The sequence below is a fragment of the Rhodoplanes azumiensis genome, assembly GCF_042682915.1.
Lineage (GTDB): Bacteria > Pseudomonadota > Alphaproteobacteria > Rhizobiales > Xanthobacteraceae > Rhodoplanes > Rhodoplanes azumiensis.
In genome coordinates this window covers 1-55450 of sequence record NZ_JBHUIW010000022.1, presented here as the reverse complement: position 1 = coordinate 55450, position 55450 = coordinate 1, and the positions used below count along the sequence as shown (strand labels likewise).

General features: G+C 71.2%; 53 protein-coding genes and 1 pseudogene (1 of these 54 cut by a window edge). 18 read left to right on the top strand and 36 right to left on the bottom strand.

Features of this window, described 5'->3' with window-relative positions; genetic code table 11:
* The 4 genes in view from ACFSOX_RS17630 to miaB are tightly spaced (at most 11 nt apart) and all read right to left on the bottom strand, a layout consistent with a single transcriptional unit that may run on beyond the window.
* Positions 1–522: the 5' end (the start) of a hemolysin family protein gene (locus tag ACFSOX_RS17630; RefSeq protein ID WP_378479127.1), read on the bottom strand. The gene continues 651 nt to the left of window position 1, outside the view; the window shows 522 of its 1173 coding nt (coding positions 1–522); it begins with the start codon at positions 520–522; its stop codon lies off the left edge, out of view.
* A gap of 11 nt (positions 523–533) precedes the next feature.
* Positions 534–1082, bottom strand: a complete 549-nt coding sequence (gene ybeY, locus ACFSOX_RS17625) for an rRNA maturation RNase YbeY (RefSeq protein ID WP_378479126.1) — start codon at positions 1080–1082, stop codon at positions 534–536.
* A complete protein-coding gene (locus ACFSOX_RS17620; protein ID WP_378479125.1) occupies positions 1079–2179 on the bottom strand; it encodes a PhoH family protein in 1101 nt (366 codons plus the stop codon). Before ACFSOX_RS17620 ends, ybeY begins: the two co-directional genes overlap by 4 nt.
* A 7-nt stretch (positions 2180–2186) precedes the next feature.
* Positions 2187–3656, bottom strand: a complete 1470-nt coding sequence (gene miaB / locus ACFSOX_RS17615; RefSeq protein ID WP_378479124.1) for a tRNA (N6-isopentenyl adenosine(37)-C2)-methylthiotransferase MiaB — start codon at positions 3654–3656, stop codon at positions 2187–2189.
* A gap of 452 nt (positions 3657–4108) precedes the next feature.
* On the opposite strand from miaB, the gene ACFSOX_RS17610 reads away from it, so the two are divergent.
* Both ACFSOX_RS17610 and ACFSOX_RS17605 read left to right on the top strand, forming a co-directional pair.
* The gene (locus ACFSOX_RS17610) at positions 4109–4399 is read left to right on the top strand and encodes a type II toxin-antitoxin system TacA family antitoxin (protein WP_378479123.1); all 291 of its coding nucleotides are present in this window, start codon (positions 4109–4111) and stop codon (positions 4397–4399) included.
* A gap of 25 nt (positions 4400–4424) precedes the next feature.
* Positions 4425–4904, top strand: coding sequence for a GNAT family N-acetyltransferase (locus ACFSOX_RS17605; protein WP_378479122.1), 480 nt, complete (start codon positions 4425–4427; stop codon positions 4902–4904).
* A 4-nt stretch (positions 4905–4908) separates the two neighbouring features.
* Here the strand turns inward: ACFSOX_RS17605 and olsA are convergent, their stop codons facing one another.
* The 8 genes from olsA to murJ form a co-directional block, all read right to left on the bottom strand.
* Positions 4909–5703 carry a lyso-ornithine lipid O-acyltransferase gene (olsA, locus tag ACFSOX_RS17600; RefSeq protein ID WP_378479121.1) on the bottom strand — a complete coding sequence of 265 codons (795 nt, stop codon included), beginning with the start codon at positions 5701–5703 and terminating at the stop codon, positions 4909–4911.
* On the bottom strand, positions 5703–6083 hold the full coding sequence (locus ACFSOX_RS17595) for a Fur family transcriptional regulator (protein ID WP_378479172.1): 381 nt from the start codon (positions 6081–6083) through the stop codon (positions 5703–5705). Before ACFSOX_RS17595 ends, olsA begins: the two co-directional genes overlap by 1 nt.
* 235 nt (positions 6084–6318) lie before the next feature.
* Positions 6319–6804, bottom strand: coding sequence for a ribosomal protein S18-alanine N-acetyltransferase (gene rimI / locus ACFSOX_RS17590; RefSeq protein WP_378479120.1), 486 nt, complete (start codon positions 6802–6804; stop codon positions 6319–6321).
* Positions 6801–7484, bottom strand: coding sequence for a tRNA (adenosine(37)-N6)-threonylcarbamoyltransferase complex dimerization subunit type 1 TsaB (gene tsaB, locus ACFSOX_RS17585; protein WP_378479119.1), 684 nt, complete (start codon positions 7482–7484; stop codon positions 6801–6803). Before tsaB ends, rimI begins: the two co-directional genes overlap by 4 nt.
* Before the next feature lie 396 nt (positions 7485–7880).
* The gene (locus tag ACFSOX_RS17580) at positions 7881–8435 is read right to left on the bottom strand and encodes a NifU family protein (protein ID WP_378479118.1); all 555 of its coding nucleotides are present in this window, start codon (positions 8433–8435) and stop codon (positions 7881–7883) included.
* Between the two features lie 191 nt (positions 8436–8626).
* Positions 8627–9121 (bottom strand): universal stress protein, encoded by a 495-nt coding sequence (locus tag ACFSOX_RS17575; protein WP_378479117.1) that lies wholly within the window; start codon positions 9119–9121, stop codon positions 8627–8629.
* Positions 9122–9222: 101 nt separating this feature from the next.
* Positions 9223–10260: a tryptophan--tRNA ligase gene (trpS, locus tag ACFSOX_RS17570; RefSeq protein ID WP_378479116.1), complete on the bottom strand. Its 1038-nt coding sequence runs from the start codon at positions 10258–10260 to the stop codon at positions 9223–9225.
* 107 nt (positions 10261–10367) lie between these two features.
* Entirely contained in the window at positions 10368–11969 is a 1602-nt protein-coding gene (gene murJ / locus ACFSOX_RS17565) for a murein biosynthesis integral membrane protein MurJ (protein WP_378479115.1), read from the bottom strand.
* 205 nt (positions 11970–12174) lie between these two features.
* On the opposite strand from murJ, the gene ACFSOX_RS17560 reads away from it, so the two are divergent.
* The 3 genes from ACFSOX_RS17560 to ACFSOX_RS17550 all read left to right on the top strand — a co-directional run bounded on the left by ACFSOX_RS17560 (position 12175) and on the right by ACFSOX_RS17550 (position 15649).
* Positions 12175–13176, top strand: coding sequence for an adenosine kinase (locus ACFSOX_RS17560; protein WP_378479114.1), 1002 nt, complete (start codon positions 12175–12177; stop codon positions 13174–13176).
* Between the two features lie 201 nt (positions 13177–13377).
* A complete protein-coding gene (locus ACFSOX_RS17555) occupies positions 13378–14556 on the top strand; it encodes a coiled-coil domain-containing protein (protein WP_378479113.1) in 1179 nt (392 codons plus the stop codon).
* Positions 14557–14755: 199 nt separating this feature from the next.
* Positions 14756–15649 (top strand): MBL fold metallo-hydrolase, encoded by an 894-nt coding sequence (locus tag ACFSOX_RS17550; protein WP_378479112.1) that lies wholly within the window; start codon positions 14756–14758, stop codon positions 15647–15649.
* Positions 15650–16333: 684 nt separating this feature from the next.
* Here ACFSOX_RS17550 and ACFSOX_RS17545 read toward each other — a convergent pair.
* The 3 genes from ACFSOX_RS17545 to ACFSOX_RS17535 all read right to left on the bottom strand — a co-directional run bounded on the left by ACFSOX_RS17545 (position 16334) and on the right by ACFSOX_RS17535 (position 18521).
* A complete protein-coding gene (locus tag ACFSOX_RS17545; protein WP_378479111.1) occupies positions 16334–17704 on the bottom strand; it encodes a PFL family protein in 1371 nt (456 codons plus the stop codon).
* A gap of 161 nt (positions 17705–17865) precedes the next feature.
* Complete coding sequence (locus tag ACFSOX_RS17540) at positions 17866–18162, bottom strand: ACT domain-containing protein (protein WP_378479110.1); 297 nt, start codon at positions 18160–18162, stop codon at positions 17866–17868.
* A 158-nt stretch (positions 18163–18320) separates the two neighbouring features.
* Positions 18321–18521 (bottom strand): hypothetical protein, encoded by a 201-nt coding sequence (locus tag ACFSOX_RS17535; protein ID WP_378479109.1) that lies wholly within the window; start codon positions 18519–18521, stop codon positions 18321–18323.
* A gap of 262 nt (positions 18522–18783) precedes the next feature.
* Between ACFSOX_RS17535 and ACFSOX_RS17530 the strand changes: the two genes are divergently transcribed.
* Positions 18784–19491 (top strand): SOUL family heme-binding protein, encoded by a 708-nt coding sequence (locus ACFSOX_RS17530; RefSeq protein WP_378479108.1) that lies wholly within the window; start codon positions 18784–18786, stop codon positions 19489–19491.
* Between the two features lie 55 nt (positions 19492–19546).
* Here the strand turns inward: ACFSOX_RS17530 and ACFSOX_RS17525 are convergent, their stop codons facing one another.
* Positions 19547–20995 carry a tryptophanase gene (locus ACFSOX_RS17525; RefSeq protein WP_378479107.1) on the bottom strand — a complete coding sequence of 483 codons (1449 nt, stop codon included), beginning with the start codon at positions 20993–20995 and terminating at the stop codon, positions 19547–19549.
* A 390-nt stretch (positions 20996–21385) separates the two neighbouring features.
* Between ACFSOX_RS17525 and ACFSOX_RS17520 the strand changes: the two genes are divergently transcribed.
* Positions 21386–22237 (top strand): hypothetical protein, encoded by an 852-nt coding sequence (locus tag ACFSOX_RS17520; protein ID WP_378479106.1) that lies wholly within the window; start codon positions 21386–21388, stop codon positions 22235–22237.
* Positions 22238–22377: 140 nt separating this feature from the next.
* Entirely contained in the window at positions 22378–22665 is a 288-nt protein-coding gene (locus ACFSOX_RS17515; protein WP_378479105.1) for a hypothetical protein, read from the top strand.
* A gap of 182 nt (positions 22666–22847) precedes the next feature.
* Here the strand turns inward: ACFSOX_RS17515 and gyrB are convergent, their stop codons facing one another.
* The 8 genes from gyrB to rpsT form a co-directional block, all read right to left on the bottom strand.
* On the bottom strand, positions 22848–25280 hold the full coding sequence (gyrB, locus tag ACFSOX_RS17510; protein ID WP_378479104.1) for a DNA topoisomerase (ATP-hydrolyzing) subunit B: 2433 nt from the start codon (positions 25278–25280) through the stop codon (positions 22848–22850).
* A gap of 385 nt (positions 25281–25665) precedes the next feature.
* Positions 25666–26205 carry a peroxiredoxin gene (locus tag ACFSOX_RS17505; protein WP_378479103.1) on the bottom strand — a complete coding sequence of 180 codons (540 nt, stop codon included), beginning with the start codon at positions 26203–26205 and terminating at the stop codon, positions 25666–25668.
* A gap of 37 nt (positions 26206–26242) precedes the next feature.
* Entirely contained in the window at positions 26243–26830 is a 588-nt protein-coding gene (locus tag ACFSOX_RS17500; RefSeq protein WP_378479102.1) for a carboxymuconolactone decarboxylase family protein, read from the bottom strand.
* A gap of 200 nt (positions 26831–27030) precedes the next feature.
* Positions 27031–28182, bottom strand: a complete 1152-nt coding sequence (gene recF, locus ACFSOX_RS17495) for a DNA replication/repair protein RecF (RefSeq protein ID WP_378479101.1) — start codon at positions 28180–28182, stop codon at positions 27031–27033.
* Between the two features lie 241 nt (positions 28183–28423).
* Positions 28424–29542, bottom strand: coding sequence for a DNA polymerase III subunit beta (gene dnaN, locus ACFSOX_RS17490; RefSeq protein ID WP_378479100.1), 1119 nt, complete (start codon positions 29540–29542; stop codon positions 28424–28426).
* A 288-nt stretch (positions 29543–29830) separates the two neighbouring features.
* On the bottom strand, positions 29831–30943 hold the full coding sequence (locus ACFSOX_RS17485; RefSeq protein ID WP_378479099.1) for a glycosyltransferase: 1113 nt from the start codon (positions 30941–30943) through the stop codon (positions 29831–29833).
* Positions 30944–31067: 124 nt separating this feature from the next.
* Positions 31068–32531 (bottom strand): chromosomal replication initiator protein DnaA, encoded by a 1464-nt coding sequence (dnaA, locus tag ACFSOX_RS17480; protein WP_378479171.1) that lies wholly within the window; start codon positions 32529–32531, stop codon positions 31068–31070.
* 1336 nt (positions 32532–33867) lie between these two features.
* Positions 33868–34131: a 30S ribosomal protein S20 gene (rpsT, locus tag ACFSOX_RS17475; RefSeq protein ID WP_378479098.1), complete on the bottom strand. Its 264-nt coding sequence runs from the start codon at positions 34129–34131 to the stop codon at positions 33868–33870.
* Between the two features lie 258 nt (positions 34132–34389).
* Between rpsT and ACFSOX_RS17470 the strand changes: the two genes are divergently transcribed.
* The 3 genes from ACFSOX_RS17470 to ACFSOX_RS17460 all read left to right on the top strand — a co-directional run bounded on the left by ACFSOX_RS17470 (position 34390) and on the right by ACFSOX_RS17460 (position 36503).
* A complete protein-coding gene (locus ACFSOX_RS17470) occupies positions 34390–34707 on the top strand; it encodes a hypothetical protein (RefSeq protein ID WP_378479097.1) in 318 nt (105 codons plus the stop codon).
* 169 nt (positions 34708–34876) lie between these two features.
* Positions 34877–35536 carry a peptide-methionine (S)-S-oxide reductase MsrA gene (gene msrA / locus ACFSOX_RS17465; RefSeq protein ID WP_378479096.1) on the top strand — a complete coding sequence of 220 codons (660 nt, stop codon included), beginning with the start codon at positions 34877–34879 and terminating at the stop codon, positions 35534–35536.
* 301 nt (positions 35537–35837) lie between these two features.
* On the top strand, positions 35838–36503 hold the full coding sequence (locus ACFSOX_RS17460) for a polysaccharide biosynthesis/export family protein (protein ID WP_378479095.1): 666 nt from the start codon (positions 35838–35840) through the stop codon (positions 36501–36503).
* An 87-nt stretch (positions 36504–36590) separates the two neighbouring features.
* Here the strand turns inward: ACFSOX_RS17460 and ACFSOX_RS17455 are convergent, their stop codons facing one another.
* From ACFSOX_RS17455 to addB, 7 genes are all read right to left on the bottom strand, one after another.
* Positions 36591–36917 carry a cupin domain-containing protein gene (locus tag ACFSOX_RS17455; RefSeq protein ID WP_378479094.1) on the bottom strand — a complete coding sequence of 109 codons (327 nt, stop codon included), beginning with the start codon at positions 36915–36917 and terminating at the stop codon, positions 36591–36593.
* 58 nt (positions 36918–36975) lie between these two features.
* The gene (gene idi, locus ACFSOX_RS17450; protein ID WP_378479093.1) at positions 36976–37551 is read right to left on the bottom strand and encodes an isopentenyl-diphosphate Delta-isomerase; all 576 of its coding nucleotides are present in this window, start codon (positions 37549–37551) and stop codon (positions 36976–36978) included.
* Positions 37552–37755: 204 nt separating this feature from the next.
* The gene (gene trxA, locus ACFSOX_RS17445; RefSeq protein WP_111357809.1) at positions 37756–38076 is read right to left on the bottom strand and encodes a thioredoxin; all 321 of its coding nucleotides are present in this window, start codon (positions 38074–38076) and stop codon (positions 37756–37758) included.
* Between the two features lie 58 nt (positions 38077–38134).
* Complete coding sequence (gene addA, locus ACFSOX_RS17440) at positions 38135–41635, bottom strand: double-strand break repair helicase AddA (protein WP_378479092.1); 3501 nt, start codon at positions 41633–41635, stop codon at positions 38135–38137.
* A gap of 211 nt (positions 41636–41846) precedes the next feature.
* On the bottom strand, positions 41847–42053 hold the full coding sequence (locus ACFSOX_RS17435; protein WP_378479091.1) for a type II toxin-antitoxin system HicB family antitoxin: 207 nt from the start codon (positions 42051–42053) through the stop codon (positions 41847–41849).
* Positions 42054–42248: a type II toxin-antitoxin system HicA family toxin gene (locus ACFSOX_RS17430; protein WP_378479090.1), complete on the bottom strand. Its 195-nt coding sequence runs from the start codon at positions 42246–42248 to the stop codon at positions 42054–42056.
* 42 nt (positions 42249–42290) lie between these two features.
* Positions 42291–45479, bottom strand: a complete 3189-nt coding sequence (gene addB, locus ACFSOX_RS17425; protein WP_378479089.1) for a double-strand break repair protein AddB — start codon at positions 45477–45479, stop codon at positions 42291–42293.
* 231 nt (positions 45480–45710) lie between these two features.
* On the opposite strand from addB, the gene thrC reads away from it, so the two are divergent.
* From thrC to ACFSOX_RS17405, 4 genes are all read left to right on the top strand, one after another.
* A complete protein-coding gene (gene thrC / locus ACFSOX_RS17420) occupies positions 45711–47132 on the top strand; it encodes a threonine synthase (RefSeq protein WP_378479088.1) in 1422 nt (473 codons plus the stop codon).
* Positions 47129–48397 (top strand): M16 family metallopeptidase, encoded by a 1269-nt coding sequence (locus tag ACFSOX_RS17415; protein WP_378479087.1) that lies wholly within the window; start codon positions 47129–47131, stop codon positions 48395–48397. Before thrC ends, ACFSOX_RS17415 begins: the two co-directional genes overlap by 4 nt.
* Before the next feature lie 55 nt (positions 48398–48452).
* The gene (locus ACFSOX_RS17410; protein WP_378479086.1) at positions 48453–49040 is read left to right on the top strand and encodes a GNAT family N-acetyltransferase; all 588 of its coding nucleotides are present in this window, start codon (positions 48453–48455) and stop codon (positions 49038–49040) included.
* 162 nt (positions 49041–49202) lie between these two features.
* A complete protein-coding gene (locus ACFSOX_RS17405) occupies positions 49203–49913 on the top strand; it encodes a hypothetical protein (protein ID WP_378479085.1) in 711 nt (236 codons plus the stop codon).
* A 264-nt stretch (positions 49914–50177) separates the two neighbouring features.
* Here the strand turns inward: ACFSOX_RS17405 and ACFSOX_RS17400 are convergent, their stop codons facing one another.
* The 5 genes and pseudogenes from ACFSOX_RS17400 to ACFSOX_RS17380 all read right to left on the bottom strand — a co-directional run bounded on the left by ACFSOX_RS17400 (position 50178) and on the right by ACFSOX_RS17380 (position 52951).
* Positions 50178–50663 (bottom strand): F0F1 ATP synthase subunit B family protein, encoded by a 486-nt coding sequence (locus tag ACFSOX_RS17400; protein WP_378479084.1) that lies wholly within the window; start codon positions 50661–50663, stop codon positions 50178–50180.
* Positions 50664–50674: 11 nt separating this feature from the next.
* Positions 50675–51226 (bottom strand): annotated as a pseudogene (locus ACFSOX_RS17395) (F0F1 ATP synthase subunit B); the annotation flags it as partial.
* Between the two features lie 212 nt (positions 51227–51438).
* A complete protein-coding gene (locus tag ACFSOX_RS17390) occupies positions 51439–51666 on the bottom strand; it encodes a F0F1 ATP synthase subunit C (protein ID WP_111360051.1) in 228 nt (75 codons plus the stop codon).
* Positions 51667–51742: 76 nt separating this feature from the next.
* A complete protein-coding gene (locus ACFSOX_RS17385; protein WP_378479083.1) occupies positions 51743–52495 on the bottom strand; it encodes a F0F1 ATP synthase subunit A in 753 nt (250 codons plus the stop codon).
* 87 nt (positions 52496–52582) lie between these two features.
* Positions 52583–52951 carry an AtpZ/AtpI family protein gene (locus tag ACFSOX_RS17380; RefSeq protein ID WP_378479082.1) on the bottom strand — a complete coding sequence of 123 codons (369 nt, stop codon included), beginning with the start codon at positions 52949–52951 and terminating at the stop codon, positions 52583–52585.
* 293 nt (positions 52952–53244) lie between these two features.
* Between ACFSOX_RS17380 and ACFSOX_RS17375 the strand changes: the two genes are divergently transcribed.
* The 3 genes from ACFSOX_RS17375 to ACFSOX_RS17365 all read left to right on the top strand — a co-directional run bounded on the left by ACFSOX_RS17375 (position 53245) and on the right by ACFSOX_RS17365 (position 55285).
* Positions 53245–53721: a hypothetical protein gene (locus tag ACFSOX_RS17375; protein ID WP_378479081.1), complete on the top strand. Its 477-nt coding sequence runs from the start codon at positions 53245–53247 to the stop codon at positions 53719–53721.
* Positions 53722–53930: 209 nt separating this feature from the next.
* Complete coding sequence (locus ACFSOX_RS17370) at positions 53931–54392, top strand: secondary thiamine-phosphate synthase enzyme YjbQ (protein ID WP_378479080.1); 462 nt, start codon at positions 53931–53933, stop codon at positions 54390–54392.
* 212 nt (positions 54393–54604) lie between these two features.
* Positions 54605–55285 (top strand): response regulator, encoded by a 681-nt coding sequence (locus ACFSOX_RS17365; protein ID WP_378479079.1) that lies wholly within the window; start codon positions 54605–54607, stop codon positions 55283–55285.
* Positions 55286–55450: the final 165 nt, after the last annotated feature.

Here is a 55450-nt window from a genome sequence, read left to right as displayed (position 1 = left end):
CGGCGGCGTCGCGGCCCGGTTCGCCATGAAGGCGACGAGGTCGCGGATGTGGACCATGCCGACCGGATCGTCGAGCGTGTCGTCGTAGACGACGAGACGCGAATGGCCGGCCTTCTCGAACACCTTGACGAGCTCGCCGAGCGAGATGTCGCGCTGAACCGCGACGATGTCGGCGCGCGGCACCATGATGTCCTCGCTGCGCCGCTCGCGCAGGCCGAGGATGTTCTTGAGCATGGTCCGCTCTTCGGCCGAGAAGCCCGACTCGGCGTCGGCCGGGGCGTTGCCCTCGAGCAGCACGGCGATGTCGGAGCGCACCGAGCCCGGCTTCCAGCCGAACAGGGCGCGCAGCATGCGCTGGACCCAGCCTTCACCGGCCTCGCGCGGCAGCACTTCGCCACGCAAGGCCGGCACCGCGACGCCGCGGGCGTCGTCCGCCGCGACGGCCTGGGGGTCCGCCGCGGCGCCGCGGGACTGTCCCGCCGGCTCGTTCGGTTCGCTTCGACTGGGAGGTTCGTCGGGCATGATGGCTGCTGTCAGGCGCATTCGCGTCCGGCGTAAGGGTCGGGGATCGCGAGCGACGCCAGAACGTCGCGCTCGCGAGCCTCCATGGCTTCGGCGTCGGGTTCGGTCTCGTGGTCGTAGCCGAGAAGATGCAGCACGCCGTGCACGACCAGATGACCGAGGTGATGGGCGAAGGGCTTGCCGTCGCGCTCGGCCTCGGCCCGCACGGTCTCGAAGGCGAGCACGACGTCGCCGAGCAGGACCGGCACGGCGGCGTCGCCGGCGGCGCCGTTCGGGCCGGGGACGGCCGGGCCGGGCACGGCCGGGAAGGACAGCACGTTGGTGGCTGTGTCCTTGCCGCGATACTGCGCGTTCAGCGTCTTCACGGTGGCGTCGTCGGCGAGCACGACGGCGAGCTCGCAGGGGCCGCGGTCGGCCGGCAGCGCCGCCGTCACGGCGCGCAGCACCTGCGCCTCGGCCTCGGGCTCGGCCGCCCACAGCGGCGACTCGACCACCACGTCGATGGTGGTGCCCTCGTGCTCGATCGTGGCCCCCGTATGGATCGGGTCGGGCGTCGTCATGCGCCGTCCTCGCGCTTGCGGATGGACCGGCCGGACGCGGCGGTCCCGGCCGCCTCGCCGGATCGGACCGCGCCGTCGGCGTCGGGCCGGGTGGCGGCGGCGCGATCGTAGGCGGCGACGATGCGCCCGACCAGCTCGTGGCGCACCACGTCGGCGGCCGAGAACGTCACCGTGCCGACGCCCTCGACATCGGCGAGCAGCTTCAGCGCCTCCGAGAGGCCCGAGACCTGGCCGGGCGGCAGGTCGATCTGGCTCGGGTCGCCGGTGACGATCATCCGGGCGTTCTCGCCGAGCCGGGTGAGGAACATCTTCATCTGCATCGAGGTCGTGTTCTGCGCCTCGTCCAGGATCACGGCGGCGTTGGCCAGCGTGCGGCCGCGCATGAAGGCGAGCGGCGCGATCTCGATCTCGCCGGTCTGCAGCGCGCGCTCGACGATGCGGGTGTCCATCAGGTCGAACAGCGCGTCGTAGATCGGCCGCAGATAGGGATCGACCTTCTCCTTCATGTCGCCGGGCAGGAAGCCGAGTCGCTCGCCGGCCTCGACGGCCGGGCGCGACAGGATGATCCGGTCGACCTCCTTGCGCTCGAACAGGGCGACCGCGTGCGCGACCGCGAGCCAGGTCTTGCCGGTGCCGGCCGGGCCGGCGCCGAAGACCAGCGCGTTCTTGCGCAGCGCCCGCACATAGGCGTCCTGGGCCGGGGTGCGGGCCCGCACCAGGCGCTTGCGGAGATTGATCTCCTCGAAGCTGACGCGCTTTGCCGTCGCGTCGAAGTCGAACAGCGAGCCTTGCGCGATGGCGAGCCGGATCGCGCCTTCGACGTCGCCCTGGCCGAGGTCGTGGCCGCGCTGGAGCTGCTCGTAGAGGCTCTTGAGCACGCGGCGGGCCTGGTCGCAGGCGTCGCGCGGACCGCCGAGGACGACGTGATTGCCACGCGAGTCGGCGGAGACGCCGAGCCGTCGCTCGATCAGCGCGAGATTCTGGCCGTATTGGCCGAACAGCGCGAGCGCCAGCCGGTTGTCGTCGAAGGCGAGCTCGATCTGCCCCTCCTCGGGAGGCGGCATCAACGACGGCGTGTCGGGGTTGCGTCTCGGCACGGCGGGTTCAGTGACCTCCGCTCGCGGCCCGGACGGCCGGGTCCGGCACGCCCGGCAGGGCCGGGTCCGCCGGCGTGATCCGGTCCGGCCCGTCGTGACGCGGCGGCGCGGTGCCGTTCGCGACCACGAGTGCGCCGTGGAGGCTGTTGGTGCCGGTGCCGGTGATCCGCACGGGCAGGATCTCGCCCTTCACCGAGGGCGGCGCCATCACCTGCACGGCCTGCATCCACGGCGACTTGCCCGTCATCTGGCCGTCGTGCCGGCCGGCGCTCTCGAACAGCACCTGCGCGGTGCGCCCGACCGTCGCGGCGTTGAACGCCGCGGCGTGATGGTCGATGCGGGCCTGCAGCCTTGCGAGCCGCTCGGCCTTCTCGGCCTCGCTCACCTGGTCGTCGCTGTCGGCCGCCGGGGTGCCGGGGCGGGGCGAGTACTTGAACGAGTAGGCGCTGGCGAAGCCGACCGCGTCGACCAGCGCCAGCGTGTCGGCAAAATCCTGCTCGGTCTCGCCCGGGAAGCCGACGATGAAGTCCGACGACATCGCGATGTCGGGCCGCGCCGCCTTCAGCCGCTCGATCACGCGCAGATATTCGGCGCGGCCGTGCTTGCGGTTCATCGCGTCGAGGATGCGGTCGGAGCCCGACTGAACGGGAAGATGGAGCTGCGGCATCAGGGCCGGCAGGTCGCCATGGGCGGCGATCAGGGCGTCGTCCATGTCGCGCGGATGGCTGGTCGTGTAGCGCAGCCGGGCGACGCCGGGCACCTCGGCGAGGCGGTACAGCAGGCGGGCGAGCGTCCAGGTGCGGCCGTCCGGCCCCTCGCCGTGCCAGGCGTTGACGTTCTGGCCGATCAGCCGAATTTCCTTCACGCCCGCCGCGACCAGATCCTCGACCTCGGCCAGGATCTTCTGGACAGGGCGGGAGAACTCGGCGCCGCGCGTGTAGGGGACGACGCAGAAGGTGCAGAACTTGTCGCAGCCCTCCTGCACGGTGACGAAAGCGGCGGCGCCGCGCGATCGTGTCGCCGCGGCGGTCGGCGCCGCGAGGTGGTCGAACTTGTCCTCGGCCGGGAAGTCGGTGTCGACGACGCGGCCCTCGACGGCGGCGCGGGCGACGAGATCGGGCAGGCGGTGATAGCTCTGCGGGCCGACGACGAGGTCGACCACCGGGGCGCGGCGGATGATCTCCTCGCCCTCGGCCTGGGCGACGCAGCCGGCGACCGCGACGGTGAGCCGGCGGCCGTCGCGGGCCGCCTTCTGCTTGAGGACACGCAGCCGGCCGAGCTCGGAATAGACCTTTTCGGCCGCCTTCTCGCGAATGTGGCAGGTGTTGAGCACCAGGACGTCGGCGTCGTCGGGCGTCGCCGTCTCGACGTAACCGTCGCGCGCCAGCACGTCGGCCATGCGCTGCGAATCGTAGACGTTCATCTGGCAGCCATACGACTTCACGTAGAGCTTTCGCGGGGCGCGGGTCACGCTCATTGCTTCGACGTCGTCTCCCGGCCGGTGGCCGCCCATTGCGTCACGCCTCGCGCGCCGCGCCCATTGCGCGACGTCTGTCGCGCCACGCCCATTGCGCGACGTCTGTCGCGCCACGCCCATTGCGCGACCTCTGTCGCGCCACGCCCGTTGCGCCACCACCGTGGCCCTCGCCGGCGCATCACCGGCCTCGCCGACCATGTAATGCGCCTTCGCGGCCGTGCCATCGCCGGCCGCACATTTCGGATCTCGCCCGTTGCGGATCGGCGTGCCGTCGGCCTCCGTCCGGACGCCACAGCACACGCCACCGCGCCGGCCGAAAAGCCCGCGACACGCGTCGGCTTCGGCCCCGGTCTAGCGGGTTTTGCCCCGAAATGGAATGGCGGGGGCTGTCAGACCGGGCGAGGAGCCTGCTTTGTGTTGACAATGCCAACACGCGGACCCATGGTGCTGGAATGAAGTCCGACCCCGCCCTGGCAGAGACCAACATTCACCTGCGCGCTCGGGTGCGGGACCGCGAGCTCATCGACCAGGCCGCGGAATTGGCCGGGACGAACCGGTCACAGTTCATGCTCGCCTCCGCACTCAAGGAAGCGAAGGCCGTGCTGCTCGAACAGACGACCGTGATGGCCGACGCCAAGGCGTTCCGGAACATTCTCGACTGGATGGACGCCCCCCCGTCGCCCGAACAGGAGGCCGGGGTGAAGCGGCTGTTGGCGGTTCGGCCGCCCTGGTCACGTGAGTGAGCCGGCCGGGGATCTATCCGCTCCGGTGCCTCTGACCGAGGCCCATGATCTCTCGTCGTTTCGCAGTGGCGAGCCGGTTCTCGACGACTGGCTTCGCGAACGCGCTCTCGCCAATTCCTCCGTGCTTGCGAGCAAGACTTACGTGGTCTGCCGCGCCGGCACGGCGGCTGTCGTCGGGTATTACGCGCTCTGCATGGGCCAAATCCTCAATCGTGAGGCGACCGGGGCCATGCGGCGCAACATGCCACGGCACATTCCGGCCGTTGTTCTCGCGCGGCTCGGGGTGGATCGGGGACGACAGGGCCAGGGACTGGGCAAGGGATTGCTCCAGGACGCGGTGTTTCGAAGCGCCCGGGCAGCCCGGGAAATCTCGGCTTGCCTTGTGATCGTGCACGCTCTCGCGCCGGCTGCCGAGGCATTCTACAGCCGGCATGGATTCGTGCGACTCCCGGTGGAGACTCCCACCTACGCCTTCGATCTGCTGACGTTGTCTCGAACGAGGTGAGCGGTCAGCCCCGCCTTGCCGCGATGCGGCCGCGCAGCGCCTCGGCGGTGAGGCGGCGGACACTGGCTTCCAAGCGGCGGGTCACCGCCTTGCGGTCGGCCGTGCCGGCGTCGAGGCGGACCGGCTCGCCCCAGGTGAGCGTCACGTCGATGCCGCCGTGGCGGCCGATGTGGAGGAGGTGGGGCACCAGATCGGCGGCGCCGTACCAGGCCGCCACCGGCCGGTGCTGGCGGCCCATCGGCAGCCCCTGGAACCCGGTGTAGGCGATCGACAGCGGCTGGATCGTCACGGCACCCCCCTCGGCGAGCGCGTCGCCGGCGGCGCCGATCAGGGCGGAGCGGAACGGCAGCACCCGGTTGCCGTCGCTCGACGTCCCCTCGCCGAACAGCACCACGGGGTCGCCGCCGGCCAGCCGCTCGGCGATCTCGGCGTTGACGGCGCGGGTCTTGTGGCGGCGGGCGCGGTCGACGAAGACGGAGCGCTGCAGCTTGGCGAACAGGCCGAACAGCGGCCAGGAGGCGATCTCGGACTTGGCGACGAACACCACCGGCAGGCGCGACGTGATCACCGAGATGTCCAGCCAGGAGACGTGGTTGGACACGATCAGCAGCGGCCGGTCGCGCAGCGGCCGGCCGACCTGCCGCACCTTCACGCCGAACAGCAGGCAGACGATGCGGTGGAACAGGGTCGGGATCAGCCGGCGCAGCGGCCAGGCGAAGCGCACCGACACCCACTGGAACGGCAGCAGCGCGGCGGTCGCGAGCGCGAACCCGGCGCCGGTGACCGCGAGGCGGAGCATCAGGAGGCCTTGTCGTCCAGCGGCACCGCGTAGAGCTCGAGCCGGTGATCGATCAGCCGGTAGCCGAGTTTGCGCGCCACCTCGCGCTGGAGCTGCTCGATCTCCTCCGACTGGAACTCGATCACCTCGCCGGTGCGCAGATTGACCAGATGGTCGTGGTGGCTCTCGCGGATCGTCTCGTAGCGGGCGCGGCCCTCGCGAAAGTCGTGGCGCTCGATGATGCCGGCGTCCTCGAACAGCTTGACGGTGCGGTAGACGGTCGAGATCGAGATGTGCGGATCGACGAGCGCGCAGCGGCGGTAGAGCTCCTCGACGTCCGGGTGATCGTCGGAGCGGGCCAGCACGCGCGCGATCACGCGCCGCTGCTCGGTCATGCGCATGCCCTTGGCGACGCACTGCGCCTCGATGTTGGTCGTGACCTGCTCGCTCACCCGAAGCTCCGCCGTTCGATCCTGTCCACCGTTCGGTCCCGAAGACCGTCCGATCCTGCCGGGCGGTGGGATCATAGGGGGGGCCGGATGCACCGTCCATTGCGCGGCGTCAAGGTCCGGGCGGGGCATGTCCACGCCCGCCGCGCCGGCCGGCGGCGATCGACGCGCCGGATCTCATCGGGGATCACATCAGGTCGCGGCGGAGCACCAGGGCGACGGCGGGCGGGCCACCCGCCCGGTCGTAGTAGCCCGGGCGCTGGCCGACCTCGCGGAAACCCGCCGATTCATAGAGTCGGCGGGCCGGCACGTTGTCCCTGTCGACCTCCAGGAACACTTTCTCGACGCCGCCGGCGGCGAGCCGGCCGAGATGGACGGCGAGCAGGCGCCCCGCGACGCCGCGATTGCGCCGCGCCGGGGCGACCGCGACCGAGAGGATCTCGGCCTCCTCGGCGGCCCGCCGGGTGATGACGAAGCCGGCGACCTCGCCGCCCATCTCCGCCATGTCGGCGACGACGTTGCGCTCGGCCAGGAGCCGCTCGAACTCCTCCTCGCTCCAGCCGCGGCGGAACGACTCGGCGTGCAGGGCGGCGAGCGCCGGCGCGTCGGCCGGCTCGGCGGTGCCGAGGCGGGCCTCGGCGCCCTTCCACCAGCGGCGCACCAGCGCGATCATCGCCGCGCCACCCGGGCGCCGTCCTGCGGCTTGGCGTCGGGCGCGCGCAGGTACAGGGGCTTGGGCGAGGCGAGCGTCTCGGCCGCGACGGCGCCGAGCCGCGCCACCCAGTCGATGTCGGGGGCCGGCGTGGTGTCGACGCACAAGGGCGGCTGCGCCCCGGTCATCCAGGCGGCATGAACGAGCGCGGCGGCCGAGCCGACCAGGCGGGTCGGGGCGGCGGTGGCGATGCGGGCGGCCTCGCGAACGCTGGCGACGCGCGGCGCGATGACGGCGCGGCCCCCTTCGCCGACGAGCTGCATGTAGACCTGCTCGTGGCGGGCATCGATGGCGGCGAGCAGCGGCGTGCGGTCGTCGCTCGCGATGTGCGGGGCGGCGAAGCAGGCCAGCGTGGTGAGCCCGACGACCGGCTTGCCGGCGGCGAGCGCGATGCCGCGCGCCGCCGCGACCCCGACGCGCAGGCCCGTGAAGCTGCCCGGCCCGAGCGTCACGACGATGCGGTCGAGATCGGTGAACTCGAGGTCCGATTCGCTCATCACCCGCGCCACCATGGGCATCAGCGCCTCGGCGTGGCCGCGCTCCATCAGGCGCGATTCGTGCGCCAGCACGCCGCCGCGACCGAGGTCGAAGACCGCCACGGAGCAGGCCGCGAGCGCGGTATCGATGGCGAGCACACGCACGATGGAACGCTCCGGCGGGAGTCTTTACGGGACCGGTCCCGGCGGGACACGGCTTCGCCAGGATCTTGTTCGGACGACTGCCGGCAGGGTGCCGTCCCGGCCCGGATCGCGCAAGCGAATCCGATGTCGGGACGGTGACGGATGGGCAGAGGCGACCCGCTCGTGGCGGGGAGCGCGGCCGAAGCCGTAGCTGTAGTAGCTATAGGGTGGGCAAAGCCGCGACGCGGCGTGCCCACGCGGTCGGTCATGTGAACGAGATGCTGAACGGGGGGGGGGCACGACGCACCTGCGGCGTGCCTTTGCCCACCCTTCCGTCTGCCGACCGAAACAAAAAGCGGGCCCGCCGGGGCCCGCTTCGGAACCTGCGCGCGAGAAGCGCCGGCCCACCCCAACGGCTCACACCGGGCGAACCTCCTCGACCTCCGGGACGAAGTGGCGAAGCAGGTTCTGGATGCCGTGGCGCAGCGTCGCCGTGGAGGAGGGGCAGCCCGAGCAGGCGCCCTTCATGGCGAGATAGACGATGCCGTTCTCGAAGCCGCGGAAGACGATGTCGCCGCCGTCGTTGGCGACCGCCGGGCGCACCCGCGTCTCGATCAGATCCTTGATCAGCTCGACCGTCTCGGCGTCCTTCTCGTCGTAGAACTCGTCGTCGGCCTGGCCGGCGGAGCGCTCCAGCATGACCGGCTGGTCGGTCATGAAGTGCTCCATGATCACGCCCAGGACGCCCGGCTTGATGTGCTGCCAGTCGGCGTCGGTCTTCGTCACCGCGATGAAGTCGGAGCCTAAGAACACGGCGGCGACGCCCGGGACGTCGAACAGGCGCTGCGCCAGGGGCGAGGCGTCGGCGTCGGCCTTGCTGCGGAACTCCAGCGTGCCGTAGTCGAGCACGGTGCGGCCGGGCAGGAACTTCAGGGTGGCGGGATTGGGGGTCGATTCGGTCTGAATGAACATCGCGGCTCTCCGGGCCGCGGTTCAAGGCCGCGGCGGGTGGTCCTGATCCGCAGGAGCGGGTACCGGCGCGCAGGAGCGAGCCCGGTCCTCAAGAGATGTCCCTTCGCGGGACGGGCGTCAACCGGGCGGCCGAGCCGATCCGTGGTCGTACCGACGCAGGGTTTCGCGCCGACGCCACGTGTCCGCGGCCTTCAAGTCATGGCGTCGAGCTCGTCGTCGCCGAGATGGCCGGGCACGATCGCCATCGGGATCGGAAACGAGCCGGCCGACTTGGTGAGGCCGCTGACCAGTGGGCCGGGGCCTTCGCTGTCGTCGCCGGCGGCCAGCACCAGCACGGCGATGTCCTCGTCGGTGTCGATCAGCCGGGTGATCTCGGTCGCCGGGTCGCCCTCGCGGATCACCCGGTCCGGCGTGATGCCGGAGATGCCGTTGGCGCGCGCCGCGAAGCGGGCCAGGATCGCCTCCGCCTCCTCGCGCTGCTCGGCTCGCATGATGTCGGCGACGCCGAGCCATTGCGGCGCCCGGTCGCCGGTCTCGATGACGCGCAGCATCACCATGCCGGCGCCGGTGCGGGCGGCCCGCCGGGCGGCGAAATAGACGGCGCGGTCGCATTCGGGCGTCTCGTCGATGACCACGAGGAACTTGGGCTTGTGCCCGGCCTCGTAGCTGCGGCGCTTCCGGCTCATGCCATGCCCCGGGCGGCGTCCCGGCGCCGCCCCTTTCAGAGGCGGAATCTGCCACGGCGGGGCCGTGCCCGGCAAGGTGGGTCCGAGCGACCCGCCCCCTCCTACGTCCCGACGAAGCCGACGATCTCCTTGACGTGCCGCATCGTCTCCGAGGCGAGCACGCGGGCGCGGGCGCTGCCGTCGGCGAGAATCCCGTCGATATAGGTCACGTCGCTCGTCAGCCGCTTCATCTCGGCGCCGATCGGGCCGAGCTTGGCCACCGCGAGGTCGATCAGCGCGCCCTTGAAGGTCGAGAACTGGCCGCCGCCGTATTCCGCCAGCACGGCGGCCGGTGTCGTGCCGGCGAGCGCCGCGTAGATGCCGACCAGGTTGTCGGCCTCGGGGCGGCCTTCGAGACCTTTTTCCTCGCTCGGCAGCGGCTCGGGATCGGTCTTCGCCTTCTTGATCTTCTGGGCGATGGTGTCGGCGTCGTCGGCGAGGTTGATGCGCGAATAGTCCGACGGATCGGACTTCGACATCTTCTTGGTGCCGTCGCGCAGGCTCATCACGCGCGTCGCCGGGCCGGTGATCAGCGGCTCGGCCAGCGGGAAGAACTGCCCGTCGGCGAAGCCCGCCGCCTCGATGTCGGTCTTGAAGTCGTTGTTGAACTTCTGGGCGATGTCGCGGGTCAGCTCGAGATGCTGCTTCTGGTCCTCGCCGATCGGGACATGGGTGGCGCGGTACACCAGGATGTCGGCGGCCATCAGGCTCGGATAGGCGTAGAGGCCGAGCGAGGCGTTCTCGCGATCCTTGCCGGCCTTCTCCTTGAACTGCGTCATGCGGTTCATCCAGCCGAGCCGGGCGACGCAGTTGAACACCCAGGCGAGCTCGGCGTGCTCCGGCACCTGGCTCTGGTTGAAGACGATGTGCGCCTTGGGGTCGATGCCGGCGGCGATGAAGGCGGCCGCGACCTCGCGGATCGACTTCCGCAGCTCGGCCGGCTCCTGCCACACCGTGATGGCGTGCAGGTCGACGACGCAATAGATGCACGCGCAGCGCGACTGCAGCTTCACGAAATTGACGATGGCGCCGAGATAGTTGCCGAGATGCAGGTTCCCGGTCGGCTGAACGCCGGAAAACACGAGGTCGTTGAACGCCATCACCCATCCTCCTGATCGCGGCGGCGGTGTGCCACGCGAGGCCAGGGGGCGCAAGGGGCCGGTCGGATATATGCGCCCGGGCGGCTCGGGCGAGTCGCGGCGGGCGATCAGCCGCGTGGGCGGCGCAGCGCGGCGGCGATCTCGGCGGGGCGGACGACGCGAAATAGCCCGAGCAGCGCCCCATAGGCGGCGGTGCCGACGGCCAGCAGCATGAGCAGCACGGCGAAGCGGCCGAGCGGGCCGGTCGGAACGCCCGAGCCCTCGATCGCCGCGCGAGCGGTCGCCACCACGGCGGTCATCACGAGCGTCGCGAGCGCGATGCGGGGGATGCGGATCGCGGCATCCCGGTCGATGCGCAGCCAGCCGCGCCGGGCCAGCACGACGGCGAGCAGAGCCGGTGCCACATAACCGCCGGCCGCGATCGCCGCCGCGACCCCGACATGGCCGAAGATCGGGAACAGCGCCAACGCGCCGGCGCTCGACGTGGCGAGGCCGGCGAGTGCCGTCGTCATCGGCGTCTGGGTGTCCTCGCGGGCGAACGAGATCGCGCCGAGCACCTTCTCGGCGACATGGCCGGGCAGCCCGAAGGCGAGCGCCGCCAGCGCCGACGCGACCATGGCGGTGTCGTGCGGCGAGAAGGCGCCGCGCTCGAACAGGGCGCGGGCGATCGGCGTGGCGAGCAGCACGAAGCCGGCCGCACAGGGCAGCGCGAGACCGAGGGCGAGTGACAGGGCGCGACCCTGCGCGACGGCGATCTCGGTCGGGCTGCCGGACCGCACCGTGCCGGCGATCGCCGGTCCCATCACGGTCGCGATCGCCACCGAGACGACGCCGAGCGGAAACTCGTAGAGCCGGTCGGCGTAATAGAGCCACGACACCGCGGCCGGCGACGGCGAGGCGATCATGGCGCCGGCCATCAGGGTGATCTGCGGGATGCCGCCGGCCAGCAGCCCGGGTCCGGCGAGAACGAGAAGGCGGCGCAATTCGGGTCCGCCCGACAGCCGCAGCCGCCGCGGCCGCGCCGGCAGGCGCAGCGCGGCGCCGCCGATCAGCAACGTCTGGGCGAGCCCGGCGACGACGATCGCGATCGCCAGCACGGGGCCCGCATGGGCCGCCACGGCCGGCCCGCCGAGAAGGAGGGAGGCGACCGCCGCGATCAGCACCCCGTTGAACGCGATCGGCCCGAACGCCACGGCGCCGACCCGCCCCTCGGCATTGAGGAGGGCGCCCAGCACCGCGACGCAGCCGGCGATCACCACATAGGGAGCCGACAGGCGCACGAGCTGCGCGGCCGCCGCGAAACGCTCGCCGTCGGCCGCGAAGCCCGGCGCGATGACGTGGACGACCAGCGGTGCCGCGACGATCAGCGCGAGCGTCGAAAGGCCCAGCACGACGGCCGTGAGCCCGAGCGCGCCCTCGCCGAAGGCGCGCACCGCGTCGCGCCCCTGCGTGTCGCGCAGGCGCAGCCACAGCGGCACGAAGGCGCCGTTCAGCGCCCCTTCGGCGAGCAGGCGGCGGAACAGGTTGGGCACCTGCAGGGCGGCGAAATAGGCGTCCGCCATCGGCCCGGCGCCCAAGAGCGCGGCGATGCCGGCGTCGCGCAGGAAGGCGAGCAGGCGCGAGCCGAGCGTCGCGGCCCCGACGGCGCCGACCTTCGCGGCGACGCGGCCCTCGGCGCCCTCGGCCGACGAGAGGTCCGGGCTGTGCATGCGGTCCGGTCTCCGGACACCGTGGCGGGCGGGCGGCGCGGCGGCCGTGCCGGCGTTGAAACGGGGCGGCCCGTCGGTATAGTGCGCCGCCGCCTCGCGACGCACCCGACCGGGCGCGCGCGCCTCTCATGACCTATGCAGGGTCGACGGCGCCCCGGCAAGCGCGGCGCGCGCCGGCGGCGGCCCGCCCATCGCGAGTTATCGGATGACCGCTCTTCGCTACGACGTGCTCGGAATCGGCAATGCCATCGTCGACGTCATCGCCCGCGCCGAGGACGACTTCCTGGTGGCGCACGGCATGCGCAAGGGCGGCATGGCGCTGATCGACGAGGATCGCGCCGAGGCCGTCTATGCCGCGATGGGGCCGGCCGTGGAGATTTCCGGGGGCTCGGCCGCCAACACGATCGTCGGCGCGGCGAGCTTCGGGGTGCGGGCGGCCTTCGTCGGCAAGGTGAGGAACGACGGGCTCGGCGGCGTCTTCGCCCACGACATCCGCGCCGCCAAGGTGGCGTTCGACACGCAGCCCGCCGAGGGCGGCCCGGCGACGGCGCGCTGCTTCATCATGGTGACGCCGGACGGCGAGCGCACCATGAACACCTATCTGGGCGCCGCCCAGGATCTGCATCCCTTCGACATCGACCGCGACGCCGTGGCGGGTGCGGCGATCACCTATCTCGAAGGCTATCTGTGGGATCCGGAGAACGCCAAGAACGCCTTCCTCAAGGCCGCCGAGATCGCCCACGCGGCCGGCCGCACCGTCGCGCTGACCCTGTCGGACGCCTTCTGCGTCGACCGCTGGCGCGACGAGTTCCTGCACCTGATGCGCTCCGGCACCGTGGATCTCGTCTTCGCCAACGAGGCCGAGCTGCACAGCCTCTATCAGACCGCCGACCTGGACGCGGCGCTCGCCCAGCTCCGGCAGGACGTCAAGCTCGCCGCCGTCACCCGCAGCGAGAAGGGCTGCCTCGTCGTGTCGCGCGAGGAGACGACGGCCGTGCACGCGGTCCCGGTCGATCGCGTCGTCGACACCACCGGGGCCGGCGACCTGTTCGCGGCCGGCTTCCTGGTCGGGCTCGCCCGCGGCCGCGCGAACGCGGAGGCGGCCCGGCTCGGCGCGCTCGCCGCCGCCGAGATCATCCAGCATCTCGGCGCCCGCCCCGAGACGTCGCTCGCGGAGCTCGCCCGCGACAACGGGCTGTCGGTGTGAAAGCCTCGAGCTTTTAAGAGATTTTTCAGCATTCCGCAGCGTGCCGCCGGGGCGCCACAGTGTGCCACGGAGGGGCCGCTATTCGGCCAAAGCCGCCTGCGATGAGAGGAACCGTAACGATTTGGTAAGCGCGCATCGTTAACGATCGGTTGAGCCGACTTTGCTTCAGCCGCTCGGCGCGACACTCTGGAGCCCCTTGCCATGGGCGAGCACGACACGGGGGAGGGCGGCTTCGGCCGCCGACAGTTCGGGCCACACGATCTCGGAGCACCGGCGGGCGCCGGCGCCGTCGATCCGAGCGCGATCGATCCGAGCGCGATCGATCCGACGTCCATCGATCCGGGCCACGAGGCGTTTCCGGACCGCGAGCCAGCATCGCAGCCGCCGCCGGCGGGGCGTCCGCGCCTGCCCCGACCGGAGCCGGCGACGGCGGCCGGGTCGGGCGGCGGTCGCGACGGCATCGGCGGCCGCCACGGCGCCGTCGTGATCGACGGTCCGCAGCCGCAGCGCGCCCACCGGAGCGACACGCCCGTCAAGGCCGCGCCGTCGGTCGAGCACGACGGCTGGCGCAGCTCCGACACGATCGACATCGACGAGCCGCCGCGCCGGCGCTTCGGCTTCTCCTTCCAGGTGCCGCCCTACATGAAGGTGGCGGCCGTGATCGCGGTGGCGACCTCGTTCGGGGCGCTCGCCGGCACGTTCGCGGCGACCAGCTTCGGTCCCGAGCCGGCGGCGCCGATCGTGCGCGTCACGCCGCCCGACGACAGCGCGCTGCGCGCCACGGTCGCCGATCTGCAGCGCGACGTCGCCGGGCTGCGCACCAGCCTGGAGAGCGCGACCAAGACGCTGCAGACCCAGACCGCCAAGCTCGCCGACCGGTTGGAGCGGACCGAGAAGGCCCAGGCCGAGCCGGCCCAGAAGCTCGCCAAGCTCGGTGAGGCGATCGACCGGCTGGAGAAGCGGACCGCCCAAGCGGGCGTCCAGGCGGGCGCGACGCAGACCCAAGGCCCCGGGGCGCCGCCCTCGACCCTGCAGGCCCAGGCCTCCGCCCAGCAGCCCCCCGCCGGCCAGCCTGGACCGAGCCAGCCGACGCAGATCCATGCCGCCGCGCCGCCGGCCCCGCCGGCGTCCGTGGCGGTCGCCTCCGCCGACATGACGACCGCCTCGCTCGGCGATCCGCGCCCGCCGGCGCCGCCCGTCGTCAGCGGCTGGGTGGTGCGCGACGTGCGCCGCGGCATCGCGCTGATCGAAGGCCGCTACGGCCTGGTCGAGGTCGAGACCGGCGACACGCTGCCGGGCCTCGGCCGGATCGAGAGCATCCGCAAGCAGGACGGACGCTGGCTGGTGGTCACCTCGCGCGGCGTCATCGTCGCCCGCTGAGCGGGACAGACAAACGTCGTTTCCGACTGTTTCGGACGGGCGGGCCGCCGCAAGGCGCCCGCCCGTCGTCGTTTCGGGGTCGTTTCGGGATCGTTTCGGGGCGGGGGCTGCACAGCGAGGATCACGTTGTGGTCAGGGGGGCTTTCCGACCCGCCCCGGGCACGGGTTATGCTTGGCGCACAGACGCCAAGGAGCCCGCATGCCCGCCACCCCCGCCCGGCGTGCGACCCCGGTCCGGTCGCTCGTCCGTTTCGCCGCCTTCGTCGCCGTCCTGATCCTCGGTTGGATTCTGCCCATCGCCGCGATGCGGCCGGCCGTCGGCCAGCCGGCCGCGCCGGCGGCGCCGGCGGCGCCCGAGCGGCTCGACACCTGCCCGGGCCTGGTGTCGCGCACCTCGCCCCGGATCGTCCCGGCGGCGGTCGTGCCGGCCGCGCTCGCGCCCGACCAGGCGCGCGTCACCTATATCGGCCACTCGACCTTCCTGATCGAGAGCCCGCGGCAGGTGCGGGTCGCCACCGATTACAACGACTACGTCAAGCCGCCGGTCGTGCCCGACATCGCCACCATGAACCGGGCGCACTCGACCCATTACACGCTGTCGCCCGATCCCGGCATCCGCTTCGTGCTGCACGGCTGGCGCGACGACGGCAAGCCGGCCGGCCACGACATTTCCTATCAGGACGTCCATGTGCGCAGCGTCGCCACCAACATCCGCGACTGGGCGGGCGGCACGGCGCGGCACGGCAACTCGATCTTCGTGATCGAGGTCGGCACGCTGTGCATCGCCCATCTCGGTCACCTGCACCACACGCTGACGCCCCAGCAGGTGTCCGAGATCGGTCGAGTCGACGTCGTGCTGGTGCCGGTCGACGGCAGCTACACGCTCGACCTCGAAGGCATGATCGAGGTGATCGCCGCCCTGAAGGCGCCGCTGATGATCCCGATGCATTTCTTCAGCCGCTACACGCTCGACCGTTTTCTGGAGCGGGTGAAGTCCGACTACGAGATCGAGTTCGCCGAGACGCCGACCGTGGTCCTGTCGAAGACGACGCTGCCGGCCAAGCCGAAGTTCTTGGTGCTGCCGGGGCGGTGAGACTGGAGGCTGGCTTTGCATCAAAGGCCTGGAACCTCGCCCCGTCATCCCGAGGTGCCCGGCGAAGCGGGGCCTCGACGGATGCGGCCCCCGAGTGCGGGCCGTCGCCCTTCGAGGGCCGCGCTGTGCGCGGCCGCCTCAGCGTGACGGGGAGAGTCGATCGGCGGGTGCAGAACGGCGACGCCGCGATCGGGGGCCGTCGTCGTAAGCGGCGGTGTGCGCGGGTGGATGTGTGCAGACGACAGTCTGCGCTCGATCCGCGCACACGATGACCCGGACGCCAATCTCGCGATTGGTTCCGGATCCTGCCGCAACGCTCCGGGAAGGAGTGACGACAGCCCCCGCAACGAGAGACGTCTCGTCGGCGGTGGATCGGCCCGCCGAAGGCGTTCTAGAACCGCCCTCGACCGGACTTCCCGCGCCTCCCTGGGCTCGCGACAGATGCGCCCCGGCACAGTCAGGGCGACTGTCACCCACGGACCCGCAGGCCACGCTTTCCCGGCCGGACCTCGGAAGGGCGCCGACATCCGGACCAGGATCGAGAATGCTCGATCATTCTGCTTAAGGGTCGGTGAAGAGTCGAGCCTGTCTTCGCGCCACGGGCGCGTCGACACGGGCGCGTCGTCACATGAGCTTCGGGCGAGCGTCGGCGCGGACCGGCGCGGTGCCACGGTCGTGGCACGTTCAGTTGATCAGCGCCTGCAGGGGCGCGGGGATGCGGCCGCCGCGGGCGACGAAGCGGGAGCTCGCCTCGGCGTGCACCGGGATGATCGGAGCGTGGCCGAGAAGCCCACCGAAATCGACCGTGTCGCCGACCGATTTGCCGACCACCGGGATGATGCGGACCGCCGTCGTCTTGCGGTTGATCATGCCGATCGCCGCCTCGTCGGCCATGATGGCGGCGAGCGTCTCGGCCGGCGTGTCGCCCGGCACCGCGATCATGTCGAGCCCGACCGAGCAGACCGAGGTCATCGCCTCGAGCTTGTCGATGGTGAGCGTGCCCTTGGCCGCCGCCTCGATCATGCCGGCGTCCTCGGAGAGCGGGATGAAGGCCCCCGACAGGCCGCCGACATAGCTCGACGCCATCGCGCCGCCCTTCTTCACGGCGTCGTTGAGCAGCGCCAGCGCCGCCGTGGAGCCGTGGGTGCCGACGCGGTCGAGCCCGATCGCCTCCAGGATGCGGGCGACGCTGTCGCGCTCCGCCGGGGTGGGCGCGAGCGACAGGTCGATGATGCCGAACGGCAGGCCGAGCCGGGCCGCCGCGGCGCGGCCGACCAACTCGCCGGCCCGGGTGATCTTGAAGGCGGTGCCGCGGATCACCGCGGTCAGCGCGCCGAAGTCGACGTCGCCCGCCTCCTCGACGGCGCGCAGCACGACGCCGGGGCCGCTGACGCCGACGTTCACGACGCAGTCCGCCTCGCTGGCGCCGTGGAAGGCGCCGGCCATGAACGGGTTGTCCTCGACGGCGTTGCAGAACACCACCAGCTTGGCGCAGCCGATCGAGCCTTGGTCCGCGGTCGCCGCCGCGATGTCCTTCACGCTGCGGCCCATCAGGCCGATCGCGTCCATGTTCAGCCCGGCCCGGGTCGAGCCGACGTTCACCGAGGCGCAGACCCGCTTGGTCGCGGCGAGCGTGTCGGGCAGCGCCGCGATCAGCGCCTGGTCGACCGCGGTCATGCCCTTCTCGACATGGGCCGAGAAGCCGCCGATGAAGTCGATGCCGAGATCGTGGGCGGCGCGGTCGAGCGTCTCGCCGATCCTGATCATCTCGTCCGGCCCGCAGCGGCCGGCGATCAGCGACACCGGGGTCACGGCGATGCGGTTGTTGACGATCGGGATGCCGAACTCGCGCTCGATCTCGGCCGAGACCTTGGTCAGGTCGCGCGCGACCCGCGTCACCTTGGCCCGAATGGCGGCGCACAAGGTCGCGCAGTCGTCGGCGACGCAGTCGAACAGGCTGATGCCGACCGTGACGGTGCGGATGTCGAGCTTCTCGTGCCGCACCATGCCGATGGTCTCGAGGATTTCCTCGCCCGAGAAGCCGAGATGTTTCATGGCTCGTCTTTCATCCCGATGATGCGAGCGGCCCGGTCGGCCATTCCGGGACGATGCGGAGCATCGGACCCGGACTCCAGCGACACGCTCGGAGTTCGTTTCTGGATACCGGGTTCGCGCCTTTGGCGTGCCCCGGAATGACGGTGCCGCAGGGCGGTTCCTCAGACCCGGTGCATCGCCTTGAAGATCTCCTCGCGCTCGATCTCGACCTTGACGGCGAGCTCGGCGCCCTTGCGGGCGAGGCGCGCGCGCAGATCGTCGAAGGACACGTCGGAGGCGGACAGGTCCACCATCATGATCATGGTGAAGAAGTCCCGCATCACCGACTGGCTGATGTCGAGGATGTTGACGCCGGCCTCGGCGATCACGGCCGAGATTCCGGCGATGATGCCGACACGGTCGGCGCCGATGATCGTCACGATGGCGCGGCCGGAGAGATCCTTGGCGGTGTGGGGCATGGTGGTCTCGATGACGGGGTTTTCGCGCAGCGTCCGCACGCGCGTCCGCACGCGTGCGGCGACGGAGCCGCCGGCGGGTCGTGGCCGTGTTTAGCGTGTCGCGCCCCGGCCGGCCACCGATGCGTTCCGGCGGCGACTCGGCTGGCGGCCGATGTCGTTCAGGCCCCGGGACGGCCGAGGTCGGACGAGAGGGCATCGCAGAGCGTCCGGCCGCCGGCGCGCGCGGCGCGGCTGTGGGCGCGCAGGGCGGCCGCCTCGCGGCGGGCGTGCTCGGACAGCGATCGCAATTGCCGGCTCTGGGCCAGAAGGGCGCGGCTTTCGGCTTGGAGCGATCGGATATCGTCGGACAGGATCGTCATCGCGAGGGTCGGACGGGCTTGGCGTGGCGGACTTGGCGTGGCGGGCTTGGCGGGTTCGGGGGGCGGACGACACGGCCCACCGATTTGAGGCGTCATGGTTAACAGATGGTAAATCTGCAGCCGATCCCGCGGGTGTGAAGAGATTGTGCAGCGCACGGTTGCGGCGATTGGTCTCCGTGGCCCTTTCGCGAAAAGCGGTTCCACCCCAGATCGAGACGGCGGTCGGCCGGCGGTCCCGGTCGGGACCGCGAGGGAGGCAGCCATGTCGATCGTCACCTCCATCCTGCAAGGCGCCGCCGGCGTCGTCGGTGTCCGCTCGGGGACCGAGGAGCCGCGCTTCGAGGTGCTGGAGCGGATCGGCGAGGCGGTGGAGATTCGCCGCTACGGCCCGCGGCTCGCCGCCGACGTGACGGTCGCGGCCGACGAGATGGCGGCCCGCTCGGTCGGCTTTCGCCGGCTCGCCCGCTTCATCTTCGGCGCCAATCGGGCCCGCGACACGATCGCCATGACGGCGCCCGTGACAGTGGCGCCCGGCGCGGGCGGATCGGAGGGCCAGGGCGGTGCCGGCGGCTCGGCCCGCATCGCCATGACGGCCCCGGTGACGGTGGTGCCGGCCGACACGGCCGCCTGGTCGACCGCCGAGTCGGCGAGCGACGCGAGGTCGGGCGGCGATCCGCCGCGCTGGACCATCCGGTTCTTCATGCCTGAAAAATTCACCCGCGAGACGCTGCCGGTGCCAAACGACGCCGGCATCGCCATCGTCGAGGTGCCGGCCGAGACGGTCGCCGTGATCAGGTTCGCGGGATCGACCGCGCCCGAGGCGGTGCAGCATCAGGCCCGGCTGCTGACTCGCATCCTGAAGACGAGCGCCTGGCGGGCCGTCGGCGCGCCTGTCGCCCAGTTCTACGACCCGCCCTGGACGCTGCCGCCGCTCCGCCGCAACGAGGTCGCCCAACGGGTGGAGCGCTAGACGCTGGCGAGGACGGTCCCGGTGTCACCGGGACCGTCGCGGATCGTTCCCGGCGTCACAGGCTGTCGCCGAAATCCGCCCGGAACTTCGCGACCAGCCGCTCCTGCCAATCGGAGACCGGCTTCAGGAGGCCGTAGAAGAAGCGCAGCACCTCCGGCTCCTCGACGAAGACGAGGCCCTCGACGAGGCGGCGGTTGGCGTGCAGCCACGACAGACGGTCGATCGCGTATTTCACCTGGCTCAGCGTGAACACCCGGCGCGGCAGCGCGAGGCGCACCAGCTCCATGTTGGAGAACACCTCGCGTCCGTCCGGCTCGCGCTGCTCGGAGAGCGTGCCGCGCTCCATGCCGCGGATGCCGGCGGCGATGTAGAGGGCCGAGGCGAGCGCGCCGGCCGGATACTGCGACTGCGGGATGTGGTCGACGAAGCGCTTGGCGTCGATGTGGCAGCCGAGCCCGCCGGGCGGCGTGATCACCGGCACGCCGCGGCGGTCCAGCTCGTCCACCATGTAGGCGATGAACTGCGGGCCCTGGCTGATCATGTCCTCGTCCATGGTCTCCTCGAGACCGACGGTGAGCGCCTCGATCTCGCGCACCGACATGCCGCCATAGGTGAGGAAGCCCTCGTAGAGCGGCACGAGGCCGCGCATCTTCAGATAGACGTCCTGGTGGCGGATGCAGATGCCGCCGCCGCGCGCGCAGCCGAGTTTTCGCGCGGAGAAATAGACGATGTCGCACAGGTCCGCGATTTTTCGCGTGATCTCGCGGATCGTGAGGTCCTTGCAGGACGGCTCGCGCGTCTTGTTGAAGTGGAGATTGTCGGCCAGCAGGCTCGCGTCCATCACCAACATGATGCCGTTCGCGCGGCACACCGCGCTGACCTCGGCGAGGTTTTGCAGCGACACCGGCTGGCCGCCGATCAGGTTCGTGCCGGACTCGACCCGCACGAAGGCGACCTTGTCGGCGCCCCACTTGGCGATCACGGCGTTCAGCTTGCCGATGTCCATGTCGCCCTTGAAGGGCAGGCGGCTCGTCACCTCGAGCCCGGCGTCCGACACCAGCTCCTCCACCACGCCACCCTGCAGCGTGATGTGCGCCTTGGTGGTGGTGAAGTGATAATTCATCGGCACCACGGAGCCGGGCGTCACCAGTACCTTGGCGAGGATGTGCTCGCAGGCGCGGCCCTGATGGGCGGGCAGGAAATACTCCATGCCGAAGATGTCGCGCAGCTTCGTCTCCAGCCGCGTGTAGGTGGCGCTGCCCGCATAGGCGTCGTCGGCCACCATCATGGCGGCGAGCTGCTGATCGCTCATGGCGTTGACGCCGCTGTCGGTCAGCATGTCGAGGAACACCTCCGCGTTGGGCAGCAGGAAGGTGTTGTTGCCGGCCTTGGTCATCACCTCGAGCCGGCGCTCGATCGGCGGCAGGCCGAGCTTCTGGACGATCCGCACCTTGTGCATCTCGAGCGGAATGGTCTCGTCGCCGAAATATCGGATCTTCGACATGCGTCTCCCCCGGTATAAACGTCTCGAAATGAAAGGGCGCCCGGCCGGCGCGTCGCAGCGCCGGACGACGACCCGCCGGGACGAAAAATCCCGGCCGCGTCCCGGTCGTCGCGCCGGGCCGAGCCATCTGGGGTTCGGGCTATCGAAATACCGCTACGGGAGCAATTCCGTACTTCCTCGGACCCGGGTGGCGGAAACGATGTTGCGCAGCCGTGCCGCAGACCCGGTCGCGTCGAGCACCGCGATGTGAGGATCGGCCAGCCGGTCGAACTCAGCCCGGCGACGACGGCTTCCCGACCTGTCGTTCCGCGCATCGTCGTCGTAATCTGCCATGACCGAGTGCGCTCTCCGCGCACTCGATCCGCCCTCGACGGACCGCGCGCCCATCGGATGTACGGCATCGCTTACGTCATCATCCCGGCGGCCTTCACGTCGCTGCAGGAGGAGCTGGACCGGTCGCTGGACCCATTCCGGCGCGGCGGCCCGGAACGCTTCGGCTGGGACAAGCTGGCCTTCGAGGACGCCGAGCCTGATCTGATCCGTCTGTTCGACGCCCCGCTGGATCTGGAGAAGCAAGCGACCGGCGGCCTTCGCCTCGGCGGCATCGATGGCGCGGCGTCCTATGTGGTGGACGCTTCGGCGGTCCTAAAGGAGATGGATCGTCGCGGTGTCTCGCGGTGGCGCGGGACGTTCCGCGACGCAGAGCCGGACTTCGATCGCTTCGTGACCCGCTTCACCCGCTACAAGGCCCGCGACGAGCGCGCGGGCGGTTACGGACGATGGCTCAATCCGATCGGTCGCTGGGATTGGTGGGATCTCGGCGGCCGGTTCGACGGACGCATCTCGGGTGGGAAACGTCGATCCGAGGTCGGCCGGAGCACGATCAATTCCGGGGCGAGTTCCGGACGTGACCTCGTCGGCGGACTTGTGACGGCGCTGGGTGGCGAGCCGGCGCTGCAGGACGCCGAGATCGAGGCCAATCTAGAGCCGGTCGACGCGCTCGCCGAGGCCGCACGGCTCGGCGAAGATCACGCGGTTCCGACCACCGTCGTCCTGCCGGTGACCCCTGACCTCGAAGACCGAGACAGGTGGGTCACCTCGATCGAATGGCAGGGCGGTGTGGCGTCCGGCGTGCGGCGTTCTCTCGGGGCTGGCAACGACGAGTCCTTCGCGCAGATCGTCACCCGCGCTTACGGCCGCTGCGCCGGGTGGGCGGCGGCGGGGGTGGCGTTTCATTTCTGACTGCCTTGAAGATTCGCGCCCGGACTCCTCGACATGGCCGGTGCTCCTGCCACGCCCGAGCGGTGGGCAATCGGACGTTCCGCCTTTGTGGACCGCCGGCAAAGCCGCTACGACGTCGGCGATCGCCACAGTGAAGGCCGATGCAAGCACGCGACCTTGAAAAGCTGGCCACGGACGTCGTGAACGCCGCCGCGTGGCGGCATCCCCTCGCCGGCCTTTCCACCGAGGCAATCCAATCCTGGATCGCAGGCAACCGGATCGACCCGCACGCGATGCTGGCGGACCTCGTCTACCGCGTGTCCGAAATCCTGGGCATCCCTCACGAGCAGGACGTCTCTCCGGAGGAGCGCGTCGCGCTCGCAGGCGAACTGCGGACGCTCCTGATGACGATCGACGCCGAGATCTCGTCCGCTAGCGATCGTGGTTGAACCGGGCCGTGGCGCGGGCAGAATGGATATGCGAACCGCAGCAACCCATAAGGCGGGCAAAGGCGCGCAGCGACGTGCCACGCGGTGTCGCGCAGTCGATCTCTCGGACCGCGTGGGCACGGCGCGCCGTTCGGCGCACCTTTGCCCACCCTATGCCTATCGAAACGATAACCCGCCCCGCCTCAAATATCCACGCTGGCGGCGAGCGCATTCTCCTGGATGAACTCGCGGCGCGGGTCGACGACGTCACCCATCAGCTTGGTGAAGATGTCCTCGGCCTCGTCGACCTCCTTGATCTTCACCTGGAGGAGCGAGCGGGCGTTGACGTCGAGCGTGGTCTCCCACAGCTGGTCGGGGTTCATCTCGCCCAGCCCCTTGTAGCGCTGCAGCGTGACGCCCTTGCGGCCGGCCGCGATCACCGCCTCGATCAGGTCGATCGGTCCGTGGATCGGCGTCTCGTCGCCCTTGCGGCGAAGCACGCCGGGCCGCGGATAGACCTGCTGGAGGAGCGGCGCGAGGTCGTCGAGCTTCTTGGCCTCCAGCGAGCCGAGCAGCGCGCCGTCGATCACCGCGACCTCCTTCACGCCGCGCACCGTGCGCTCGAACGTGAAGCCGTCGCCCTCGACGAACCGGCCCTCCCAGCCGCGCTCGGTCTCGTCGGCGAGCGCGTCGAGTCGGCGCGCGATGTAGGCGGCGGCGCGGTCGGCGGTCTCGCGGTCGAGCGCGATCGCCGGATTGAGCACCCCGGCGATGGCGGCCTGCTCGACCACCGCGCGGCGGTAGCGGCCGTGCAGGCCGGCGAGCACGCCCCGCACCGTGCGGGCCTGGTCGATCAAGAGCTTGAGATCGGGGCCGGCGCGGTCCTCGCCCGAATGGGCGCGGAACACCGCCTCGTCGAGGCCGGTGGCGATCAGATAGTCCTCCAGCGCGCGCTCGTCCTTGAGGTACTGCTCGGACTTGCCGCGGTTCACCTTGTAGAGCGGCGGCTGGGCGATGAAGATGTGGCCGCGCTCGATCAGCTCGCGCATCTGCCGGTAGAAGAACGTGAGCAGCAGCGTGCGGATATGGGCGCCGTCGACGTCGGCGTCCGTCATGATGATGATCTTGTGGTAGCGCAGCTTGTCGGCCGTGAACTCTTCCGAGATGCCGGTGCCGAGCGCCGTGATCAGCGTGCCGATCTCCTGGCTCGACAGCATCTTGTCGATGCGGGCGCGCTCGACGTTCAGGATCTTGCCGCGCAACGGGAGAACCGCCTGGAACTCGCGGTTGCGGCCCTGCTTGGCGGAGCCGCCGGCCGAGTCGCCCTCGACGATGAACAGTTCGGACTTGGCCGGGTCGCGCTCCTGACAGTCGGCGAGCTTGCCGGGCAGCGAGGCGACGTCGAGGGCGCCCTTGCGCCGCGTCAGCTCACGCGCTTTTCGCGCGGCTTCGCGGGCCGTGGCCGCTTCGACGACCTTGCCGACCACCACCTTGGCCTCGCTCGGATGCTCCTCGAGCCACGCGGCCAGCGCCTCGTTGAGCACGCCTTCGACGGCGGGACGGACCTCGGAGGAGACCAGCTTGTCCTTGGTCTGCGACGAGAACTTCGGGTCCGGCACCTTCACGGAGAGCACCGCGGTCAAGCCCTCGCGGCAGTCGTCGCCGGTCAGCGCCACCTTCTCCTTCTTGGAGACGCCGCCGGATTCGGCATAGCCGGTGATCTGCCGGGTCAGCGCCCCGCGAAAACCGGCCAGATGGGTGCCGCCGTCACGCTGCGGGATGTTGTTGGTGAAGCACAGGACGGTCTCGTGATAGCCGTCGTTCCACCACAGCGCGCACTCGACCTCGATGCCGTCACGCGCCGACTTGATCACGATCGGGTCGACGACCAGCGGCTTCTTGTTGCGGTCGATGAAGCGCACGAAGGCCTCGACGCCGCCCTCGTAGTGCATCTCCTCGCGCTTCTCGACGGCGTGTCGCTTGTCGGTGAGCACGATCCGCACGCCCGAGTTCAGGAAGGCGAGCTCGCGCAGGCGATGCTCCAGCGTCCCCCAGTCGTACTCGGTCATCGTGAAGGTCTCGGTCGAGGCCAGGAACGTGACCTCGGTGCCGCGCTGACCGCCGGCGTCGCCGACCACCGCGAGCGGCGCCACCGCCTCGCCGTGCCGGAACTCCATGAAATGCTCGTGGCCGTCGCGCCAGATGCGCAGCTTCAGCCAGCTCGACAGCGCGTTGACGACCGAGACGCCGACGCCGTGCAGGCCGCCCGAGACCTTGTAGGAGTTCTGGTCGAACTTTCCGCCGGCATGGAGCTGGGTCATGATGACCTCGGCGGCCGACACGCCCTCGCCCTTGTGGATCGCGGTCGGGATACCGCGACCGTCGTCCCGCACCGTCACCGAGCCGTCCGGGTTCAGCGTGACCGACACCTCGCGGGCGTAGCCGGCCAGCGCCTCGTCGATGGCGTTGTCGACCACCTCGTACACCATGTGGTGCAGGCCGGAGCCGTCGTCGGTGTCGCCGATATACATGCCGGGCCGCTTGCGCACGGCGTCGAGGCCCTTGAGGACCTTGATCGACTCGGCGCCGTAGTCGGAGCCGTCGGAGGGGATCTGCGAAGGGGTCGTGTCGTCCATGCCGAGGCGCTTTGGATGTTGTCCGGAAACCGGGTCTGGCTCTGGAGCGGGGAGGCCTGAAACGCGGGCCGTGAACGCGATCCTGGAAGCAGCCCTGCGGCCGGATCGGGGACCGCGAAATCCGTCACCTTCGTGTGACACGAAAGCGGGGGCGCGTACAGGACAATGTGACTGCCGATAAATGGTTATTGTAAAAGGAGAATTCAAGGGATTTCGCGGCGCCGCGACGGCCCGTCCGGAAGGCCGCGCGGCGGGACCGCGCGAGCGCGAATCGGCGGCTCCGGAAAAGCCGCCGGACCGGAGTCCCGGAACCGCAAGAAACGACGCCCGCCGCGGCCGTCGCGGCCGGGCGGGCGTGATCGAAGCCGCGTCGAAGGGGGGCCGATCAGGCGACCTTGAGAACCTCCTCGCCCTTCTGCCAGTTGCACGGGCACAGCTCGTCGGTCTGCAGCGCGTCGAGCACGCGCAGCACCTCCTGCGGGTTGCGGCCGACCGAGAGGTCGTTGACCGACACGAACCGGATGATGCCCTCCGGATCGACCACGAAGGTGGCGCGCAGGCAGACGCCTTCCTCGGCGTGCAGGATGCCGAGCGCGGCCGAGAGCTCGCGCTTGATGTCGGACAGCATCGGGAAGGGCAGGGCCTTCAGATCCTTGTGGTTCTGCCGCCAGGCGAGATGCACGAACTCCGAGTCCGTCGAGGCGCCCCAGATCACCGCGTCGCGGTCGGCGAACTCGCCGTTCAGCGCCCCGAAGGCGGCGATCTCGGTCGGGCACACGAAAGTGAAGTCCTTCGGCCAGAAGAACAGGATCTTCCACTTGCCCGGCGCGCTTCTGTCGGTGATCCGCGTGAAGGCGGAGCCGGGCTCGATGGACACCACGGCCTGGAGGTCGAAGGCCGGGAGCTTGTCACCTACGGTCAGCATGGTCGTCTCGAAGTCCTTGCGAGGGTGGGCGGGGGTTTCAGGCGAGCGCCGGTGCGGCGCTCGGGGCAGGGGTGGTCGCGGCGGCGGCGGTCGCCGCGGCGGAATCCAGGACGGTCGCGGCGGCGTGGACGACGGCGGCGATGCGCAGCACCGCCTGGATGGCCGGCAGGGCGACGGCGTGGGTCTTGGCGCCTTCGACATGCGCCCGCACGCAGCCCTCGCAGCCCTTCACGGCCGAGGCGGCGAGGCCGAACAGCTCGAAGTCGGCCTGGGCGATGCCGTGCTTCACCATCGCGTTCATGCGCAGGCCGGCCGGCAGCTTGGCGAGGTCGGCGTCCTCGGCCATGTGGACGGCCCGGTAATAGACGTTGGTCATCGCCATCAGGGCGGCGGCCGTGCGGGCCGCCTCGGCGGTCGTTACGTCGAGCGCCGCGGTCGCCTCGGCCTCGATCGCGGCGAGGAGGCGCGGCTGGCGGGCCGCGACGGCGGCGGCGAGCGCGCTGCCCCGGCGCTGCGCCGGCGTCAGCTCCGGCACGGCTCCTGAACCGAGCAGCGAGCCGAGGTTGAGCTTGATGTCCTTGGCGTAGTCGGGCAGCGCCTGCCGCAACGTCTCGAGCTGGCTCATCGGGGGCTCCGTGATCTTGGTCCGCCCCGCTGCGGCAGGCGAGATTCGGCCGGGCCGGGACGATCGAAGAGGTCACCGGACCCTAGGACGCATCGCTTTTCATGCAACTAATTTGCAGTTGTTGCGGCGCAACAACTGCGCCCGGCGCGTGGTAACTGCTCTGAAAAGCTGCGGGGCGCGAATTTTTCGCGCAGCCTCGGTCAGCCGGCGCGGGCGACATGCTGCGGCGCGATCTCGAAGACGTCGGCCTCGGCCGCGATCGCCGTGAAGGCGGCCGGGTCGGCGCCCGCCATCCACACCTGGGCGCCGAGCGCGCCGAGCGCCTCGAACAGGGCGCCGCGCCGGCCCGGGTCGAGATGCGCCACCACCTCGTCGAGCAGCACGATCGGCGCGATGCCGGTCATGGTCGCGACGAGCCCGGCATGGGCCAGCACCAGGGTGATCAGCAGCGCCTTCTGCTCGCCCGTCGAGGCGTCGCGCGCCGCGATCCCCTTCGGCGCGAACGTCACCAAGAGATCGGTGAGATGCGGCCCGTCGAGGGTGCGCCCGGCGGCGGCGTCGCGGCCACGGCTCTCGCGCAACACCCGGCGATACCGGTCCTCCACCTCGATGGCCGGACGGTCGAGCGCTGCCTGCTCCATCCAGCCGTCGAGCGCCAGCCCGGCCGAGGGAAACGGCCCGGCGCCGCGCTCCGCCAGCGTGGCGGCGAGCCGCTGCACGGTCTCGGCCCGGGCCGCCGCCACGGCGACGGCGAGCTCGGCCGTCTCGTGCTCGGCGGCGTCGAGCCAGTGCGGGTCGGGCGAGGGGCTTTCGAGGAGGCGGTTGCGGGCGCGCAGGGCGCGCTCCAGCGCCGAGACGCGGGTCGCGTGGTCGGGATGCACGGCGAGCACCAGCCGGTCGAGGAAGCGTCGCCGTTCCGACGCCGGCCCGAGGAACAGCCCGTCCATGGTCGGCACCAGCCAGACGAGCCGCAGATGCTCGGCGAACGCCGTCGCCGCGCCGACCGGCTCGCGGTCGATCCGGCATTTTCGCGCATGAGTTCGCGAATCGGCGCCGTCACCGCCGGCCGGGGTCGCGAGCCCGGTGCCCAGCGTCGCCAGCCCCTGCGCGCCATCGACCTCGGCGGCCACGGCCCATGTCCCGGGGCCGTCCTCGCGGGCGACCGCGTCGAGCGTCGCCCGGCGCAGACCGCGCCCGGGGCCGAGAAACGAGATCGCTTCGAGGATGTTGGTCTTGCCGGCGCCGTTCGGCCCGGTCAGCACGACCAGCCGTCGCGACACCTGAAGCGTCGCGCTCCTCCAGCTGCGGAAGTCGGTCAGGCTGAGCCGGAGGATCTGCGGGGCGACGGTCATGTCTTCTTGTGGTCGCGCCCGCGGCAATGGGCGGCAGATCTGATACGGGCAGAAGCCGCCGCGGATGCTGCCTTTGACCCTCTCCCTGAGGGAGAGGGGCGGGCGCGAGCCGAAAGCTCGCGACCGGGGTGAGGGTTTACGGCGCCGATGGAGGCCTCGGCACCCCCTCACCCGGAGCTCGCGCCGTTGGCGCGACCTCCGACCTCTCCCCGCAGGGGAGAGGTAAAGAGAACCTGCCGCCTCACACCCGCATGGGCATCAGGACGTAGAGGGCGCCCTTGGCGTCCTTGTCCTGGATGAGGGTCGGCGAGCCCGGGTCGGCGAGCTTGAGGATGGCGGTGTCGCCCTCGATCTGGGCCGCGATGTCGAGCAGATAGCGCGAGTTGAAGCCGATATCGAGCGGGTCGGCGTCGTAGGCGACCTCGATCTCCTCGGTGGCGCTGCCGGAGTCCGGGTTGGTCACCGAGAGGATCAGCTTGCTGCCCGAGATCGACAGCTTGACGGCGCGGCCGCGCTCGCTCGACACGGTCGAGACGCGGTCGACGGCCTGCTCGAAGTCGCGCTTCTCGACCTCGAGAAGCTTGTCGTTGCCGGCCGGGATGACGCGGCCGTAGTCCGGGAAGGTGCCGTCGATCAGCTTGGAGGTGAGCACCACGGGGCCGAGCGAGACGCGGATCTTGGTCGCCGACAGCTCGATCTTCACCTCGCCGGACGGATCCTCGATCAGCCGGTGCACCTCGCCGACCGTCTTGCGCGGCACGATCACGCCCGGCATGCCCTCGGTTCCGGCGGGCGCCGGGAACTCGACCTGGGCGAGACGATGCCCGTCGGTCGCGACGGCGCGCAGCCGCGCGGCCGCGCCCTCGCCGGCGACGTGCAGGTAGATGCCGTTGAGATAGTAGCGCGTCTCCTCGGTCGAGATCGCGAACTGGGTCTTGTCGATCAGCCGCTTCAGGTCGGCGGCCGGCAGCGCGAAGGCATGCGTCATGTCGCCGGCGGCGAGATCCGGGAAGTCGCTCTCGGGCAGCGTCTGGAGCGTGAACTTGGAGCGCCCGGCCCGGATCGTCAGCACGGCGCGGTCGCCGGTGGCGTCGAGCGTCACCTGGGTGCCTTCCGGCAGCTTGCGGACGATCTCGTAGAACATGTGGGCCGGCACCGTGGTGACGCCGCCCGAGGTCACCTCGGCCGGGATCGTCTCGACGATCTCGAGGTCGAGGTCGGTCGCCTTGAAGGACAGCTCCGAGCGGTCGGCGCGGATCAGCACGTTGGCGAGGATCGGGATGGTGTTGCGCCGCTCGACCACGCGGTGGACATGCGACAGCGATCGCAAAAGCTCGGACCGCTCGACCGTGACCTTCATGCGGAACCCCGCTCGACTGACTACGCAACGGCGGGCCGGACAGGCCTGCGCCGACTGATGACGCTCGTCGCCGGGACGATCCCGGCTCGACGGATGCTCATGGCCGGGACGGTCCCGGCTCGGGCCGCCCGCCCGCGCAGGCGTCGGACGCACGCCGCGGGCGCACCGGAACACGGGAAAGTGCAATGCCGGCGCGGATTCGGCAAGGGTAACGACGTCGGATCCCCCGACAATCCCGGGGTTTTCACCGCTCGGCGCGACGCCCGCGTGACGGCGAAGTCGCCGCCGTCACAACGCGAGGCCGCCGGGCGGAGTCTCGAGGCCGGCCCGGTAGGCCAGCAGCTGTTCGGCCCGCCGCCACGGGGTCAGGTGGTGGGCCTCGACATGGGCGCGCGCCGCGGTGGCGATGCGGCGCATCCGCTCCGGGTCGGCGAGCGCCGCCTCCACCACGGCGGTCAGGCTGCCCGGCACGTCGGCATCGTAGTATAGCGCGTGGACGCCCTCGAGAAGCGGATGAAAGCGGGCGATCGTCGGCTGGTTGATCACCGGGATCGAGTGGACGGACGCCGCCTCGTAGTGGCGGATGCAGTCCCATCCGAACCCCTCCGGCGACCAGGTCAGCCACGCCTGGCTCATCAGCCGGAAGAACTCGTCCTTCCTCAGCCGCTCCTCGGCGATGACGATGTCCTTGCGGCGTGCCGCCAGCGCCCGCAGCTCCTCCAGCCCGGCGTGACGCACCGTCGAGGAGTTGGTCGCGACCGCGACGAACAGGCCGATGGTCTTCTCCGGAAACGCCGTCTCGGGCAGCGACGGGCCGTCGCTGAGGAAGCCGATCGCCCACGGCCGCAGCTTCTCCAGGCGGCGCCGGTTGCGGGGCTTGCGGCGGAAGCGGGTCGACGGCATCTCCGGGTGGCCGGTGCGCTGGAACACCTGCCAGCGGTCGATCGGCAGCTCGCGCTTGAAGTAGAAGGTGCAGCGGTCGAGCAGGAAGGTGTGGCAGCGGGGGATGGTGCGCATGTCGTCGCCGTCGACGACGAAGATGCTCATCCGGCGCGGCAGCAGCCGGATCGCCTGAATCCCGAACAGCCGGACGAACCGCCGCCACGGCCGTGGCGGCCAGTGGAACACGCTGCGCAGCGGCCGCCAGTGCCACGGCGGGTGGCGGGTCGGCGGATGCACCACGATGGTGTCGATCTCGTAGCGCCAGGCCCGTCGCCACAGGTCGACGAACGCGCGCAGGCCGAACTCGCGGACGTTCTCGGGCACCGGCGCGGCGAGATCGTCCTCGCCGGTCCACAGCAGCATGGCATTGGCCGGATCGACGCGGGAGAGGAGGCCGGCATTGCCGATCTCGACGATCGGCGGGGAGGCTTTCACGGTGGCGGACCGGTCCGTCGGCATGAGGGCACTCGCTCGCTGTGCGCCGTCCGGTTGTGCGGCGCAGCGGGGCGAGACCCTACTCCGGGGGAGGCGCCGGGGTCACGATCCGGATTGTATCGGATCGTGAGACCGCCCGCGTCGTGCCTTATTCCTGCAGCTCGCGCTTGATCGCCTCGATCTCCTCGGCGAGCGCCAGATCGTTGCCGACCAGGTTCTCGATCTTGCGCACGGCGTGCAGCACGGTGGTGTGATCGCGACCGCCGAAGCGCCGACCGATCTCGGGCAGCGAGCGCAGCGTCAGGGTCTTGGCCAGATACATGGCGATCTGGCGCGGCCGCACCACGTTGGCGGTGCGGCGCGAGGAGAGGAGATCGCCGCGGCTGACATTGTAGCGGCGGGCGACGATGCGCTGGATCTCCTCGATCTTCACCTTGCGCGGCTCCTGCGGCCGCACGAGGTCGCGGATCTCGCGCTCGGCGAGCTCCATGGTGATCGGCTGGCCGGTCAGCTTCGAATGCGCCAGCAGCCGGTTGAGGGCGCCTTCGAGGTCGCGGCCGTTGTGGGTCACCGACCGGGCGATGAAGGCGAGCACCGGGGCCGGCACGTCGAACGCGGCGTGATGGCTGCGGGCGGCGGCCACCCGGGACTTGAGGATCTCCAGCCGCAGATCCTCGCCGAACGAGCCCATCTCGACGACCAGGCCGCCGGCGAGCCGCGAGCGGACGCGGTCGTCGAGATTCTCGAGGTCGAGCGGCGGGCGGTCGGCGGCCACGACGACCTGCCGGCCGGCGTCGATCATGGCGTTGAGCGTGTGGGAGAACTCGGCGAAGGTCGACTTCCCCTGCAGGAACTGGAGGTCGTCGATCAGCAGCACGTCGGTCGCCCGCAGCACCTCCTTGAAGGCGAGCGTCGTCTGGGTGCGCAGCGACGAGACGAAGCCGTACACGAACTTCTCGGCGGTCAGATAGATCACGCGCCGCGCGCCACCGGCATTGCCGGCCCAGGCGATCGCCTGCAGCAGATGGGTCTTGCCGAGCCCGACCGAGGCGTGGACGTAGAGCGGGTTGAACATCACCGGGTCGCCGCGCCGCGCCAGCGCCACCTGCTGGGCGGCGGCGTGGGCGAGCGAGTTGGCGCGGCCGACCACGAACGAGTCGAAGGTCAGCCGCGGATCGAGCGGCGAGCCGCCGAACGAATCGTGGGCCGAGGCGGCCGCCGGCGTCGCGGCCGCCAGGGTGGCGCTCGCGGCGGCGTGGCCGTTGGCGATCCCGACGCCGGCCGGCGCCGGATCGTGCCGCACCGTGACGGCGGCCGGGGCCACCGGCCGGGCCGTCGCGGCCGCGGCCGGGCGCATCATGGTGGAGCGCACCGACAGGTCGATGCGGCGGACCAGCGGCTCCTCCCCCTGCCAGCAGGCGAGCACCCGCTCGGCGTAATGAGACTGGATCCAGCTCTTGAGGAAGCGCGTCGGCACCGACAGGCGCACCGTCTCGCTCTCGACGCTCTCCAGCTCCATGCGGGCGAACCAGCTCGAGAAGATGTCCTCGCCGACCTCGGCGCGCAGGCGACCTTTCACCCGCGTCCAGCGTTCTTGATGATTGTTCGTCATGGTCATGGCCTCACGCTTCCGCCCGGGGCGGACACTGACAGTCGAGTGCTCGCGCGGGCGAAGGGACTCCGCCGCGTTCGGGCACGGTCGATCCGCGGGCGCCGCGGGCCTCGACGGACGAGGCGGGCGCCCGGGTGGTCAGTTTTCGGGAGGCGAGAGCGTGGCCGGTCGCACGGACGGGCCGGCACGGCGGGGGACGACGGGCAGGCGGGAAGAGAGAGCGGGTTCTCGCAAGCCGGCGGTTGCGGAACCATTCGGCACCGACCGGGCGCCGAAACGAATGTGCCACATTTTAGTCATGTTCGCCCCTGGACTTAAAGTCTGTAGTTCGGCCTCGAAGCCACAGAATTCCCGATCACCCGCTGAAGTATTACTTCAGCGGACGTCGAACAGTCCCGTTTGTTTCGTGTACAAGAGACAGGGTCGATACGCCGTACGAGCCCTCGGCACGTTCACATTGTTACTTTAAACTACGCCTTTCGGTGTGAACGTCGCGCCGGTGACTCACGATCTCGACCTCTTCTTCGGAGCCCGCCGAGCGGCGGAGCCTGTCCATCACCAATACACAGGGGCCCCCCGGCCCGCAATGCCCTGGATGGGGCGGCTCGGCGGCAATGCAGCGTCGGGTTACACCGGCCTGCACGACGAATCTTCTTGCAAACGGCAACCGCTTGTCCGGGCGTTGAATTTCATCGTGCTGTGACAAACCGGGTGGGTTAACCACACCGCCCCTGGGAGGCGAGCGCCGGCGGCGCCGTGCGGCAGCCCGGACAGCAATGCCGACCGGTCGCCTCGGCTTTGATGTTAACGCTCTGTTAAGGCGTCGAATTTTGTGCGCGCCGGAGGTGGGTAACCTGCGCACCGGTGGGGCGCCGCTCAGGTGAACTCGTTGCTCACGTGGAATACGGGAAACTACTTAAGAGCGGGATCGTGCTTAATGGATTCGTGCAATCGTTGCAGTAAAGCAACGGTGTTGCCCCGAAGCAGCAGCGAATCTCGCGGTTCTTCGCAAGGAATCGACCGTGCCGTGGCACTCGGCCGTCGCAAATGAACGGGGACGACGACAGCATAGTCACGGTTTCGCGTCATGTTTCTCAGAGCAAAACAAGCGTTCGCGGGGCCGAGGGCGGAGATGCGTCGCGCGAATGCCTGCGCGCAACGGTGCGACCCGGTCCTGATCCGGCGGCGACGGTCACGGCCACGGTCGCGATACCCGCGACCCGAAGCCACGCGGGTCGGAACGACGAAGCCCGGAACAACGAGGCCCGGAACGACAAAAGGCCGGGACGAGCCCGGCCTTTTCACAACCCGAAGAGAGGGACGACCGCGGTCGCGATCAGGCGAGCTTGGTCACGGCATGGGTGAGGCGCGCCACCTTGCGGCTGGCGCTGCGCTTGTGGACCACGCCCTTCTGCGCCGCCCGCATCAGCACCGGCTCGGCCGCCTGCAGGGCCGCCGTGGCCGCCGCCTTGTCGCCACTCGCCAGCGCCTCCTCGACCTTGCGGACGAAGGTGCGCATGCGCGAGCGTCGCGCCTTGTTCACCTCGGTGCGACGCGCGATCTTGCGGGTGGCCTTCTTGGCGGAAGTCGTATTGGCCATCGTGGCGGTGTCCGTCCGTTGTGACCGAACATCTCGGTCTCAGTGTCTGTCGTCGTCTGTCTTGCCGTGGGGCGGCCCGGGGTGGCCCGGTCCGGCGCCGCGCTCGCAAGGGGCGCACAAAATCTGCCGCGGCGCGTTCGCGCCGCCGGGTGAGCGACGCTTATAAGTGTGCGCCCGGTCGGCGTCAACGGCCCTCTGTCGGAAGTTTGCGGCGCACGCTATGATTTCCGCACACCCCTCCGAGCGCGGCCTTTCCCGATGATTCGCTTCGCCTTTCGCTTCGTCGGCCTGTGGATCCTGGCCGCCGCCTTCATCTTCCTGGTCTACGACGGAACCCGGTCGATCGCCGCCGGGGTGGTGCTGATCAAGCCGTTCGGCGAGACCTGGAACGACATCCATGCCGGCAGCCTGCAGGCCCTGCAGCCGATCATGGAGCGGCACTCGCCCTGGCTGTGGGATCCGGCCATGCTGAAGGTGCTCACCTCGCCGACCTGGCTGGTGCTCGGCGTCGTCGGCATGATTCTCGTGCTGCTCGGCCGCAAGAAGAAGCCGCTGATCGGCTACGCCCGGCGCTGAACCGGCCCGCGCGGAGCGCCGCGGAAGGCCTGCCGGTTCCCACCTGATGGAGATGTGATCGGCGGCCGCCGCTTCGCCGCCTGCGCCGCGCGGTCCGGCGCCCCATATCTCGCCTCGGCGCGGCCGCCCGGTCGCCGAGATCGCGGCGCGCCGGAAAAGGAGACCCCCGATGTTCCTGTTTCGCAAGAAGGCCGAGATGCCGTCCGAAAGCGAGATGCTGCCCGGGCGCGACCGGCCGATCCCGACCGCCTCGCACCACTTCGTCAACGGCCGCGCCCTGCAGGGGCCGTATCCGGACGGGCTCGAGACGGCGATCTTCGGGCTCGGCTGCTTCTGGGGGGCCGAGCGGAAGTTCTGGCAGCTCGGCGACGGCGTTCACGTCACCGCGGTCGGCTATGCCGGCGGCGGCACGCCGAACCCGACCTACGAGGAGGTGTGCTCCGGCCGCACCGGCCACAACGAGGTGGTGCTGGTCGTCTTCGACCCGGAGACGATCTCCTACGAGCGCCTGTTGCAGACGTTCTGGGAGAGCCACGACCCGACGCAGGGGATGCGGCAGGGCAACGACGTCGGCACCCAGTATCGCTCGGGACTCTACGTGACGTCGCCGGCGCAGCGCGTCGCCGCGGAGGCATCGCGCGACGCCTACCAGAAGGCGCTGTCGGCGCGCGGCTACGGGGCGATCACCACCGAGATCGTCGACGCGCCGCCGTTCTATTTCGCCGAGGACTATCACCAGCAGTACCTCGCCAAGAATCCGGCCGGCTATTGCGGGCTCGGCGGCACCGGCGTGAGCTGCCCGGTCGGCGCCGGCGTGCCGGCGGCGTGAGCCGCGTGCCGGCGGCGTGAGCCGCGCGGCGGCGGTGTTCCGACTCCGGCATGCGTCGTGATCACGAGGCGGCCGGACAAGGCCCGGCCGCCTTTTTCTTGTCCCCATTCCTGTCAGCCGCGCTGCAGCCCGGCCTGCGGCAACGCGCCGAAACAGCGGACCGTGGCGGCGCCGTCGCACCCTGTGCCGGAGCGACCGAACCCTGGCGTGCAGCGGCCGAGAACCCCCCGTCCGGTGAGGCTTTGTTAACGATAATGGGGTGTTAATCCGGACAGTAGAGTTCAGCGCAGTCCGGATTCCCATGCGGCACGTTCGCACCCTCGTCGTGATCCTCGCCGCCCTGGCCGTCTCCGGCTGCGTGACGATGCCGCGCTTCGCGCTGCCGGGCGCCCCGCCGCCGCCGCCGTCGATCGACGCCGTCGTCTATGGCGGCCCCGACGCCACCGGTTCCATTCCGGGGCCGTCGCCCGCGGTCGCCGCCGCGCTGGTCCGGGCCGACGATCCCGATCCACCCTACACGCTCGATGCCGGCGACCGGCTGCGCGTCGTGGTCTACGGCCAGGACGGGCTCACCAACACCTACGCGGTCGATGCCGCCGGACGCATCACGCTGCCGCTCATCGGCGGCGTCTCGGCGCGCGGCCGCACCACGTCGGATCTCGCCAAGGTGATCGCCGGGCGGCTGCGCGACGGCTTCATCCGCGAGCCACATGTCGCGGTCGAGGTCGAGGCCTATCGGCCGTTCTTCATCCTCGGCGAGGTGGCGTTCCCGGGCCAGTATCCGTTCGTCGCGCATCTCACGGCCGAGACCGCCGTGGCGATCGCCGGCGGCTTCACGCCGCGCGCCTATCGCACCGAGATCGAGATCACCCGCCCGACCCCGCAGGGGCCGGTGCGCCTCAAGGGCCCGATGCTCACGCCGGTGCGTCCGGGAGACACCGTCGTGGTGTCCGAGCGGTGGTTCTGACGCGGCAAGCGGACACGCTTGGCCCCGGCCGATCGAGCACGACCACCGACGGCTCTTCGAGCCGTGATGACGCTTCGGCCTCCGGTCTCACCGGTGATGCACGGCGAGCCACACGGTGGCGTGCTCCGGATCGGTCGCCTCGACGCGATGACGGGCGTGGGCCGGGATGTGCAGGAAGTCGCCGGGCCGCAGCTCCCGTGCCGCGGTCTCCTTCTCGAACCGCAAGGTCGCGGACCCGCTGAGCAGCACCACCCATTCGGCCCAGGCCTGATCGTACCAGAAACCCGGCGGGCTCGCCTGGCCGTGCGAGACGATGCGCTCGATCTTCAGATCGGGCGTCGCGAGCAAGGTCGCGATCACCTCCTCGGCGCGGCGGGCCGCGCTGCCGGCGAACAGGTTGCCGTTGGTGATCATGCCGGCCTCTTCGCTCCCGGTCGGTCGCCCCGGTCCGCAGCGGTGTGACGCCGTGCGGTCAGGCAGCGCGGGCGAGCCAGGCGGCGATGTCGTCGTGATGCTGGTTCAGGTAGTGCCGGAACCACACCGCGTAGCGCTCGGGATGCGCCTTCTGGTCGGCGTACAGCGTCTCGAACGGCACCCAGGCGTATTCGCTCACCTCGTCCGGCGCCGGCGCGACGGTGCCGTCGAAGGTGCCGCCGAAGGCGTGCACCAGCTCGTCCTCGATGAAGCCGTTGGACAGCGTCGCGCGGTAGTGCGTCTTGAAGATCGGGGCCAGCGCGCAGGCGAAGCCCATCTCCTCGGGCAGCCGGCGCAGCGCCGCATCGAGCGTCGACTCGCCCGGTCGCGGATGGCTGCAGCAGGTGTTCGCCCACAGGCCGCCCGAGTGGTACTTGGCCGGGTTGCGGCGCTGGATCAGGATCTCGCCGCGGCCGTTGCGGACCAGCACCGAGATGGCGCGATGCGGCAGGCCGCGGCGATGCACCTCGGTCTTGCCGGCGACGCCGAGCGGCCGGTCGTCGGCGTCGACCAGGATGATCTGCTCCTCGGCCGCGTCCTCGGTCGTCGGGTCGGCGATCGCATCGACCGGCATGCTGGATCTCTCGTGCTGCAGTGCGTGACGGCCGCGCGCGGCGCCGTGTGCTCGGCGGCAGTATAGGCGAGGGGGGCGGGGCGACAACCCCGGGCCGCACCCTCGAAGTCGAACGGCCGGCGCGCGCGCCGGCCGTCAGGGGTGTCGCCGAGGAAAGGGCGGTTCGGGGGACCGACCGCGGCCGTCACGGCGCGGCGGCTGCGGTCAGACCGCGGCCGTGATCCACTGCTCGAGCTTGGCCTTGGGCGCGGCGCCGACCTGACGCGAGGACAATTCGCCGTTCTTGAACAGCATCAGGGTCGGGATCGACATGATGTTGTACTGCGCCGCGACCTTGGGATTCTCGTCGACGTTGAGCTTGACGATCTTCACCTTGCCGTCGAGCGAGCCGGCGATCTCCTCGAGGGCCGGGGCGATCATGCGGCAGGGGCCGCACCATTCGGCCCAGAAGTCCACAACGACCGGCTTGTCCGACTTCAGCACCTCGGTCTCGAAGTCCTGGTCGGAAACCTTGGTCACGCCCATGCCATACCTCGCGGGGTTCGATGATCGGGCCTGAACGTATGAATGCACCCCGGGTGCGTCAAGGCGCCGCCGGGGCGATCCCGAGCCGGGCCAGGGCGGCGGCCCGCGCGTCGGCCGGAATCTCCATCAGGTCCGGCGTTTCGGTCCACACCAGCGCGGTGGAGACGCGCCGCCCGGGCCACAGCCGGCCGAGCACCGCGGCATAAAGCGCGAGTTGCGTCACGTAGTCTTGCGGGATCTCGGCGAGCGTCCGCGGGGCGGAGCGATTCGTCTTGAAGTCGGCGATCAGGACGGCGTCCGCCGTGACGGCGAGGCGGTCGACCTGGCCCGAGACGAGGAGCGGCGGCCCGTCGGACCGGGCGAGGCGACCGAGGATCGGCACTTCGGCGCGGCTGCCCGGTGCGAACAGAGCGGCGAAGCGAACGTCGTCGAGGATCGCCAGCGTCTCGGCGAGCAGCGCCTCGCGGACGGCCTCGGGCAGGGCGTCGGCGTTTCGGGCCAGCCCGGCGCGGGCCGTCGCGGGGCGTGTCTCGGCGGCGATCTCGGGCAGCGTCTGGAGCAGCCGATGGGCGAGGCTGCCGCGCAGCATCGCCGCCTTGCGGGCCGTCTCGGTGCCGGCGACGCGACGCGGGACGGCGGGCCCGTCCTGGTCGAGGGCGCGCGACGGCGACACCGGAGCGGGCGCCGCCATGTCGGCGGCGACGACCCGGCGCAGCCAGTCCGGCTCCGGGGACGCCGGTGCCGACCCGACCTCGGCCGCCGGCGCGGGCGGCTCGGGCAGGGGCTCGGCCGCCACCTTGCGATAGACCCGCACCGGCGCCTCGTGGCCGTCGAGCGTCTCCTCCGTCACGCCCGGCCGGCCGGTGAGCTGCGTCGTGATCAGCTCGTGCCAGCAGCCGGCCGGCGGCCTCTTGGCGCCGGCGCAGCCGCAGACGATCAGGCGATGGGCGGCGCGCGTCATCGCCACGTAGAGAAGTCTCCGGTACTCGTCCTCCGCCTCGCGGGCGGCGTTCGCGCGCGCCGCGGCCAGCGCCGGCGGATCCTGCTCTTTGCGGCCGGCCCACACCGGCGCGCCGGGGGTGCCGGGGGCGAGGTGTTCGGTCGGCAGCACGAGAAGCCGCGGCGGCCGCGGGCCGGCCGGCGGCTGTGTCGTGTCGGCCAGGAACACCAGCGGCGCCTCGAGGCCCTTGGCGCCGTGCACGGTCATCACCCGCACCTCGTCGCGGCGGATCTCCATGTCGCGCTTGATCTCGCTCTCGGCGGCGCGCAGCCAGGCGACGAAGCCCTGCAGCGACGGCGTCTCGCGCCGCTCGTAGTCGAGGGCGAGCGCCAGGAACTCGTCGAGCGCGTCGTTCGCCTCCTGCCCGAGCCGCGCCAGGAATTTCTTTCGTCCGCCTTCCGGGCCGAGCAGCCAGGCGAAGAAGTCGAACGGCCCGCAACGCTTTGCCGCCTCGGCACAGCGCGCGAACGCCGCCGCCGCGGCGGCGATGACGGGATCGTCGGCCGCCGCCATCAGCGCCGCGTGCAGCGTGCCGCGCCGGCCGTGGGCGAGGCGGAACAGCATCTCGTCGTCCAGGCCGAACAGCGGGCTCTTCAGCGCGATGGCGAGCGCGAGGTCGTCGGCCGGCAGCAGGATCGCGTCGGCGAGCGCCATCAGGTCGACGACGGCGACGTGCTCGGTCAGCGTCAGCCGGTCGGCGCCGGCGACCGGCACCCGCGCCTCGCCGAGCGCCCGGATGATCGCCTCGAACATGGCCCCGCGCTGGCGCACCAGCACCAGCACGTCGCCGGCCCGCAGCGGCCGGTTCTCGTGACCGGCCGGCGCGCCGGTCTCGATCAGATCGCGGATCGTCTGCGCGATCTTTCGGGCGAGCTTCACCTGCGGGCTCGTCTCGATCGTCTCGTCGAACGGCGCCGCCCAGCCCTCCATCTCCTCGCGCGGATCGGCCGGCGTCAGCGGCCAGACCTCGACGATGCCGGGCGCCGCATCGGGCAGCGCGACGTGGGGCGGAATCCCGTCCGCGTCGGACGTGATGCTGGCGAACATCTCGGGCGCCGCGAACACCGCGTCGACGGCGCCGAGGATGTTGGCGCCCGAGCGGAACGACACCTTGAAGTCGCGCCGGTGGAAGGTCAGGCCCGCGGCCTTGTGGGCGGTCTCGAAGTGCCGCCGCATGCGGGCGAACTCCTTCGGCACGGCGCCCTGGAACGAGAAGATCGACTGCTTCTCGTCGCCGACCGCGAAGACGGTGCGGCGGACCGGCCGCGCCCCGGCCCCGGCCGTGAACTCGGCGACCAGCAGGCGGATGATCTCCCACTGCTTCGGGCTCGTGTCCTGCGCCTCGTCGATCAGCACGTGATCGATGGCGCGGTCGAGCTTGTAGTGCACCCAGCCGGGTGCGGTCTGCTGCAGCAGCGCCAGGGTGCGGTCGATCAGGTCGTCGTAGTCGAGAAAACCGCGGCGGTTCTTCTCGGCGACATAGCGGGCGATCACGGCGGCCGCGAGCGTCACCAGCGCCGCGGTGCGGTCGCGCGCCGCGACGGCGTCGCGCCGCGCCACCAGCGCGACGACGCGCTCCTGCTCGGCGGCGAGCCGCTCGGCGAGCGCCGGATGCTTCTTGGCGATGCCGGACGTGACGAGCGATTTCCGCCGCTCGCGCTTGCCGGTGAGGAAGACGTCGAGATAGGCCTCGATCTGCTCGGCCCCACGCGCCGCCGCGGCGGCCGTGAGGCGGGCGCACTGCTTCTGGTCGTTCGCCGTGCCGCCCTTGCAGACGGCCGCGACCGCGGCCCACTCGGGGGCCGGCAGGATCGGCCCGTCGACGATCGCCGCGTCGATCGCCTCGACGGTGTCGTCGCTCGTGACCCCGAGCGACACCGACAGGTTCTCCAACGCGCCCTGCACGCCGCCATGCGCGTCGATCCAGGCGGTCAGGGCGTGACGGCGGAACACCGCCTCGCGGACGAGATCGCGCAGCGTCTGGTCCGCCGCGGCGGCGAGCGCCGAGGTGAGCGCGCGGCCGGTCGCGCTGTTCGGCGACGCGGTCGCGTCGAGCAGCACCGCCATGGTCGAGCGGTCGAGAAGCTCGTCGGTGGCGCGGTCGTCCAGCACCGAGAAATGCGCCGGCACGCCGGCCTCGAACGGGAAGCGTTGCAGAAGCCGCGTGCAGAAGGCGTGGATGGTCTCCACCTTCAGGCCGCCCGGCGTGTCGAGCGCCGCCGCGAACAGTTTTCGCGCCTGCTCGCGATCGCGGGACGTGATGGACGTCACGCCGAGGTTCTTCAGCTTCTCGTCCAGCGCGGCATCGTCGAGCGAGATCCAGCCGGCGAGCTGGCCGAACACGCGGTCCGCCATGTTGGCGGCCGCCGCCTTGGTGAAGGTGATGCAGAGGATCTTCGCCGGATCGACGCCGGCGAGCAGCAGCCGGATCACCCGCTGCGCCAGCACGTGCGTCTTGCCCGAGCCGGCATTGGCCGACACGAACACCGAGGCGGTCGGATCCGCCGCCTCGGCCTGCACGGTCGTGACATCGACCGGGATGGTTTTCGGGCGGCTCATCCGTCGATCTCTCGCAGCGCGTTAGCGTCACCTCTCCCCGCGTGCGGGGAGAGGTCGACATTCGCGCGCCCAGCGCGGATGTCGGGTGAGGGGGCGTCTCGTGGATACGGCGGCGCCCCCTCATCCGACTCGCCGCTACGCGGCGAGCCACCTTCTTGTCGCGCGAGAGCGCAACCCCGCGCGCGGGGAGAAGGACATGCGGCGCTCGGCCTCACGCCTCCACGTATTCCGCGAGGCTCGTCGGTTGCGGAACCGGAAGCCCGTCCTCTTCGAGCCCTTCGATGTGGAAACGGATGGCCTCCCGGATGTTCGTCTCGACCTCCTTGACCGTCGCTCCGGTCGCGATGCAGCCGGGCAGGTCCGGGACGTAAGCCGAATAGGTCTCGTTCGCCTTCTCGATCACGACCGCGTAGCGCATTCACGGCTTCTCCTTGAGCCCGGCCTGCTTCGCCACGCTGTTCAGTGTTCCGGGAGCGACGTCGTCCGCCGGGTGGCCGGCAATGGTGACCCGGCCGAGCTTGGTCGGTTGCTTGAATTGCCGATGGCTGCCTCGGGTCGTGACCAGATACCAGCCGTCCCGCTCGATCAGCCTGATGAGTTCCCTGACAGTCACGGCGACCTCGCGCGGCCATCATAGCCCCAAATCGAACGCGGCTCACTCCCCGCCTCCCTCTCCGGTCGACCACTCCTTGACGCGGGCGAGGTCGTCGTAGGTGCCGTAGCGGCTCTTCCACATCGAGAGCACCAGCGAGCGGTAAGGCGTCTCCGGGTCGTCGAACTTCTTCACGAGGCCGATCAGCTTGCCGAGTGCTGCTTCGGCGGCGGCGTCCGGCGACTGCGTCTCGAGATCGACCGGGCAGCACTCGCCGGCCGGATCGCCGCCGGTGAGGCGCACATAGGCGATCTCGGCGAGTCCTTCGCCGGGGGGCAGCCCGTCGAAGCCGCCCCCGCGAAGAATCGCGCCTTCCAGCGTCAGCTGCGGCGAGAGGCCGAGCCGCACCTGCTTCGACGACGGCGGCGCGCCGGTCTTGAAGTCGAGGATGGCGAAGGAGCCGTCCGGATGGCGCTCGATGCGGTCGGCGCGGGCGCGCAGCCGGAAGGTGCGGCCCTCGCCGAGCGGGATGTCGAGCGCGCCCGTGATCTCGGCGCTCACGACCGTGCCGTCGGCGCGCCGCTCGCGCTCGAACCGCACGAACCAGCGGGCGATCTCGGTGAAGCGCGGCCACCAGAAGGCCCGCGCCTCCGGCGTGTCGTCGAGCTTCTCGAATTCCTGTCGGCCGATCTCGAGAAGGACCGCGAGCGGGTCGTCGGGCAACGCGGTGGCGTAACGCTCGCAGAACGTGCCGATGGCGGCATGGATGGCGATGCCGCGGTCCTTGGCGCCGGGCGGCAGATCCACCGGGTCGAGCGGCGACAGCCGCAGAATGTGCTTCGCGTAGATCGTGTAGGGATCGCGCAGCCAGTGCTCGATCTCGGTGACCGACAGCGACACGGGGCGCACGTCGCGCGGCGGCTTCGGCTCCGGCCTTCCGACGCGCTTCGGCGGCCCGTCCGGCCGATCGAGTTTTCGCGCGAGATCGAGATAAGCCTCGCCCCGCTTCACGACGTCCTTCCACGCCGGCCCGGCGACGGCGGCGAGCCGTTGCAAGAAGCGCGACGCCGCGACCGGCGCGCCGCCGATCTTGCCGGGCCGCGTCATCACCACCTCGGGGGCGGAGCCGGCGAGCTGGGCGAAGTCGTGCGCCGAGAGGCCGATGCGGCGCTCCGGCAGGTCGAGGCCGAGCGCGTGGCGCATGCCGCGGCTGAGCCACGGGTCGCTCGCCGCGGCCGGCGGCCACACGCCTTCGGCGAGCCCGCCCAGCACCATGCGGTCGACCGTCACGAGCCGCGCCTCGAGCAGGCCGAGGATGTGCAGGCGGGCGCCCGGCGCCGGTGGCGGCCGCACCACGCGGTCGGCGACGGCGGTGCGGAACAGCTCGGCATAGTCCTCGGTCGCCACCGGAAACGTCTCGGCCGCCGCCTCCTCGGCGAGCGTGTCGAAGACGTCGGCGAGCGCGCCACCGTCCGGCCCGGCGAACGCGACGATCCCGTCGGCGCCGTCGTCGGACAGCGCCTCGATCACGGCCCGATGCGCGGCGGCGAGCGCGGCCAGCGCCTGCGGCTTTCGGTGGTCGAGCTTTTCGAGCGGCGCCAGTGCCGCCGTCAATCGCTCGACGAGCCGGGTCGCGGCCGCGAGCTCGTGCGGGCGCAACCGGGCCCGCGGGTCGGCCGGATGGAGGGCGGACGTGTCCCCGGCCTGCAGCCTCGCCACCTCGGTCGCGATGGTCGCCAGCGCGTGGGCGAGGCCGGCCGTGCCGGGACGCGGCCGCGGTCCGCGCAGCACCGCCCGCTCCAGCGCCGCGACGGCGCGCGCATGCTCGGCCGCGTCGCGGCCGAGCCGGGCGAGCGGGTGCTTCAGCAGCGCCAGCAACGGCACCGGCGCGACCTCGCCCAGCGCGGTCTCGGCGGCGAGCCGCGCGAACACCCCGGCCGGGGCGTCGGCGAGCGGCTGGCCGCCGGTGTCCGACACGGTCACGCCCCAGCGCCCGAGCGCGGCGGCGACTCGTCGCGCCAGCGCCCGGTCCGGGGTGGCGAGCGCCGCCGTGCGCCCGGGCTGGTCGAGCGCCTCGCGCAGCACCACGGCGATGGCGAGCGCCTCCTCCTCGGCGTTCGCCGCCTCGATCACGGCGAGACCCGGCAGGCCGTCGCGCAGCGCGCCGGTGACGTCCGCGCGGGCGAGGCGCTGCTGCCACAGATGCGTGGTCGGGGCCGGCCGCAGCGCCTCGGAGAGCAGCACGGCGCGGTCGTGCCGGGGCGGGGTGCCGAGCGGCACCACGTCGGCGCGGGTCAGCCCCATGCCGGCCAGCAGGCCGTGCAGGGCGAATTGCGGATGGCCGCACTCCGGCTCCGGAGCCAGGCCGGAGCCGTCCGCGATGCCGTCGATGGCCGCCCACGAGGCGTCGTCGAGCACCGTGTCGAGGCCCGGCAGCACCACGGCGCCGTGCGGCAGCCGCGCCACCGTGGCGATGAAGCGGGCCGTCGCCGGCATCGAGCCGGTCGAGCCGGCGACGATCACCGGCCGGTCGGCACGCGCCGCGACGCGGGCCGCCTCGGCGGCGATCAGCAGGTCGCGGCGGGCGGCCGGCTCGATCGTCCGCCGCTCGGCCAGCACCGCCGGCCACGTCTCGCGGGCGACGGCCAGGAATTTCAGGGTGAGGCCCCAGTAGCGGTCGTGCTCCTCCGGAACCAGGGTGTCGAGCGCCGTCCACGGGACGCCCCGGGTGGTCATGTCGTCGATCAGCCGGGCGAGCTGATCCGCCATGGCGAGCGCCGCCGCCGGGGTGTCGACCACGATGGGCGCTTGGTCGGCGGTCTTCCGGCGCAGGGTCTTGGCCCAGGCGAGCACCAGGCGGGCGAGCAGCAGCCGGCGCGACAGGCCGGGCAAGGCGGGCGGCAGGTCGAGGGGCTCCGGCAGGGCGCCGCCGTCGGCGCCGGCCGCCTCCGGCGCGAGGCCGGAGGCGGCCGAAAAGGCCAGCTCGTCCTCGTCGATGTCGCCGAGCGCGACGATACGGGGCAGCACGGCGCCGTCGCGCCCCATTGCCTCGAAGACGACGTCCCGGGCGGTCCGGCAGGCCCGCCGGGTCGGCAGATAGAGGGTCACCCCGGCGAGCGCCAGCGGGTCGGCGGCCGAGACGCCGGGCACCAGCCGCCCCTCCAGGAGGGCCGCCGCCAGGGTGGGCAGGAACGGCACGGCGGCCGGGATGGTGTAGACGCGGGGCGCGGGAGGGATGGCGGAGCTGGGCATAGCCGGAGCTTAACCGGATTCGTCCGCAGCAATGCGGGGGAGCGATTGCCTTTCTTGTGCGCCCCCGCGGTTCCGACTAGTGTGCCGGGTCGCCGGCCGAAGGGTCGGCACCAGTCCCGGAACGGTAGGCTTTCCAGAGATTTGGTCATGATCGGCCGGCACATCTGCCGGCCCCGGCGGGGGATTGCGGCGCGCCGGACGCGCGCCGTCCCCTCGAGGCAGTGAGGACACGTGCAGTACATCTCCACCCGCGGCGAGGCGCCGCCGCTCGGCTTCATGGACGTCACCCTCGCCGGCCTCGCCCGCGACGGCGGCCTCTACGTTCCCGAGACATGGCCCGGGCTCGACGCCGCGACCATCGCCGGCTTCGCCGGTCGCCCCTATGCGGAGGTCTTCACCGCGGTGGTGGCGCCGTTCGTCGGCGACACGCTCACGGCCGCCGACCTCTCCCGCATGGCGCGCGAGGCCTACGACACGTTCCGCCACCCGGCCGTCGTGCCGCTCGTACAGGTCGCACCGGCGACCTTCGTGCTGGAGCTCTTCCACGGGCCGACGCTCGCCTTCAAGGATCTGGCCATGCAGGTGCTGTCGCGCCTGATGGACCATGCGCTCGCGGCGCGCGGCGAGCGCTCGACCATCGTGGTCGCGACCTCGGGCGACACCGGCGGCGCCGCCGTCGAGGCGTTCCGCGGCTCGGCCCAGGCGGATCTCTTCGTGCTGTTCCCGCAGGGCCGTGTCTCCGACGTGCAGCGCCGGATGATGACCACGGCCGGCGCCGACAACGTCCACGCGCTCGCCATCGAGGGCACGTTCGACGACTGCCAGGCGATCGTGAAGGGCCTGTTCAACGACCACCCGTTCCGCGACCGGGTGCGGCTCTCCGGCGTCAACTCGATCAACTTCGCCCGTCTGGTCGCGCAGGTGGTCTATTATTTCGTCGCCGCCGCGGCGCTGGGCGCGCCGCACCGGAAGGTGGCGTTCACGGTGCCGACCGGCAATTTCGGCGACGTGTTCTCCGGCTATGTGGCGGCCCGCATGGGCCTGCCGGTCGACAAGCTCCTGGTCGCGACCAACGTCAACGACATCCTGGCCCGCACGCTCGCGACCGGCACCTATCAGGTGCGCGACGTGGTGGCGACCACGTCGCCGTCGATGGACATCCAGGTGTCGTCGAACTTCGAGCGGCTGCTGTTCGAGGCGTGCGAGCGCGACGCGCGGGCGGTGCGCGTCGCGATGGTATCGTTGTCGAAGACGCAGAGCTTCTCGATCCCGGCCCGCTCGCTCGGGGCGATGCGGACCCTGTTCGCCGCCGACCGCGCCGCCGAGGAGGAGGTCGCCGCGACCATCCGCACGGTGCGGCGCGAGGCCGGCTATCTGCTCGATCCGCACACCGCGGTCGCCATGGCGGTCGCCGAGAAGGAGCCGCGCGACCGGTCGGTGCCGATGGTGGTGCTCTCCACGGCCCATCCGGCCAAGTTCCCGGACGCGGTCGAGGCGGCCTGCGGCATCCGCCCGGGGCTGCCGGACTGGCTCGCCGATCTTCCCGGCCGGTGCGAGCACGCGACCGTTCTGCCGGCCGATCAGGCCGCCGTCGCCCGCCACATTCTCAGTCACAGCCGCGCGGCGAGCGCGGACGCAGGAGCAGCCGCATGACCGTCGAGGTGTCGCGTCTTCCGTCCGGCCTGATCGTCGTCACCGACGACATGCCGCATCTCGAGACCGCGTCCCTCGGTGTCTGGGTCAACTGCGGCAGCCGCCACGAGCGCCCGAACGAGCACGGCATCTCGCACTTCCTCGAGCACATGGCGTTCAAGGGCACGTCGACCCGCACGGCGCGCCGGATCGCCGAGGAGATCGAGGCGGTCGGCGGCGATCTCAACGCCGCGACCGGCGTCGAGGTGACGGCCTATTACGCCCGCATGCTGCGCGACGACGTCCCGCTGGCGCTCGAGGTGCTGGCCGACATCCTCTCCAATCCCCGCTTCGACGACAACGAGATCGTCCGCGAGAAGAACGTCATCATCCAGGAGATCGGCGCCCTCGAGGACACGCCCGACGACTTGGTGTTCGACTATCTGCAGGCGACCGCCTATGCGGGCCAGCCGGTCGGCCGCTCGATCCTCGGCACCCCGGACACGGTGCGCGCGATCGACGCCGCGATGCTGCGCGACTACCTCGGCCGCAACTATCGGGGCCCCGGCACCGTGGTCGCGGCGGCCGGCGCCGTGAACCATCAGGTGGTGCTCGACAAGGTCGAGCGACTGTTCGGCGGCTTCGCCGGCCCGTCGCCGGGGCGGCCGGAGCCGGCGCGCTTCCACGGCGGCGTGCATGTCGAGGCGCGCGACCTCGAGCAGGCCCATCTGGCACTGGCGCTGGAGGGCGTGCCGCAGCGCGACCCGACCCTCTACAGCCTCCAGGTGTTCACCAACGTGCTCGGCGGCGGGATGTCGTCGCGGCTGTTCCAGGAGGTCCGCGAGACCCGCGGCCTGTGCTACTCGATCTACTGCTTCCACTCGCCCTATGCCGACACGGGCCTGTTCGGCCTCTATGCCGGCACCGACGCGGCCGACGCCAAGGAGCTGATGCGGGTCGTCGTCGCCGAGATGGAGGCGGCCGCCTACGGGCTCACCGAGGCCGAGGTCGCCCGCGCCAAGGCCCAGATGAAGTCCGGCCTCTTGATGGCGCTGGAGAGCTCGGGCGCGCGCGCCGAGCAGCTCGCCCGCCAGATGATCATCCACGACCGGGTGATGACCGTGGAGGAGATCGTCGCGCGGGTCGACGCCGTGACGGTGGACAGCGCGCGGGCCGCCGGCCGCGCGCTGCTCGCCCGCTCGCGCCCGGCCGTCGCCGCGCTCGGGCCCGGCGGGCTTGAATCGGCCGCGGCGATCGCCGAAAGTCTCGCCTTGAAGGCTGCGTGACGGCGCCGGCGCTTCGCCGGTCCCCCGTCGCCGGCCGGACACCGCGACCCGGACCATGGCGTTCTTCCGCACCGTCAGTCTCGCCGAGCCGGCGGGCACGATCGAGGGCAAGGGGGTGGTGCTGCGGCCGCCCCAGATGTCCGATTTCGAGGAATGGGCGGCGCTGCGCGAGCGCAGCCGCGGCTTCCTGACGCCGTGGGAGCCGACCTGGCCGATGGACGATCTCACCCGCGGTGCCTTCCGCCGTCGGCTCAAGCGCTACGCCGAGGACCAGCGGACCGACCAGGCCTACGCCTATTTCATCTTCCGCAGCGCCGATCGGGCGCTGGTCGGCGGGCTGACCCTCGCCAATGTCCGGCGCGGCGTCGCCCAGGCGGGCAGCATCGGCTACTGGATGGGCGAGCCCTATGCCCGGCGCGGTTTCATGACCGAGGCGGTGCGGGCGCTCGCCCCCTACGCCTTCGCGGCGCTGCGGCTGCACCGGCTGGAGGCGGCCTGCATCCCGACCAACACGCCGTCGATGCGGCTCCTCGAATCGTGCGGCTTCGCGCGCGAGGGCTACGCGCGGCAGTATCTCTGCATCAACGGATTGTGGCAGGACCACCTGCTCTATGCCCGCCTGAAGGACGACCCGCCGCGCTGACGCATGGCGGACCGGCCGTTTCCGTGCCGGACCGGCGGTGCCACGGGTCCGCCACGGTTCGGATCGACAAGGGCGCGGGGCGAGGCGCAGGAACGAGCGTACGGGGACATCATGGCTGAGCGACACGGGATCGAGACGGGACGGGGTCCGACGACGCACGGCGTGATTCGATCGCGCGTCGCGGCGCGCCGGGCCACCGGCCTGACGGCCGCGCTGTTGCTCGCGGCGACGATCGGGGCCTGCTCGTCGACCGACGAGTTCTTCAGCGGCCAGCCGGCGCCGAGCGAGAAGTCCGGCTCGCCCGGCTTCGCCGACCGCTTCCGCAGCCTGTTCGGCTCGGGCTCCGAAGCCAAGGCGGCGGCCGGCGGGACCGCCGAGGCCGGCCAGACGGGCGGCGCATCGACCCTGTCGGCCCTCGAGGTGGACTGCCCGTCCGTCGACATCCGCCAGGGCGCCTCGACCCTGCAGATGAACGCGCCCGGCTCCGACCAGGCGCTCGGCCTGCGCTACCAGGCGAGCTTCGGGCGAACGGCGCGCCAGTGCGCCGTCAATGCCGGCACACTGTCGATCAAGATCGGCGTGCAGGGACGGCTGATCCTCGGTCCGGCCGGCGCTCCGGGCGAGACCCAGATCCCGCTGCGCTACGCGCTGGTGCGCGAGGGGATCGAGCCGAAGACGATCTGGTCGAAGCTCTACATCCTGCCCGTGACCCTGCCGCCCGGCCAGCCCAACGTGCCGTTCACGCACGTGTCCGAGGATCTCGCCGTCCCGGTGCCGTCGCAGGCCGACCTCGACAAGTACGTCATCTATGTCGGCTTCGACCCGCAGGGCCTGCCCGCCGAGCGCAAGCCCGCCCGCAAGCCGCGGGGATAGGGGAGGGGCGAGGCGCGTTGCCGCCGCCGTACCTCGGCCCGTCGTCCTGAGCGGCTCGCGCAGCGAGCCTCGAAGGAGGCGGCCCCCGTGCCGGCCGTCGCCCTTCGAGGCCCGGCGTCGCCGGGCACCTCGGGGTGACGGGGAGAACCTGTCGTCTCGGTCGTCCCCCCCCCTCCCCCCCCCGGACATGCCGGCACCAGTTCAAACGAAAACGCCCGCGGAGTCCGCGGGCGTCTCGTTCGGATCGGTCGGTGCGCCGTCGGCTCAGTTCAGCTTGGCGGCCAGGCCCTTGATGCCGTCGCTGACGAGCTGGGCGGCGAGCTTGCCCTTGACCGTGTCGGTCAGCAGCGCCTCGGCGGCGGCGACCGCGGCGTCGGCGGCGGCGCTCTTCACCTCGGCGATCGCCTGGGCCTCGGCCTGGGCGATCTTGGTCTCCGCCATCCTGGTGCGGCGGGCGACGAACTCCTCGACCTTCGCCTTGCCCTCGGCCTGCAGGCGCTCGCCCTCGGCCTTGGCGTTGGCGACGATCTCGGCGGCCTCGCGCTCGGCCTCCTGGCGGCGGCGCTGATACTCGGCGAGCAGCGCCTCGGCCTCGGCGCGCAGCTTGCGCGCCTCGTCGAGCTCGGCCTGGACGCGGCGGCCGCGGTCGTCGAGCGCGCCCGTCACGGTCTTGTGGGCCCCGAGCTTGAGCAGCGCGAGGACGAGCAGCACGAAGGCGACGGCCACCCAGAATTCGGCTTCGTAGATCATCTCGGGCGTCCTCAGCGCGCCAGCGCGCGATCGACCGCGGCGGCGGTCGCGTCGGCGCTCGGCTCCTTGCCGATCAGCTGGGTCACGATCGCGTGGGCGGCGTCGACCGCGATGCCGCGGACGTTGGTCATCGCCTGGGTCTTGGCGGCGGCGATCGACGTCTCGGCGGCGGCGAGCTTGTCGGCGAGCTCGGCCTCGACCGCCTTGCGGTGCGCCTCCGACTCGCGGGCGAGCCGCTCGCGCGTCTCGGTGGCGATCGTGTGCGCGTTGGTGCGGGCGTCGGCGAGCGCCTTCTCGTAGGCCGCCACCGCCTTGTCGGCGTCGCCCTTCAGGCGGACCGCCTGGGCGAGGTCGCCGTCGATGCGGGCGCGCCGGTCGGCCAGGATGCCGGCCATCCGGGGCAGCGCCACCTTGGCCACCATCACGTAGAGCACGACGAAGCAGAGCGCGAGCCAGAACAGCTGGGACGCGTAGGTCTCCGCCTTGAAGGGCGGAAAGCCGCCGCCGTGCCCGGAGGCCGGAGCGTGCTCCGTCGTCGCGTGGGTGGGCTGGGCCATCGGCCCCTCCTTGTCGAGACTGTCGAAGTCGGAACTGTCGGAACCGGAACTGTCGGAACGTCGGCGCGTCGCGTGACAACGTCACTCGCGCGAGTGACGTTCGCGCGAGTGACGTTCACGCGAGGAACGATCACGCCGCGCGAGAGGTCGCGACGCGAGGTCGCGACACAGCGTGTCGCGCGGACGCCGGGCGTCCGCGCGCCACGGCCGGCCGTCGCTCAGACGGCGAACAGCAGCAGGAGCGCGATCAGCAGCGAGAAGATGCCGAGCGCTTCCGTGATGGCGAAGCCGAAGATCAGGTTGCCGAACTGGCCCTGGGCGGCGGACGGATTGCGCAGCGCGGCGGAGAGATAGCTGCCGAAGATCTGGCCGACGCCGAGCGCGGCGCCACCCATGCCGATGCAGGCGATGCCGGCGCCGATGTACTTCGCGGCGATCGGATCCATGTGGAAGCTCCTTTTTTCGTGCTGGACTGAGGATCGAGAGGGTCGTGGATCGGGATGGTCGTGGATCGTGAAAGGGTCAGTGGCCCGGATGAAGGGCGTCGCTCAGATAGATGCAGGTGAGCAGCGTGAACACGTAGGCCTGCAGGAACGCGACCAGGAGCTCGAGCGCGGTCAGCGCCGTCACCATGGTGAGCGGCAGGATGCCGCCGATCCAGCCGATCGCGCCGAGCGCGCCGCCGAGCCCCGCGACGAAGCCGGCGAACACCTTCAGCGTGATGTGGCCGGCCAGCATGTTGGCGAACAGACGCACGCTGTGGGAGATGGGGCGCGACAGGAACGACACGATCTCGATCAGCACCACGAAGGGCAGGATGTAGCCCGGAATGCCGTGCGGCACGAACAGGCGGAAGAACTTGAGCCCGTGCGCATAGAGGCCGTAGCCGATGACGGTGAAGAAGACGACGAGCGCCAGCGTCGCCGTGACGACGATGTGGCTCGTCACCGTGAAGGTGTAGGGGATGATGCCGATGACGTTGGCGAAGAGGATGAAGGTGAACAGCGAGAACACCAGCGGGAAGAAGCGCATGCCCTCCTCGCCGGCCGTCGACCTGATCATGTCGGCGACGAACTCGTAGGTCACCTCGGCCATCGACTGCAGCCGCCCGGGCACGAGCTGGCGGCCCGCCGTGGTGCCGACCATCAGGAAGGCCGTGACGGCGACCGCGGCCATCATGAACACGGCCGAGTTGGTGAGCTGGATCTCGGTCGCACCGAGCTTCACGAGGGGAGCGATGTTGACGATCTCGAACTGATGAATCGGATCAGCCATGACCTCTCGGATCCCCTTCCACTGTTGCCCGCCCGACCGGAGCGTCTCCGGCGGGCATGTCGTCGGCCCGACCGTCGCCCGAGGGCGTCACGGACGGCCGTCGTGTCGGCCCGTACCCTGTTCCGGCACCACGCCGGCGGCGCGCATCACGTTGAGCACGCCGGCCGCGAAGCCGACCAGCAGAAACACGATCATTCCCCACGGCGCGATCCCGAGCCAATGGTCGAGCGACCAGCCGATCACGGCCCCGACCAGCACACCCGCCACCAGCTCGGACGAGAGGCGAAAGCCGCGGGCGAACCCCGCGTAGCGCGTGCTCGATCGCGGTGCCGACGCATCACTCGACGGGGCACTCGGCCGTTGCCGGTCGAGCTGTTCGCCGAGACGCTGGAGCCTCGCGGAAAGATCGGCTTCCTCGGCCGGGCGGTCGTCCTTGTCGCGCGCGTTCGGGGCCATGCTGTCGCCTCCCGCGCAACGACGTCCGGTCGGACGTCCACCCCCCCGCCAAAGCCGCGCGGACCATACTGACCGCGTTTCGGCGAGTCAAGAATTCCACGGCTCGTTGTGGGCGCTGCAGCGAAGCCGCTAAGCCCCTTGTTCCGAGCGGTGAATCCGGCGTCGGGCGAAGGCCGCGCGCAGGCGCTGCCACGGGTGCCGATTCGCCGCGATCGGCGTTAAGCTGAAAGCGAGCATGCGGGCGGCCGGCGGCGGCTCGGCCGCCGGCCGCCCTGGACCGGAGAGGATCCCCGATGATTCGACACACCCTGGCGGCGGTCGCGCTGGCCGCGTCCGTGACGGTCTTCCTCGTGACGACCGCCCAGGCCCAGAGCCCGCCGGCCCCGCCGACCACCGACGCCGACGCCGCGCGCTTCAGCTACCACCGCACCGAGGAGGGCTTCGCCCGGCTCGACCTGCGCACCGGCCAGGTGTCGCTGTGCAGCCTGCGGTCGGCCGGCTGGGCCTGCCAGGCGGTGCCCGACGACCGCGCCGCCTTCGAGAGCGAGATCATCCGGCTGCAGACCGAGAACGTCGCCCTGAAGAAGGCGCTGCTCGACCGCGGTGTGCCGTTGCCCTCCGGGGTCAAGCCACCGGCGGCGCCGCCGTCCGATGCCGCGCCCGGCAGCGTCGACACCGAGCTCGACCGCGCGCTCAACTTCGTCGAGCGCGCCTGGCGTCGGCTGATCGAGATGATGACAAGCCTGCAGCGCGACCTCGGCAAGACGTGATGTGGGACGAGGACTTTGCACGATTGCTCCGTCGTCCCGGGGCGGCGCGTCAGCGCCGAGCCCGGGATCCATAACCCCTGTCCGTCGTGAGCCACTATCGCACGGCGTATGGATCCCGGGCTCGCGGACCTGCGGTCCGCGCCCCGGGATGACGACGTCTGCAAACCGCTCGGGACGCGAGACGCTTCGGAACGAGGAGGGGAGATGCAATGCCCGGAACGCTGAGCCCGGTGCGCACCGCGCCGATGGCGACGGTCGCCGCCGCCACCCTGACGGTTGCGACCAAGGGCGAGGGCTTCGTCGACGTCACCGACGAAGCGCGGCGCTTCGTCGAGGCGGCGGGCGGCCGCCACGGCATGCTCCTCCTGTTCGTGCGCCACACCTCGGCCTCGCTGACCATCCAGGAGAACGCCGACCCGGACGTGCGCACCGACCTCGTCACGGCGCTCGATCGGCTGGCGCCGCGCAATGCCGGCTGGGTGCACGACGCCGAGGGGCCGGACGACATGCCGGCGCACGTGAAGACGCTGCTGACCGGCGTCTCGCTCGCCGTCCCGGTGGTCGGCGGTCGCCTCGCCCTGGGCACCTGGCAGGGCATCTATCTCGCCGAGCACCGGGCGCGGCCGCACCGGCGCGAGATCGTGCTGCAATTTCTGGGCGAGACGATCTGAGCCGGCGCGGTCCGCGGCGTCCGGGCGAGACCGCGGCGCCGGGACCGGCGCGACGGAAATCGGCGACGTCAATTTGGCTTGACGATCGGCACAAGCCCCGATTGGGTGGTGCGTGCATTTGTCCTATGATGGCGGTGGCGGGCGGAGGCCGCGGGCCGGACGCACCGGTCGCGCCGCGCACGACACGCCCGAATCAAGGGGCAGGATTCGACTTGAGTGACATCACGTTCTACCGGCTGGTGATCGCCGACGACCATCCGCTCTTCCGGGGCGCCATGCGCGAGGCGGTCGCGGGCCTGTTCGAGAAGGTCGAGATCGCCGAGGCCGGGTCGTTCGAGCAGATTTCCGAGATCCTCGATCGCGGCGGCGACGTCGACCTGATTCTGCTCGATCTCGCGATGCCCGGGGTGCGCGGCTTCTCCGGGCTCCTCTATCTGCGCGCCCAGTATCCGAGCGTGCCGGTCGTCGTCGTCTCGGCGACCGACGACCCGGGCGTGATCCGCCGCTGCATGGATTTCGGCGCCGCCGGCTACATCCCCAAGACACTCGGCGTCGACGTCATGCGCCAGGGCATCACGGCGGTGCTGCAGGGCGGCCTGTGGACGCCGCCCGACATCGACCTCGACTCGAGCGCCGATCCCGAGGCCTCGGCGGCGCTCGCCCGCTTCGCGACGCTGACGCCGCAGCAGGTGCGCGTCCTGATGATGCTGTCGGAGGGGCTGCTCAACAAGCAGATCGCCTACGAGCTGTCGGTGTCGGAGGCGACCGTCAAGGCGCATGTCTCGGCCATCCTGCAGAAGCTCGGCGTCGAGAGCCGCACCCAGGCCGTCATCGCCGCCTCCAAGATCGAGATCGGCCAGTGGCCCCCGGCCACGGCCGCCGCGCAGCATTGAGGGAGCCGTAGCTGTCGAGCGCGGCCGCAGCCGCGAGCCGCAGCCCGCCCTCTCGCCCCTTGGGGGGTACGCTGGAGCCGCGCTGGACGCGCGAATGTCGATCTCTCCCGGCGCAGCGCTACGGCATGCACAGATCTTGTTGCGACGGATTGACTCGGGGCGGCA

Excerpts from the sequence above, each read along its gene's own strand:
- dnaN (WP_378479100.1), bottom strand. The coding sequence starts at position 29,542 with ATGAAGGTCACGGTCGAGCGGTCCGAGCTTTTGCGATCGCTGTCGCAT.
- rpsT (WP_378479098.1), bottom strand. The coding sequence starts at position 34,131 with ATGGCCAATACGACTTCCGCCAAGAAGGCCACCCGCAAGATCGCGCGT.
- miaB (WP_378479124.1), bottom strand. The coding sequence starts at position 3,656 with ATGAGCGTGACCCGCGCCCCGCGAAAGCTCTACGTGAAGTCGTATGGC.
- ACFSOX_RS17540 (WP_378479110.1), bottom strand. The coding sequence starts at position 18,162 with ATGCCCCACACCGCCAAGGATCTCTCCGGCCGCGCCATCGTGACGATC.
- ACFSOX_RS17545 (WP_378479111.1), bottom strand. The coding sequence starts at position 17,704 with ATGAAACATCTCGGCTTCTCGGGCGAGGAAATCCTCGAGACCATCGGC.
- ACFSOX_RS17555 (WP_378479113.1), top strand. The coding sequence starts at position 13,378 with ATGGGCGAGCACGACACGGGGGAGGGCGGCTTCGGCCGCCGACAGTTC.
- ACFSOX_RS17520 (WP_378479106.1), top strand. The coding sequence starts at position 21,386 with ATGTACGGCATCGCTTACGTCATCATCCCGGCGGCCTTCACGTCGCTG.
- ACFSOX_RS17515 (WP_378479105.1), top strand. The coding sequence starts at position 22,378 with ATGCAAGCACGCGACCTTGAAAAGCTGGCCACGGACGTCGTGAACGCC.
- ACFSOX_RS17370 (WP_378479080.1), top strand. The coding sequence starts at position 53,931 with ATGCCCGGAACGCTGAGCCCGGTGCGCACCGCGCCGATGGCGACGGTC.
- ACFSOX_RS17525 (WP_378479107.1), bottom strand. The coding sequence starts at position 20,995 with ATGTCGAAGATCCGATATTTCGGCGACGAGACCATTCCGCTCGAGATG.
- ACFSOX_RS17485 (WP_378479099.1), bottom strand. The coding sequence starts at position 30,943 with ATGCCGACGGACCGGTCCGCCACCGTGAAAGCCTCCCCGCCGATCGTC.
- msrA (WP_378479096.1), top strand. The coding sequence starts at position 34,877 with ATGTTCCTGTTTCGCAAGAAGGCCGAGATGCCGTCCGAAAGCGAGATG.
- olsA (WP_378479121.1), bottom strand. The coding sequence starts at position 5,703 with ATGCTCCGCCTCGCGGTCACCGGCGCCGGGTTCGCGCTCGCGACCGCC.
- ACFSOX_RS17500 (WP_378479102.1), bottom strand. The coding sequence starts at position 26,830 with ATGAGCCAGCTCGAGACGTTGCGGCAGGCGCTGCCCGACTACGCCAAG.
- rimI (WP_378479120.1), bottom strand. The coding sequence starts at position 6,804 with ATGATCGCGCTGGTGCGCCGCTGGTGGAAGGGCGCCGAGGCCCGCCTC.
- ACFSOX_RS17470 (WP_378479097.1), top strand. The coding sequence starts at position 34,390 with ATGATTCGCTTCGCCTTTCGCTTCGTCGGCCTGTGGATCCTGGCCGCC.
- ACFSOX_RS17435 (WP_378479091.1), bottom strand. The coding sequence starts at position 42,053 with ATGCGCTACGCGGTCGTGATCGAGAAGGCGAACGAGACCTATTCGGCT.
- ACFSOX_RS17415 (WP_378479087.1), top strand. The coding sequence starts at position 47,129 with ATGACCGTCGAGGTGTCGCGTCTTCCGTCCGGCCTGATCGTCGTCACC.
- ACFSOX_RS17380 (WP_378479082.1), bottom strand. The coding sequence starts at position 52,951 with ATGGCCCCGAACGCGCGCGACAAGGACGACCGCCCGGCCGAGGAAGCC.
- gyrB (WP_378479104.1), bottom strand. The coding sequence starts at position 25,280 with ATGGACGACACGACCCCTTCGCAGATCCCCTCCGACGGCTCCGACTAC.
- idi (WP_378479093.1), bottom strand. The coding sequence starts at position 37,551 with ATGCCGGTCGATGCGATCGCCGACCCGACGACCGAGGACGCGGCCGAG.
- ACFSOX_RS17375 (WP_378479081.1), top strand. The coding sequence starts at position 53,245 with ATGATTCGACACACCCTGGCGGCGGTCGCGCTGGCCGCGTCCGTGACG.
- trxA (WP_111357809.1), bottom strand. The coding sequence starts at position 38,076 with ATGGGCGTGACCAAGGTTTCCGACCAGGACTTCGAGACCGAGGTGCTG.
- ACFSOX_RS17575 (WP_378479117.1), bottom strand. The coding sequence starts at position 9,121 with ATGAGCCGGAAGCGCCGCAGCTACGAGGCCGGGCACAAGCCCAAGTTC.
- ACFSOX_RS17535 (WP_378479109.1), bottom strand. The coding sequence starts at position 18,521 with ATGACGATCCTGTCCGACGATATCCGATCGCTCCAAGCCGAAAGCCGC.
- ACFSOX_RS17385 (WP_378479083.1), bottom strand. The coding sequence starts at position 52,495 with ATGGCTGATCCGATTCATCAGTTCGAGATCGTCAACATCGCTCCCCTC.
- trpS (WP_378479116.1), bottom strand. The coding sequence starts at position 10,260 with ATGGCGTTCAACGACCTCGTGTTTTCCGGCGTTCAGCCGACCGGGAAC.
- ACFSOX_RS17460 (WP_378479095.1), top strand. The coding sequence starts at position 35,838 with ATGCGGCACGTTCGCACCCTCGTCGTGATCCTCGCCGCCCTGGCCGTC.
- ybeY (WP_378479126.1), bottom strand. The coding sequence starts at position 1,082 with ATGACGACGCCCGACCCGATCCATACGGGGGCCACGATCGAGCACGAG.
- murJ (WP_378479115.1), bottom strand. The coding sequence starts at position 11,969 with ATGCACAGCCCGGACCTCTCGTCGGCCGAGGGCGCCGAGGGCCGCGTC.
- addA (WP_378479092.1), bottom strand. The coding sequence starts at position 41,635 with ATGAGCCGCCCGAAAACCATCCCGGTCGATGTCACGACCGTGCAGGCC.
- ACFSOX_RS17610 (WP_378479123.1), top strand. The coding sequence starts at position 4,109 with ATGAAGTCCGACCCCGCCCTGGCAGAGACCAACATTCACCTGCGCGCT.
- dnaA (WP_378479171.1), bottom strand. The coding sequence starts at position 32,531 with ATGACGAACAATCATCAAGAACGCTGGACGCGGGTGAAAGGTCGCCTG.
- ACFSOX_RS17390 (WP_111360051.1), bottom strand. The coding sequence starts at position 51,666 with ATGGATCCGATCGCCGCGAAGTACATCGGCGCCGGCATCGCCTGCATC.
- ACFSOX_RS17580 (WP_378479118.1), bottom strand. The coding sequence starts at position 8,435 with ATGTTCATTCAGACCGAATCGACCCCCAATCCCGCCACCCTGAAGTTC.
- ACFSOX_RS17595 (WP_378479172.1), bottom strand. The coding sequence starts at position 6,083 with ATGCGCATGACCGAGCAGCGGCGCGTGATCGCGCGCGTGCTGGCCCGC.
- ACFSOX_RS17505 (WP_378479103.1), bottom strand. The coding sequence starts at position 26,205 with ATGCTGACCGTAGGTGACAAGCTCCCGGCCTTCGACCTCCAGGCCGTG.
- recF (WP_378479101.1), bottom strand. The coding sequence starts at position 28,182 with ATGACCGTCGCCCCGCAGATCCTCCGGCTCAGCCTGACCGACTTCCGC.
- ACFSOX_RS17550 (WP_378479112.1), top strand. The coding sequence starts at position 14,756 with ATGCCCGCCACCCCCGCCCGGCGTGCGACCCCGGTCCGGTCGCTCGTC.
- ACFSOX_RS17560 (WP_378479114.1), top strand. The coding sequence starts at position 12,175 with ATGACCGCTCTTCGCTACGACGTGCTCGGAATCGGCAATGCCATCGTC.
- ACFSOX_RS17410 (WP_378479086.1), top strand. The coding sequence starts at position 48,453 with ATGGCGTTCTTCCGCACCGTCAGTCTCGCCGAGCCGGCGGGCACGATC.
- addB (WP_378479089.1), bottom strand. The coding sequence starts at position 45,479 with ATGCCCAGCTCCGCCATCCCTCCCGCGCCCCGCGTCTACACCATCCCG.
- ACFSOX_RS17400 (WP_378479084.1), bottom strand. The coding sequence starts at position 50,663 with ATGATCTACGAAGCCGAATTCTGGGTGGCCGTCGCCTTCGTGCTGCTC.
- ACFSOX_RS17455 (WP_378479094.1), bottom strand. The coding sequence starts at position 36,917 with ATGATCACCAACGGCAACCTGTTCGCCGGCAGCGCGGCCCGCCGCGCC.
- ACFSOX_RS17530 (WP_378479108.1), top strand. The coding sequence starts at position 18,784 with ATGTCGATCGTCACCTCCATCCTGCAAGGCGCCGCCGGCGTCGTCGGT.